Below are 55,017 nucleotides of genomic sequence, written 5' to 3'. Positions count from 1 at the left end.
GGGTGGGCGCCACGCTCACCGCCGGCACCGCCTGGCTGCTGGGCGAGGGGCAGTTCATGGTGTCGATGCGCGACTGGCTCATCAACCTCACCATGCTCGCCCACTGGTTCGACGCGCCCTACGTGGATGGGGCCTACTGGTCGCTGGGCTACGAGCTGCATTTCTACATCTTCGTATGGGTGGCCCTGCGCCTGGGGCTGATGAATCGCCTGCCGTGGCTGCTGGTGTGCTGGCTGGCGATCAGCGCCATCAACGCGGTCAAGCCCATGTGGCCGGTGCAGTTCTGGCTCAACGCCAAGTGGGCGCCGTTCTTCGTGGCGGGCGGGGTGTTCTACCTGATCCGCACCCAGGGCGAGACCCTCGGGCGCTACGCGCTGCTGGCCGCGTCCTTCGTGCTGGCGCTGATCTACGCGCTGGGCGACGCCGCCTCCCAGGGCACCGGCCCCGAGGCCGTGGCGCTGCGTCCGGTGGTGGTGGGCGCGGTGGTGACGGCAATCTTCGGCGTGTTCTGGATGATCGCCACCGGGCGCTTCACGATGCGCGCCTCGGCGATCACCTTCTACGCCGGCGCGCTCACCTATCCGGTGTATGTGATCCACCAGTTCTTCGGCGCGATGCTCTTCGAGCAGCTGCGCATGGCCCTTGGCAGCGTGCCGCTGGCGATGGCGCTGGTGGTCGCGGCGGTAGCGGTGCTGGCCTGGGCGATCCACGTGGGCGTCGAGCGCCCGCTGGGCAAGCGCCTGCGTCGCCTGCTCGACACCCCGCGGCTCGAAGCGCGGATGTCGTCGGTCGGCTGAACCCGGCCGCCCGCCATGCTCGTCGTCGCCCTCATCTGCCTCGTCCTGCTGGTGCTCACCACGGTGCTGCACTACGAGGTGCTGCGCTGGCTCTCCGCGGGTCTGCCGGCGTTGGGCATCCGGCCGCGGGCCAAGCTGGTGGTGGTGATCATCGCCGCCTTCCTCGCCCACGTGGCGGAGATCGGCCTTTACGCGCTGGCGATCGTGGTGCTGGTGCGCGTCGGCGGGCTTGGCACGCTGGGCGATCCGGCGCGCTTCGGTTTCGACGTGGCCCTGTATTTCTCGGCCGAGACCTTCACATCGCTTGGCTACGGCGACGTGGTGCCCAGCGGCGACATGCGCCTGCTGGCGGGCGCCGAGGCGCTCAATGGCCTGCTGCTCATCGGCTGGTCGGCGTCCTACGCCTACATCGCGATGGAGCGATTCTGGAACGGGGCATCCCGCGGCGGCGACTGACGAACGGGGCGGGCCTACCTCGCCACGCTGCGCTGAAATCCGTCTTCCCGCGCTGGGCAGGGGCACTCGATCCGGGTGCCCTTTTTTGTTCACGCTTGGCCTTGCTGCGCCAGATGGGGCGAGTCCGCGTGATGTGCGCTTGAGCGTCGTCTGGATAAACGACTTCAGTCTGGCGTCTGTCCGACGTTAAAGCACACATCCCTGTCACCCCGTGAAGCGCCCCCATGACCCTGTTCGCCGATCTGCGCCACGTCATCTATGCGCTTTCCGACGCCCTCGACCTGGTGGGCGTGGATGACGTTGCCCACGGCAAGCGGGTGGGCATCATGGCCGCCGAATGCGGGCGGGTGGCCGGCCTGCCAGAAACCGAAACCGCCTTCCTGCTCGATCTGGGAATGCTCCACGACATCGGCGTCTCCTCCACCCGCACCCACTGCCATCTGGTCGAGACGTTCGACTGGGATGGCTGCCAGGGGCACTGCGAGGTCGGCCACGCGCTGCTCAAGGGCTTCGGCCCCCTCGAAGCCATGGCCGAGCCGGTGCGCTACCACCACACCCGCTGGGACGCGCTGCCCACCAGCGACGTCGATCCCGACACCCTGCGCGCCGCCAATCTCATCTACCTGGTCGATCGCGTCGATGCGCTCGCCGCCAGCCACTACGCCGACAACTCGCTGCTGCTCTTCACCGACGATATCCGCGCCCGCATCGCCGAGCACGCCGGCACCTTCTTTTCGCCCGAGCTGGTCGAGCTCTTCCTCGACGCCTCCCACACCGAAGCCTTCTGGCTCGACCTCGAACCCCGCTCGATCCAGGCCCGGATGGTCGAATCCCTCGCCACCGCCCGCGACTACCCCGCCAACACCGACGAGCTCAAGCATCTGGCGGGCATCTTCGCCCGCATCGTCGACGCCAAGAGCCCCTTCACCGCCGAGCACTCCCTGGGCGTCGCCCGCCTCGCCCGCCACCTAGCCGAGCGCCTCGGCGTATCGCCCGACAACTGCGACAAGCTAGAGATCGCCGGCATGCTCCACGACCTGGGCAAGCTGCGCATCCCCGACGAGATCCTCGACAAACCCGGCCGCCTCGACGCCGCCGAGCGCAAGATCATCAACACCCACAGCTACGAAACCTTCCAGATCCTCCACGGCATCCGCGGCTTCGACGAGATCACCCGCTGGGCCGCCTACCACCACGAAGAGCCCGACGGCAGCGGCTATCCCTTCCACCTCACCGCCGCCGAGATGCCCTTCGAAGCCGCCATCCTGCGCGTCGCTGACATCTTCCAGGCCATGGTCCAGGAGCGCCCCTACCGGCAGGGCCTCGGCGACACCGAAGTGAGCAACTTCATCCGCCGCATGGCCGACGACGGCCGCATCGACAGCCGGGTGGCGGAGGTGCTGCTGGAGGACGTGCCAGCGGCACGGCTGGCGGCGTGTCCGGCGTTGGAAGAGTTGCCGGAGGTGAGGATGGGGGCGTGAGGATATTGGCCCGCCGAACTGTTGTGTTTCAGGGAAGAAAGCTGTAGCAGGCAGAAAAGGAAAGCCGGCCTCGCGGCCGGCTATTGGGAAACAGTGCTCGATGGAGAAGGCCTGAGAGTGAGATGGATCCATCACTATCTGACCTACTACAACTTCAGCCAAATTTTTTTGGGTTTGACTCAGAGTTTTGAAACGATGTGGTCGATCGCATCTACGGCTTGATCGCGGTACTCAGGCTTTACCTGAACCCTGTGCCCACTTATTTGTAACTTGCCCGTCTGCATTACGGAGAACGGGCAGCCGCGTGCGAACGCAACAACGCCGGTAGTTCCGAAGTCTCGAATTTCGACGATTCCGTCCTCAGGCTTCGAGAAGGTGAAATGCTCCGGATAAGACTTAATAAGTGCCTGAAGATCGCTATCAATTCCCGAAAGGACGGCTGCGTACGCAGATGCCGAGCCCATGTACTGAGTGAGGCGGTTCTTCAGAATTAGATGAATCTTTGGCAATTTACGCTTCGCGTGATTCAGTTTAGTGGCAAAGGTGTATTTCGAGTAGACCTCGGATGGCAGTTTTACTCCGTACATCAACGAAAAAGCGTTTTGGATAGCTCGTCGGGATGAGTCGTCTGCCATTACTGGTAGTACTACATCGCTTGCCGTTGATAGAGCAATTTGCGTGTACATCGAGAAGCTCGGATTTGTGTCGATAAACACGAAGTCGTATTCGCTTTTTACTGAATCAACGAAGTCACGAAGCCAGTCGATTACTCCAAGCCAAGCATTAACGCCAGGCAGATCGGCGTTCGCCAAGGTATTCATTGCGATCGCTTGCAGCTCCAACAAGGGATCGCCGCAGACAAGATCTATCCTCTTGGGCAGCGCGGGGTTGTATGCGCTGGGCTTCGTAATGTAACTGGTAGCATCAATTGTAGGTGGTGAGAAAGGAGCGGGCAGTCGCGAATCAAAGTACCCACCGATACTGCATCTGGGGGTTAGTCCTTGCCGTTCGAGGAGCCGTTTAGACCCGCAATTGGATAGTCCGCCGAGCATCAACTCCGACAGGTTCGCTTGAGGGCACATGTCGATGACAAGAATTCGTGCATTAGGGTGTTTTTGTGCATACCGACAGACAACCTGGAATGTGAGACTCGTTTTCCCAGTTCCACCCTTGTTATTCCAGACCGCGTAAATCTTCATTGTTGCCTCCTGTGATGTTATTGATGGACATTGTACAGTCTCGGATGGACGCGTCAATGTCTTTTTTGGACATTTGTCGAGCTGGTGCCATGGAACGGTGAGGTAAGTCAAACAGTTGAGGTAGGCCGGTTTAGCGCAGCGCAACCCGACGCTGCTCGATCGATCTTGCGTAGGAGTGAGTTGGTAGTTGCCAGAGCTGGGCGTGATGGCGCATTAATCTGGTGTGCGGATGTCGGGTTACTACGCTGCACTAAACTGAATTCCCGGAGGGAAGCGAGCGACGCAAGCAGCCAAGACGGGTCCGAATCCATCGGCGGACCCGTGTCGGTGGCAAGTCCTTTGCCATCGCCTGTCTCCTGATCTCTCGTGCGCCCAGCCAATCCCGAAGGCTGTCCTCGCGCCCGTCGCAGCATGGCGCCTGAGTCTCTCGCGAGAGACTCGCAGGCAGGGCCGAATGCTCGCAAAGCTGCGACCGATGGATTCTTGGACGATCGGCCGGGTTGGGGGGCGGAGCGTATGGTGTGTTGAGGCCGGCCGCCGTTGGCGCCCCGTTCGCCCCGGGGCCTTGACCTGCCCGCCTGTACCCGGACACTCGGGCGCTCACTCATTTCGCAACAGGTGATCCCATGACCGAACCCACGCATCCCGTCGCTATCATCGCCGCCGAGGCCCCGCCGCGCGTCCGCCCGTCTATCTACCCCGAGCCCTTTGCGTCCCGCATGGCGGGGCGGGTGAAGCATCCGCTGGGCGATTTGTTCGGGCTGACCAACTTCGGGGTCAATCTCACCCGTCTGGCGCCGGGGGCGGTGTCGGCCCTGCGCCACTCGCACACCCGGCAGGACGAGTTCATCCTGGTGCTGGAAGGCAACCCGACGCTGGTCACTGATGCCGGCGAGACGCGGCTGGCGCCGGGCATGTGCGCCGGCTTCAAAGCCGGCACGGGCGACGCACACCAGCTGCGCAACGACGGCACGGATGAAGCGGTGTATCTGGAAGTGGGCGACCGCACGCCGGGCGACAGCGCGAGCTACCCGGACGAAGACCTGCAGGCCGTGATGGGCGAGGGCGGCTGGCGCTTCCTGCACAAGGACGGCAGTCCGTATTGAAAGGCGGGGTGGCGGCCGGGCTTGCCGATCACCGCACTCCCTGTAGGTCGGACTTCAGTCCGACAGCGTGGGTCGAGCAGGCAGGGTTTGTCGGACTGAAGTCCGACCTACAGGGCGGGGGGCGTCGGGGGCGTCAGCCCTCGCGCACCGCCAGCCGGCCGGAGATGTAGCGGGCCATGCCGCGGGCGAGTTCCTGTTCGCCCACGAAGACTTCGCCCATCTTGTCGCGCCGCAGCAGCTCGGCGCCGTCTTCGGTGTCGGCGCGGAGCACGGTTTCGATGTGCGGGTTGAGCTTGCGGGCGATATCCACCATCTGGCGGCTGGCGATGGGGTCGGGGATGGTGACCACCAGCATCGCCGCCTTGGTGATGTGGGCCTGGACCAGCACGATGGGGTCGGAGGCGTCGCCGCTCACCGCCGGCTTGCCGGAGCGGCGCACCGCCTCGACCACCTCGCGGTTGCTGTCGGCGATGATGTAGTGGATGTGGCGCTCTTCCAGCACCGACGCGATGTGCTTGCCGATGCGTCCGAAACCCACCACCACCACCTGCCCCGAGAGCAGCTTGCGGTCGGTGGTCATGGGCAGGGCGGCCAGCGGGTCGTCCCGCAGGTCGAGCCGACGCGCCCACGCCGAATGTGCCCGCGCCCACACCTGGGCGGGCTCGATGGCCGCAAACAGCGCGGCATTGAGGGCGATGGTGATGATGGCCCCGGCGAGGATCAGGTTCTGCCCCTCGGCGCTCATCAGCCCCAGGGCCTGCCCGAGCCCGGCCAGGATGAACGAGAACTCACCGATCTGCGCAAGGCTCGCGCCCACCGTGAGGGCCGTGTTGAGGGGGTAGCGGAAGGCCAGCACCAGCGCCACCGCGGCCAGGGTCTTGCCGATCAGGATGATCGCCACCACCACCAGCACCTTGAGGGGCGATTCCATCAGCACGGCCGGGTCGAACAGCATCCCCACCGACACGAAGAACAGCACCGAGAACGCATCGCGCAGCGGCAGCGAATCCTCGGCCGCCCGGTGGCTGAACTCCGACTCGCGCATCATCATCCCGGCAAAGAAGGCGCCGAGGGCAAAGGACACGTCAAAGAGCAGCGCCGACGCGTAGGCCACGCCCACCGCCGCGGCCACCACGCAGAGGGTGAACAGCTCCCGGGAGCCGGTCCTGGCCACCAGCCACAGCAGGCGCGGAAACGCCCGGCGCCCCACCACCAGCATGGTGGCGATGAAGGCCGCCACCTTGGCGAAGGTGATCCCCACCGTGAGGGCCAGGGTGGAGGCGTCGGCCGCCGGGGCTGCGTCGTTGCCACCCAGCAGCGGCGCGAGGGCCGGCAGCAGCACCAGCACCAGCACCATCGCCAGGTCTTCCACCACCAGCCAGCCCACCGCGATGCGCCCGTTGGTGGAGTCGAGGATGCCCTTGGATTCCAGCGCCCGCAGCAGCACCACCGTGCTCGCCACCGACAGCGCGAGGCCGAACACCACCGCCTCGCCCACCGGCCAGCCCCAGCTCACCGCCGCCGCCCCGCCCAGCACAGTGGCTGCCGCGATCTGCACCACGGCGCCGGGCGCGGCGATCTTGCGCACCGCCAGCAGATCATCCAGCGAGAAGTGCAGGCCGACGCCGAACATCAGCAGCATCACCCCGATTTCGGCCAGCTGGCCGGCCAGGGCCACGTCGGCCACGAAGCCGGGGGTGCCCGGCCCGATCATCACGCCGGCGAGCAGATAGCCGACCAGCGGCGGCACCCGCAGGCGGGAGGCGATGAGGCCGAGCAGCATGGCAAGGCCGAGACCGGCGGCGATGAGGGCGATCAGGGAGACGTTGTGAGGCATCGGAAGCGGGCGTTTGTGTGACGTTGTGGGCAGGTTGAGACTGTTCGACGCGAATCGCCGGGGTGGGTTCGCCTGCGCGGCAATTTTTCCGGGCATTGCCGGCGGATTTCGACGGCGGCGTGCCAGAGGCCGGTCTTTTAACTGGAAAATCCGCTGCTGAAAAGCGTTTCAGCGATTGCGGCGGCCGTGATGGCCGTGGGTAGCCCGGTCGGCGAGTTGTAGGCGGGGAGGCTTGGGATGCGCGGCCTGCCGGGCTGGTGCCGCGGCAGTGCCGGGGAGGAGGCAGGGAAGAGGCGGAAAACCGGGCCGCCAGCTGCGCTGCGGCATGTCGCCCGGGTGTTGCAGGTACCGCTCAGCCGTCGCTGAAGTTGTGGAACATCACCTGCAGGGTCTGGGTGAGCTTGGCGAGCTGGGTGTCGGTGAGGTTGGTGTAACCCTTCACGTAGATCTTCTTGGTGGCTTCCTGGATGCGGTCGGTGAGCGCCTCGCCCTTCGGGGTGACGAGCACGTCGGTGATGCGGGCGTCGTCGGCGTTGGTGCGGGTCTCGACGAGGCCTTCCTCGCGCATGCGCTGGACGATGCGGGTGAGCGTCGACAGCTTGATGATGGCGTGGGTGGCGAGCTCCGAGACGCTCACGGTGCCGTGCAGGCGCAGCATCAGCAGCACGCGCCGGGTGGGGATGTCGGTGCCGAGCTTCTTGAGGACTTTCTCCATTTCCAGCGAGTAGATCGCGTGGACGCGGGCGAGCCAGTAGAAGGGAAATTCCTCGTAGCTGAAGCTCGCGTTGTCGGGCAGGAAGCGGCTGCTTTTTTTGGTGGCGCTCATGGCTGGGCAAGGGAAAACTGTCTGCGCACCGGCCGGGCACGGCGCAAAAAAACCGGTGCGGAAGGATACATGAGGGCGATGACGTTCAGGAACCGGCGATGGCCGCCGGTTCAGTCGTCCCGGTAGGGCCCGGCGCCCAGGCCGATGGGCGCGGGCGCCGCGGCGACGAGCTTCGAGAAGATGCGTCGGAAGTCGTCGTCCGAGCCGGTGCTGCGGGTGCCGCCCATCGGATCGGGCGTGGCGGCGAAGCCGGCGTCGGCGGCGGCCCAGTCGTCGGCGGTGAAGTGCTTCTTCACCAGCGGCAGGATCTCGCGCTCTTCCAGCAGCATGTGGTTGCGGTAGAAGTCGGCGTAGGCGTCGAAGGCTGCCGAGAAGCGGGCAAAGCCGTCGGGCGCGCCGTCGGTGTAGCGGGTGAGGGCGGCCTGCAGGGTGGCGATGCGGGCCTCGGCCTGGGCGTGCTCGGCCTCCAGCCGCGCCAGCGCCGCGTCGCCTTCGGTGGTGCGGGCCTTGAGGGGCGCGAAGAGGAAGGCGTCTTCCTTGGGGTGGTGGCGCTTCTCGGGGTAGGCGTCGAGGTATCTCACCATTGCGGCGAAGAGCTTGAAGTCGGGCTGCAGCTTGCCGGCGCCGATCTCGTGGATCATCAGCCGGATGGCGTGGATGATCGCGGCGAGCGACTGGTGCTCGTCCATGATGATGCGCATCGCTTCCATCACGTGGTTTCCTTGGTGGGTTTCAGGTGGACAGCATGGCCTGGTGCTTGCCGCCCAGGCCCAGGTAGGCCTCGATGACCCGCGGGTCGTCGGCAAGCTGGGTGGCCGGGCCGTGCATGGCGATCTGGCCGGTTTCGAGCACGTAGGCGTAATCGGCCACCTGCAGGGCGGCGCGGGCGTTCTGTTCGACGAGCAGAATCGACACGCCGCGCCGGCGCAACTCGGTGACGATGCGGAAGATCTCGCGCACGATGAGCGGGGCGAGGCCGAGGCTCGGTTCGTCGAGCATCAGCAGCTTGGGCTTGGCCATCAGCGCGCGGCCCACGGCGAGCATCTGGCGCTCGCCGCCAGAGAGCGTGCCGGCCAGCTGGCTGCGGCGCTCCTTGAGACGCGGGAAGAGGTCGTAGATCTCGTCCAGCGTCTTCGGGTGGTCGCGGTGGCCCATGCGGTAGCGCTGGAAGGCGCCGAGGACGAGGTTGTCCTCGACGCTCATCTCGCCGAACAGCTCGCGCTTCTCGGGCACGAGGTTCATGCCCCGGGCGACGAGGCGCTCGACTTCCGGCACGGCCTCGATGCTGCCGTCGAAATGCACCGTGCCCTTCGAGCCGAGCACGCCCATGATGGCCGACAGCATGGTGGTCTTGCCGGCGCCGTTGGGGCCGATCACCGTGACGATCTGCCCTTCGCCCACGGTGAGGCTGGCGTTGGTAAGCGCCTCGACCTTGCCGTAGGAGACGCACAGGCGGTCGATCTGGAGTACGGGGTTCTTGGCTTGGTTGGTCATCACAGGCCTCCTGCCGGGCCGCCCCAAGGGAGGCCTGCGCCCCCTTTGGGGGGTGAGGAAGGGGTTTCGCAGCGCAGCGCGCTGTGCCTTCCGAACGGCTTGGCTGTGCAAAGCCAAGCCTCCACGAACAGAGTGAGCGTGGGGGTCATCTCATACTCCTCCCAGATAGGCTTCGAGCACGGCCGGGTCGCGCTGGACTTCGTCGGGCAGGCCTTCGGCGATCTTCTGGCCGAACTCCATCACCACCACGCGATCCACCAGGCCCATCACGAAGTCCATGTCGTGCTCGACGATCAGGATCGCCATGCCTTCGGCGCGCAGCTTGCGAAGCAGGTCGCCGAGGGCTTCCTTCTCCTTCAGGCGCAGGCCGGCGGCGGGTTCGTCGAGCAGCAGCAGGCACGGGTCGGAGCACAGGGCGCGGGCGATCTCCAGGATGCGCTGCTGGCCCAGGGCGAGGCTGCCGGCTTCTTCGTACATGTGGCTGCCAAGGCCGACGCGCTCGATCTGGCGGGCGGCTTCCTTCAGCAGGCGGGCTTCCTCGGCGCGATCCTGACGCCAGGCGGCGTGGAACACGCCCTTGCCGCCCCGCAGGTGGGCGCCGATGGCGACGTTCTCGAGCACGGTCATGGTCGGCAGCAGGCGCACGTGCTGGAAGGTCCGGCTCATGCCCAGCGCGGCGATCTCCCGCGAGCTGTGGCCGGCCACCGACTTGCCGCGGAACAGCACCTCGCCCGATGTCGGCGTATCCACGCCCGAGAGTTGGTTGAACATGGTGCTCTTGCCGGCGCCGTTGGGGCCGATCAGCGCCAGGATCTCGCCGGCTTTCACCGTGAGGTTCATGTCGTTGTTGGCCACGAGGCCGCCGAACTTGCGGGTCACGTTGCGGGCTTCGAGGATCACCTCGCCGGCCGTCGGTAGGTCGCGGCGGGGCAGGGTGTCGGCGGCGGGGTCGATGGTCTTCTGCGGCGCCTTCACCGGCACCAGCTTCTTCAGCACCGGCCACAGGCCTTCACGGGCGCGCTGGAGCACCAGCACCATCATGACCCCGAAGACGATGGCCTCGAAGTTGCCGGCGGAACCCAGCAGCCGGGGCAGGATGTCCTGCAGCCACTGCTTGAGCACGGTGATGAGCCCGGCGCCCACCAGCGCGCCCCACACGTGGCCGGCGCCGCCGATCACCGCCATGAAGAGATACTCGATGCCGATGTGCAGCCCGAAAGGCGTGGGATTCACGAAGCGCTGCATGTGGGCGTACAGCCAGCCCGACGCACAGGCGTGCAGCGCGGCGATCACGAAGATGATCATCCGCGAGCGGGAGGTATCCACGCCCATCGCCTCGGCCATCACCATGCCGCCCTTCAGCGCCCGGATCGCCCGGCCCTCGCGGGAATCGAGCAGGTTCTGGGTGGTGAACACCGCCACCATCACGAAGGCCCAGATCAGGTAGTAGATCTTCTCGCCGGCATCCAGCACCACGCCGAACAGGGTGATCGGCGAGATGCCGGTGATGCCTGTGTGGCCGCCCAGGCTCTCCAGCGTGCCGAACAGAAAGTACAGGCTGATCCCCCAGGCGATGGTGCCCAGCGGCAGGAAGTGGCCCGACAGCTTGAGGGTCAGCGAGCCGACCACCACCGCCACCGTGGCGGTGAACACCAGCCCCACCAGCAGGGTGAGCCACGGCGAGGCGCCGGCCCAGGCGATCCAGCCCGGCAGTTCCGGCGTGGTGCTGAGCACCGCCGTGGTGTAGGCGCCTAGCCCCACGAAGGCGGCCTGGCCGAAGCTGGTCAGCCCGCCCACGCCGGTGAGCAGCACCAGTCCCAGCGCCACCAGCGCGTACAGCCCGATGTAGTTGAGCAGCGTCACATAGAACGGCGCGAGCACGGCCGGCAGGACGAGCAGCAGGGCGACGAACAGGCCCTGCACGAGACGGTCGGTTCTCATTCTTCCTCCTCCACGTGGCGGCTGGTGAGGGAGCGCCACAGCAGCACGGGGATGATCAGGGTGAACACGATGACTTCCTTGAAGGCGCTGGCCCAGAAGGATGAGAAGGATTCCAGCAGGCCCACAAGTACCGCGCCCACGGCGGCCAGCGGGTAGCTCGCCAGCCCGCCGATGATGGCGGCGACAAAGCCCTTGAGGCCGATGAGAAAGCCCGTGTCGTAGTAGATGGTGGTGATCGGTGCGATCAGCACGCCCGAGAGCGCGCCGATCAGCGCCGCCAGGAAGAAGGTGAGCTTGCCCGCCAGTGACGGCGAGATGCCCATCAGCCGCGCGCCAGCCCGGTTGATCGCGGTGGCCCGCAGCGCCTTGCCGTACAGCGTGCGCTCGAAGAACTGGTAGAGCGCGACGATCAGCACCACCGACGACATCACCACCCAGATCGTCTGGCCGGAGACCATCAGCGGGCCGAGCTCCAGGTTGGCGTCGCTGAAGGCCGGGGTGCGCTGGCCTTCGGCGCCGAAGAACAGCAGGCCGAGGCCGACCATCGCCACATGCACCGCCACCGACACGATGAGCAGGATCAGGATCGGCGCCGCGGCGATGGGCTGGAAAACCAGCCGGTACATCAGCGGGCCCATCGGCACCACCACCGCCAGGGCCAGCAGCACCTGGGCGGCGAGCGGCATGTCCTTCACCGGCAGCGCGGCGAGCAGGGCGGCGAGGCCGAGCGGATAGCCGAGGTTCCAGCCCAGCACGCCCACCAGCCGGCGCGGCTGCCCGGCCCGCAGGGCGAGGCCGCCGTCGATGAGCGCCGCGGTGGCGCCCATGCCGGCCAGGAGCCAGACGGTGGCCGGCACCGTGCCGGCCTGCATCATCGCCAGGGTAAGGGCGCCGTAGGCCACGAACTCGCCCTGGGGGATGAAGATCACCCGCGTCACCGCGAACACCAGCACCAGGGCCAGGGCCAGGAGCGCGTAGATCGCCCCGTTGGTCAGGCCGTCCTGGGCGAGCATCAATGCAATCTGAACGTCCATGAGTTTCCCCGTCGGCGACGGCACAGGGCCGCCGACTTGCAGTTGCAAAGGATCCGGGGCGCTGCGGCCCCGGATCGGTGCGGATTTACTTCAGGAGGGTCCAGGTGCCGTTGGTGACGGTGATCAGCTCGCGGCCCCGTTCGTCGAAGCCGCTGTGGTCGGCCGCCGACATGGTGTAGACGCCTTGGGTGGCGGGCATCTCGTGGGTCTGCTCGAGGGCATCACGCAGCGCCGAGCGGAACTCCGGCGTGCCCGGCTTGCCCTTGGCGAGCGCGGTGGGGATTGCGCGCTCCAGCAGCAGGCCGGCGTCGAACATGTTGCCGCCAAAGGTGGCCGGGGCCGCGCCGTAGGCCTTCTCGTAGGTCGCCACGTAGTTCTTGGCGATCTTCTTGGACGGGTGGGTGTCGGGCACCTGGTCGAGCACCAGCATCAGGCTGGCGGCGAGGATCGTGCCTTCCACCTTCTTGCCGCCGAGCTTCAGGAAGTCAGGCAGCGCGGCGCCGTGGGTCTGGTAGAACTTGCCCTTGTAGCCGCGATCCACCAGCGCCAGCTGGGGCAGCACGGCGGGCGTGCCGGGGGCGGCGATCAGCACCGCGTCGGGGCGGGCCGCCATCACCTTGAGGGCCTGGGCGGTGACCGAGGTGTCCTGACGCTGGAAGCGCTCGTCGGCGACGATCTTGATGCCTTTCTTGGCGGCGCCGTCGGCGACGACCTTGCCCCAGTTCTCGCCGTAGGGGTCGGCGGTGCCGATGAAGCCGAGGGTCTTCACGCCGGTCTTCGCCATGTGGTCGAGGAGCGCCGTGGCGATCAGGCTGTCGTTCTGGGTGGTCTTGAAGACCCACTTCTTCTGGTCGTTCATCGGCAGCACCACCGCGGCGGTGCCCACCGGCGCCAGCAGCGGCACGCCGGCTTCGGCGACGAACTGGATCACGCCCATCGCGTTGGGCGAGCCGGAGGGGCCGATGATGGCGTCCACCTTCTCTTCGCTGATGAGCTTCTTCACCGCCACCACGGAAGCGGTGGGGTCGCTGCCGTCGTCGAGGGAGATGTAGCGGATGGTCTGGCCGCCGGCCTTGGTGGGCAACAGCGGGACGGTGTTCTTCTGCGGGATGCCGACCATGGCGATCGGGCCGGTGGAGGAAGACACCACCCCGATCTTGATGTCTGCATGGGCAACGCCCAGCGACAGTGCTCCGATCAACAACGAACCTGCCACGTGCTTGAGTTTCATGGGTGTATCCTCCAGAAAAATTGCTCCAAATTGGGATCAGGCAATCTCCGCTTAAGCGGATCTCTTTTTTGGTTTTAATTTGTTATTCACGTGAATGTTCACGTTTATACACACAGCGCGACGTGAATACCAGCCATTTTTTTCACGTCGTTTAGGGTGTTCTCAGCGGCCCCGGGCGAGGGCCGTCAGGCCGCCCAGGCCGAAGTCGGTGTTGGGCACGTCGAGGATCATGATGCGCACCGGCGCAGCCGGCACCTGCAGGGTTTCCTCGATCACGCGGGTGAGCCCGGCGATCAGCGCCGCCTTCTGGGCATCGGTGCGGCCGGCGATCAGCAGCGCATGTACCGTCGGGCCGCCGGGCAGCTCGGCCTCGCTGAGCAGGGTGCCGCCGAAGCACACGTGGGCCTTCGCCAGCTCGATCAGGAAGATGCGCACGCTCTCCCGCGGGGCGCCGATGGTCTCGACGACGGCGTCGGTCATCCCCTTTAGGAGCGCGGCCTTCTGCGCGGCCGCAAAGCCTTCAACCACATAAATGTTGAGGTTGGGCATCGCGGGGCGCTCAGGCGTGGGCCGCCACGACGTCGCCGACGTCGTGGTAGCCGCGGTTGAAATACACCAGCCCGCTGCGCGAAGCCTCGCCTCGCGCCACGTCTTCCACCTGACAGTAGAAGACGCTGTGGGAGCCGACGGTGTGGGTGTCGACGATGCGGCAGTCGAAGCTCACCAGCGCGCCGTCGATCACCGGGCTGCCGGTGGCGAGGCGGCGGGCGCCGACCCGGGCGAAGCGCTCGTCCATGGTCACGTTGCGGTCGGCAAAGAGCCCCGAGACGTCCTGCCGGGCGGCGCCCAGCACATTGACGCACAGCACGCCGTTGCCCTCGAAGGCCGGGTGGGCCCAGGAGCCGCGGTTCATGCACACCAGCAGCGTCGGCGGCTGGTCGGTGACGCTGCACACCGCGGTGGCGGTGAAGCCGGCCCGGCCGTTAGGGCCGTCGGTGGTGATGACATTGACGGCGCCGGCCAGCAGGGCCATGCCGTCGCGGAAGGCGGCGGTGTCGGTCATGGTGTTCTCCTCGTTCTCTGTCTTGGGGTGGGGCTCAGATGTCCAGCACCAGCTTGGGGCTCTTGGCGCGGGAGCAGCACAGCAGGATCTGGTCGTTATCGGCCTTCTCATCGTCGGTGAGGAAGACGTCCCGGTGGTCCGGCTCGCCCTCCAGCACCGTGCACAGGCAGGTGCCGCACACGCCCTGCTCGCAGGACACGGTGACCTTGATGCCCACCGTGGCGAGGGCGTCGACGATGCTCTGGCCGTCGGCCACCTGAACCGTCTTGCCGCTCTTCTTGGCGACCACCTCGAAGGCGGCGCCGGCGGTGTCGGTGGTGGCCTGGAAATACTCCTTGTGGATCTGCGCCTCGGGCACGCCGAGCCGCTTGGCCTCGCCGATCACCCACTCCATGAAGCCCGACGGGCCGCAGGTGTAGACGTGGGTGCCGGCCTTCGGCCCGCCCAGCACGGTGGCGAGGTCGAGGCGCTGCTCGGGCGCTTCGTCGTCGAAGTGCAGGTGCACCCGGTCGGCGAAGGGGCTGGCGGCGAGTTCGTCGATGAAGGCGGTGGCGCTGCGGCTGCGGCCACAGTAGTGCAGCTCGAAATCCTTGCCGGCGCCGAACAGCGCCCAGGCCATCGCGATCATCGGCGTAACACCGATGCCGCCGCCCAGCAGCACCGTGTGGCGGGCGTCCATGGTGAGCGGGAAGTGGTTGCGCGGCAGGCCGATGCGCAGCGTCGTGCCTTCGTGCAGCTCTGCGTGGGCGGCCACCGAGCCGCCGCGGGAGGCCGGATCGCGCAGGATGCCGAGGCGGTAGGTGCCGCGCTCGGCCGGGCTGCCGGCCAGGGAATACTGGCGCACCAGCCCGTCGGCGAGGTGCACATCCACGTGGGCGCCGGCCTCGAAGGGCGGCAGCGCGCGCCCGTCGGCACTGGCCAGATCGAGCACCAGCACGCCATTGCCTTGTTCCTGGCGGCGTTGCACGACGACGGTGAGGGTTTCTTCGGACATGATCTCTGCCTGCGTTCTTCGGGGTTGGGGTGGTGGGGCGATCAGCGCATGAAGATGCCGCCGTTCACATCCCAGGTGGCGCCGGTGGTGAAGTCGGCGTCCGGGGAGGCGAGGGTGACGATCAGGTCGGCGACGAACCTGGGGTTGCCCAGGCGCTTTACCGGGATCATCTCGTTGATGAGCTTTTCCAGGCGCTCCGGCGGCACCGCGGCGCGTACCGAGGGCAGCTCCATCGGGCCGGGGGCGACGGCGTTCACCGTGACGCCGGTGGCCGCGAGCTCCCGGGCGAAGATCTTGGTCAGCGTGAGGATCGCGCCCTTCGACGAGGCGTAGTGGGCACCCGACGCGGTGCCGCCGTTCTGCCCGGCGAGCGACGCCAGGTTGATGATCCGCCCGTAGCCGGCCTTCGCCATGTGGGCGCCGAACACCTGGCAGCCGAACAGCGTGCCGCGCAGGTTCACCGCGATCACCTCGTCGAACTCTTCCGGGGTGATCTGCATGACCGGCGTGGTGGGTGTCATCGCGGCGTTGTTCACCGCCACCTGCAGGCCGCCCCAGCGGTCGAGCGTGGCGGCGAGGGCGGCCTCGAAGTCGCCCTTGTGCTTCACGTCGAGCTTGAGGGGCAGGACGTCGGCGCCACCGCCGAGGCTGGCGGCGGCCTCGGCAGCAAGGGCATCGGTGCGGTCGGTGACGGCCACCCGGAAACCGGCGGCCAGCAGCTGCCCGGCGATGATGTGGCCGAGGCCCTGGGCGGCCCCGGTGACCAGTGCGACCTGCGACATGGCCGGCGCTCCTTACAGGATGTAGCCGATGCCCTGGAGGGTATCGGTGGAGTTGATGAGGCGGATGATCTTGCGGCGGATCAGGAAGCTGCCCGCGGTGCGCACCAGCTCGAAGGTGACGTCGGCGCTGTAGTGCTTCTGCACGTCCTTGCGGAACTCGCGCAGGTTCTGGGCGCAGCGCACGGTGACCACTTCGCCGTCGTCGGCCAGCACCCGGAAGCGCGACACCGAGCGGATCGTGCGCGGCACCGGCGAGGTGCTGATGGATTCGCCGCTGCCCAGCCGGGCCACGCGCTTGGCGCGCATCGCGGCGTTGTCGCAGGCGTAGTTGAGGGTGTTCTCGAAGTCGGTTTCATCCGGGTTGATCGGCACGATGTAGAGGCCGTCGTTGGTCCAGGATTCGAGCCACTGGGGGTATTCGCCGTGGTCGAGCATGTCGGCTTCCTGCCACAGGAAGGCGGCCACTTGGGTGATGAGTGCGGTGTTCATGGGTGTCGTCTCCGGGTCAGGCGGTCATCAGTTTTTTCCACTGCTGGTAGGCGGCGCGCATGCCGGTCTCGGCGCTCACGTCGCTCACCTTGCCGTCGGCGGTCGGCTTCTCGCCGGCGAGGCCGCGGTTGAGCATGATCCACAGGTCCTTGCCGGCGCTGGCGCCCTTCTGGACGCGCTCCCAGGCTTCGGAATCGTCCGGCGTGCCGAAGCCCATCGGGCCCTGGAAGTGCTCGTGCATGCGCAGGCGGGCCTGGTTGGCGACGGCCGGGCCGCCGTCCATGGTGATCACCGCGTGGTGGATCTCGGTCTCGGTCACCGAGATCGGCTGCAGCACGCGGAAGAAGGCCATCGAGCAGGCGATGTTGGGGAAGATGTTGAGGTTGAAGCCCGAGCCACCCACGGCGCGCACGATGCGGCGCACTTCCAGATCCTCGTAACCCTCGTCGCGGAGCGCCTGGGCCAGCTCGGCGAAGCGTTCGGGGATCGGGGCGTCGAGGTTGGCTTCCAGGTCGATCAGCTGGGGAATCATCACCATCACGCTGTGGCCGTTGCCGAGTTCCTCCACGTAGCCGGGGCCGCCGACGAAGTCGAGCATCTCGACGGTCTGCTGATCCACCGACGACAGGAAGGATTTATGCACCAGCGGGAAGTGATAGGCGTCGGTGGTGTTCTCGAGCTGGATTTTCCAGTTGCCGGGGAAGCGGAAGCGGTGCTCGCCAGCCACCTTGATGGGGAAGCCGCCGCCCTGCTTCATGAAGAGGTCCATCCACTTTTTGGCGGGGCCGAGGTAATCCACCAGCGGCTCTATGTCGTCCTTGAAGGTGGCGAAGAGCATCCCGGCGTATTCCTCGACGCGCAGGCTCACGAGGCCCAGTTCGCCCTTTTCGAGCTGGTCGGCGTAGCTCTCGGGGTGCGGCACGCCGCGGAGCGCCCCGTCCAGCGAGTAGCTCCAGCCGTGGTAGGGGCACACGAAGCTGTTGGTCTTGCCCTTCTTGCCTTCGCACACGGTGGCGGCGCGGTGGCGGCAGCGGTTGAGGAGCACATGCACCTTCTGCTTGCGGTCGCGCACCACGATCACCGGCTGACGGCCGATGTAGGTGTTCTTGTAGCTGCCGGCCTCGGGCACTTCGCTGGTGTGGGCAACCCACACCCAGGTGCTGGCGAAGATCTTGTCCATCTCGGTCTCGAAGATGGCCGGGTCGGTGTAGAGAGAGGTGTGCACCCGGTCGGCCTGGACCCGGTCGGCGAGGGTGAGCGCCTGGTCGGCGGTGTCGTGCTTGCTCGTCATGGTTGATTCCTTTGGCTTGGTCTGCGTGTTCTCGAATGGGGTCAGGGCTCAGTCCGGCACGGGCAGCGGGTCGGCCTTGTTCCAGGCGTCCACCGGCCGGCTGAAGAGGTTTTCGGTGCGGAAGTGGGCCATCCGCCAGACGCCCGCCTTGCCGCGCCGGAAATCGACGGTGAGCCGCGCCGCGTTGAGGTGCGAGGCGCCGGTGGCGAAGGTGGAGGTCTGGAGCATCACCCAGCTGCCGGTGGCGGTGTCGCTGCCGGTCACGTCGATGAGCTCGGAGGTGAGGAAATGGACGTTGATGGCGAAGTGGGCGGGCTCGGTCATGTACTTCGCGAACATCGCCCGGATCACCTTGCGGCCCTCGATGCGCCCGAAGCTCGCCGCGTACTTCTCGCCGATGCCTTCCCACACCGCGTCGCGGGTGAACAGCCCGGCGAGCTCGTCCAGCGGGCTGGCGGCATCGAGCGCGTCGCACAGCACCATGTAGCGGTTCATGCAGGCGCGCACGGCGTGTTCGGCCTCGAAGCGGGCGAGCCGGGCTTCGAGCTGGCGGCGGGGTTGGGCGGAGGCGGGCATGGTTGGCTTTCGGTCGGCGATCAGTCGGGACTCAGTCGGGGATCACCAGCTCGCGGCCGATGCGGGCCTCGACGCGCATGTACTTCCACAGCTTGTAGGTGCCGTCGCCCACCGGGGTGACGCGGAACAGGTTGCAGGCGGCGGTGACGGTGTCGTAGTCGGGCACGTCGGCGAGCACATAGGTCGTCCAGGGGAAGGCCACCGACGGGCCGACCATGATCCGGTCGTCGTCCATGTTGCCGAGCACGCGCACGCCGGGCAGGCGGGCGATGCCCTGCATCATCGAGACGAAGGCGCCCCAGACGTCCTTCATCTCGTCGGCGGTGCCGTCCATGAAGTTCTGGTTCACGCCCATGCAGAACAGCACGCGCAGCGGGGTCTTGTCGCTCATCGTTTTTATCTCCGTGGGGTTGGCGGGTTCAGAGGTAGCCGGGCAGGGGCTTGAGGCCGAACAGCATCGCGCCGGCGTTCTGGTAGGTGATGTCGCCCATGAAGGCGTGCTGGGTGATCATCTGCACGTCGCGCACCTGGGCGGCGAGGGGGCAGGATTCATACACGCCGGTGCCGCCCGAGACCATCTGGGCACGGCGCGTCACGTCGGCGCTGACGCGGGAGGCGTGGGTGGTGGACAGGCGCAGCATGCTCACCAGGTGATCGCTGGGCTTGTCGCCCTTCAGCAGCACCTGCCACACGTCGTCGATGGCCTGGTAGAACCACGCGCGGGCGGCGCGCAGCTCGGCTTCGATCTTGGCGATCTCCAGCTGCACATAGACGCGCTCGCCCAGGTTGGGCGCGCCGGTGACGGACGCCCGGCCGGCGGCCATGCCCAGCACTTCGTCGATGGCCGCCCGGGCGATGCCGAGGCCGACGACGGTGAGCACCTGGGCGGCGAAGGAGAGGGTCGGGTAGCGGTACAGCGGGGTGTCGAGGGACGAGGCGCCGCCGCGGACGAAAGTCCATTCGGGCGGGACGATCACGTCCTTCACCACGATGTCGTGGCTGCCGGTGCCGAGCAGGCCCATCACGTCCCAGTTGGGCTCGATCGTCACCTGGTCGCGGGGCATCACCGCCATGCGCGGCAGGCCGGAGTTGTCGCCATTTTTGGGCAGGATGCCGGCGCCGATCACCTCGGCGCCCATGCTGCCGCTGCCCCAGCTCCAGCGGCCATTCACGCGGTAGCCGCCTTCGACCAGCTCGGCCGGCTGCGGCGGGAAGATGCCGCCGGCAAACACCACGTCCGGGCCTTTGGCGTAGAGCTTGGTGAGGGTCTCGACGGGCAGCGCGGCCAGATAGACGCCGCCGATCCCGAAGCTCGCCACCCAGCCGGCCGAGCCGTCGGCGCGGGCGATGGTCTCGACCAGCTCGCAGAACTCGGCGGGCGATTTCTCGTCGCCGCCGAAGCGCTTGGCCACCAGCGCGCGATACACGCCGACCGCCTTGAAGCGCTCGATGATGTCCGGCGAGATGTATTTCTGGGCTTCGAATTCCTTGCGGCGCTGGCGGATGTCGCGCAGCAGCGCGTCCATTCCGGCGACCTCCGGCGCTACGTCGGCGCCAGCCCTTGGTTCCTGCAAATTAGCCAACATCGGTGTCTCCAGTCCAGGTTAGGGTCGATTGATGTGACGGGCGAAATGGGCGGCGACGGCGCACAGGCGTTCGTCGTCGTGCATGGCTGCCACCAGCTGCAGGCTCACGGGGTAGCCGTCGATGGCGGGCAGCGGAATGGCGATGGCCGGGTGGCCGGAAAGGTTGAAGGGGCGCACCAGCGAGGTCATCGCGACGAGCTTGCTGGTGTCGGCGGCGTCCTCGAGGCGCGGCGGGGCGTCGGCCATGGTCGGCAGGGCGAGGATGGGGAAATCCAGCAGGGCGGCGTCCACCTGGGCGGCGAAGCGTTCGCGCACGAGGTTGGCGGCGGCCACGTCGTCCGGCGTGGTGAGGGACGCGGCCTGCAGGCGGCGGGCCATGTCCTCGCCCACCAGCCCGGTGCCCACCAACTCGCCACAGGCGGCCCAGGTTTCGGCGTTGATGACGGTGAGGCCGGCGGCGTAGGCGGCGCCGAAGTCGGGCAGCGTCACGTTGCCGGCGGGCAGGCTGCTTGCAGCCACCGCAGCGGCGACGGCGTCGAGGATCGGCGGGGTGGCGCTCACGTCCACCAGGCCGATGCGCACGCCGGCGATGTCGGGCAGCGGGCCGAAGCTCGGGTCGATGGCGCGCATCACGGCGATGAGGCTGTCCATGTCGCGGGCGAAGGGGCCGACGCAGTCGAGGCTGGTGTGGGCGGGCATCACGCCCCGGCGGCTGACCCGGCCGAAGCTGGGCTTGAGGCCGAACACGCCGCAGCAGGCGGCGGGGATGCGGATCGAGCCGCCGGTGTCGGTGCCGAGCGCCACATCGACGCTGCCCTCGGCCACCGCCACCGCCGAGCCGCTCGACGAGCCGCCGGGCACGTAGGCCGGAAATTGCGGGTTGGTCGGGGTGCCGGTCCAGCGGTTGATGCCGGTGGTGCCGAAGGCGAGTTCGTGCAGGTTGGTCTTGCCGGCGAGGTGGTAGCCGGCGGCCAGCAGGCCCTCGACCACGTCGGCGTTGGTGCGGGCGGCGGCGACGGATTCGAGGGCCCGGCAGCCGGCGCGGGTGCGCACGCCGGCCACGTCGATGGTGTCCTTGATGCCGACCCGCGGGCCGTTGCCACCGATGTCGAGGGGCTCGACGAAAACGCTCATTGATCCGTCTCCTGGTGAGGTGGCTGGTGCAGCGGCTGGCCTGTCCGGGCTGGAAGGAAAGCTGCTGAAGTTGGTTCAAATGTAGATTTCAATACTTGCAAAGTCAACTGATTGTTCACGCGATAAATGGAATGAAAAATCAGCCGCGGCGGCACGTGGAGGCGAAGGTTTCGGCGGGGGAGGGCTGGCGGTGGCGGTAGAGCGGCGATTTGTTCAGCTACAGCAACAATCGATGCCGGATTGTTGCTGTGGATGGACGAGCCCCGGATGGCGCGTCAGAACGCGCCCATTGCAAGCCCGGCGGCGAAGGCGGCGCCCAGCTCGGTGCCTTTGTCCAGTTCGGCCTGGGGCACGGTTTTCGGGGCGAGGATGGCCTCGGTGGTCTGGGCGTGGGTGCACACGATGAGCGGCGGGGCGATCTCCCGCAGGCGCCAGCCGGTGGCGATGCGGGCGATCTGACGTACGGCGTTGCTGCCGTCGTTGCCGGCGCACACCACGGTGGCGTAGGGCCGGCCGTTGATGTGGTCGAGGGCGCCGTAGTAGCTGCGGTCGAAGAAATCCTTCATCAGCCCGGCGATGGCGGCGAGGTTCTCGGGGCAGGCGAACACGTAGCCGTCGGCGGCGAGCAGGTCGTCGGGGCCGGCGTCGCGGGCGGCGAGAAGGCGCACGGTGACGTCCGGCTCGTCGGCGGCGCCCCGGGCCACGGCGCGGATCATCTGCTCGGTGGCGCCGGTGGTGGATTGATAGACGAGGAGGAGGGTCTTGGCGGTGTCCATGCCTTCACCCTAGCACGCCGGCGGCGGCGTGCACGGCCCGGCGTCGGGTGGCGGGCTTTCGTGCCTGTCACATTGGCTTGGCCGGGCTGTCAATCTGGCAGGCGGCCCGTTCGAGGCGGGCTGCGGCTTCAGGAAAAACATCAACAAAACAAAGGTGTGTCTTCTCCTGCCAGGCAGGCACGCAACCTGCTCAGTGAGTGGCAAGGAGGAATCATCGATGAGCCAAAGGATGAAGGCACTGGGGCTGGCGCTGCTGCTGCAGATCCCCGCACAGGGGATGGCCGAGGGCTTTGTGGCTGGCCTGCAACCTGATCGGCGGCCCGCGTCGGCGCCAACCGTCGCCGCAACGCCGGTGGATGAGTCGCTCAAGGTGCAACGGCTGCAGGGCATCGACAAGCCCTGGCCGGGCAACCTGGAGACGATCGCCGCCCAGGGCAACTGGTATTCCCCGATGTTCCGGCCCGGGATGCTCGGGCCCTACGACCTGCGAGGCCTGCACGTTCGCTAGCCGCGCATGAATCCTCGTGGCGGCCGATGCGTTCGCGCTGGCCGCAACGAAATCTCCGGGTGGCCTTCCGTGGGAAGGGCGCCCGGCTTCAACCAGCAAGTCTGTCAATCAAGGAGAAACTCTATGAAGTCTTTCGGCAAGCTCGTCAGCTGTTCCGCCATCGCTCTGGCTCTCTGTGCGGCACTGCCCGCGGCCGCCAAGGATGACCAGAAGGGTATGTCCGGCATGAGTGGCATGCAGGGCCAGAAGGGCATGAGCGGCATGTCCGGCATGGAAGGTCAGAAGGGCATGGCCGGCATGTCGGGCATGGAAGGTCAGAAGGGTATGTCTGGCATGTCCGGCATGGAAGGCCAGAAGGGTATGGCCGGCATGTCCGGCATGGAAGGCCAGAAGGGTATGGCTGGCATGTCCGGCATGCAGGGCCAGAAGGGTATGGCCGGCATGAGCGGCATGCAGGGTCAGAAGGGCATGAGCGGCATGTCGGGCATGTCCGGCAACAAGGCCAAGAAGGCGCACAAGGCCAAGCAGCAAGGCATGAGCGGCATGTCCGGTATGTCCGGCATGTCGGGTATGGAAGGCAAGTAAGGCTTTCCTTGCGGCCCCGCAAGGGGCCGCCTTTTTACTGGCCTGTCCGGCCGGTCTGGCATGAGCCGAGAGGTTGTCATGGTGGTCATTCCAAGAAAACTACGTGTCCACGCAGCACTCCTGTTGTCCCTGGTGTTTGGTGCGGCGCTGTCCGATGCGCATGCAGCCGACCCGAAATCCACTCCCACTCCCGATTACCAGCGCGCCCGCTACAGCGCCCTGCACTTCAAGCCCGCGATCAGCAAGGCGACCGACGCCGACTGCCTCGCCTGTCACGCCGAGGTGCTCAAGCCTTCCGTGCGCGAGACCTCGCCTGCCGGCGTCCGGGCTGCCGACGCGAAAGCCTGGTACCAGCGCACCAGCACCTACAGCGGCACCCAGGACACCTTCCACCGGCGCCATCTGACCAGCGATTTCGCCAAGTCGGTGATGGCGCTGAGCTGTACCACCTGCCATGAAGGCCATGACCCTCGCGACGAGCATCCGCTGAGTTCGGTCACGTCCCAGCGCGACGGGGGCTTCCGCCTGCGCAAGAGCGTGGTGCCCGAGACCACCTGCCTCAAGTGCCATGGCCAGATGAACACCGCCGTGATGGGCCTGCCCGGCCCGTGGCGCGAAACCCGCGAGATGTTCCAGAACGACTGCCTCACCTGCCACGCGGCGATCCGCACGACCCGCCATCAGGTGAGCTACCTCAAGCCGGACGCCATCGAAGCGGCCGGCAAGGGCAACGGCGACGTGTGCTACGGCTGCCACGGCGGCCGCGCCTGGTATCGCATCACCTACCCCTACCCACGCCACGCCTGGCCGGGGATGGCGGAGGAGACACCTGACTGGGCCAAGGGTCGTCCGACCCAATCCGAAGCCCGCTTCCAGATCGGCACGACGGCACAAGGACAAGAAAAATGAAGATCGACTTCGATGGCGGCACGCCTGCCGCGCCGGCTGAACCCGGGCGACGGGACTTCCTCAAGGTGATGGGCGTGGGCGCCGGCCTTGCCGGGCTGGGTGGCCTGGTGGTGGCGCCGAAGGAGGCCTCGGCCTTCGCCTACGAACCGTATTACACCGACGACCAGCTCACCACGGTGGTCACCTCCTGCGCCCACAACTGCGGCTCGCGCCACATGCTGGTGGCCCACAAGAAGGGCGACGTGATCGTGCGCCTGTCGTCCGACGACGGCCGCTACCAGAAGGGCGGATTCTTCGGCAAGGACACCACCGACGAGCCCCAGCTGCGGGCCTGTCTGCGCGGGCGCAGCTACCGCTCGCGGCTTTATTCGCCGGAGCGCCTGCTCTACCCGATGATGCGGGTCGGCAAGCGCGGCGAGGGCAAGTTCAAGCGCGTGTCGTGGGATGAGGCGCTGGATTTCGTCGCCCAGAAGATGGTCGAGCTGAAGAAGACCTACGGCCCCACCGCGATCCTCGACCAGAGCTATGCCGGCGCGTCTTACGGCGTGCTCCACAAGTCGGACCAGATCGAAGGCCTGCTCGGGCGTTTTCTGGGGATGTTCGGCTGCCGCACCAACAGCTGGAGCGTGCCCAGCTACCAGGGCACCACCTTCTCCAGCCGCATCACCTTCGGCACCATCGAGGACGGCAATGAGGACGACGCCTACGCCCACAGCAAGCTCATCATCATGTGGGGCTGGAACCCGGCCTACACCTTCCACGGCGGCAACACCTTCTACTACATGCGGATGGCCAAGCAGCGCGGCTGCAAGTTCGTGCTGGTGGACCCGCAATACACGGATTCGGCCGCCGCCTACGACGCCTGGTGGATTCCCATCCGCCCCAACACCGACGCGGCGATGCTGGCCGGCATGGCCCACGTGATCTTCAGCGAGAACCTACACGACCAGAAGTTCATCGACCGCTTCGTGCTCGGCATGGACAAGGGCACCATGCCCGCCGACTACCAGGACGCCGAGAGCTTCAAGGATTACATCATGGGCACCCGCGATGGCACGCCCAAGACGGCCGAATGGGCCGAGGCAATCTGCGGCGTTTCGGCGGACGACATCCGCAAGCTCGCGCGCCTCTACGCCACCACCAAGCCGGCGGCGCTCAAGGCGTCGTGGGCGCCCGGCCGCGCCGCCTACGGCGAGCAGTACAACCGGATGGCCGCCGCGGTGCAGGCCATGACCGGCAACATCGGCAAGCTCGGCGGCTGCGCCGAAGGCGTGGGCAAGGCCTGGCATTCTGAATCGGTGGCCTACCCCTACGACGAATTCGCCAACGTGTGGTTTGCGTCGATCAAGTCGGATCGCTGGGCCCACTGCGTGCTCAACTACCCCACCCTCCGGCGCGAGGAAGTCGGCCTGTGGCCGCGGGAAGACGAGACCGACGGCCAGATCCCCAACATCCGCGGCATTTTCTGGCAGGGCTCGGACTGGTTCAACCAGCTCACCAACATCAACAAGGAAATCCAGGCCATCGAGAAGCTGGATCTGGTGGTGTGCCTGGATTCGACCATCACCCCGTCGGGCATCTGGGCCGACGTTCTGCTGCCGGTGGCCACCCACTTCGAGCGGCATGACGTGGCGCTGCCCTGGTACAAGGGCCATTACTACATCCACCGCCCGAAGGTGATCCAGCCCCTGGGCGAATCGCGCTCCGACTTCCAGATCTTCACCGAGCTCGCCTACCGCCTCGAGGCCCTCGACCCGACGGTGAAGGACTTCGGCAAGCGCTACAACCCCCGCGCCACCCGCGACTACTTCCACAACCCCGACCCGGTGGACGAGGCCTATCTGGCCGCCTGGTGGAACGGCAAGGTGCGCCCCCATCAGGGCGTGACGATGAGCTGGGACGAGTTCAAGCGGCACGGGGTGTACAAGTTCACCTTCAAGCGTCCGCTGGTGGCCTTCCGCGACCAGATCGTGAAGGGCGAGCCCTTCGAGACCGGCTCCGGCAAGATCGAGATCTTCTCGCCGTATCTGGCCGGCATTGACGACTGGACCAAGACCCAGTACGGCTACCCGATCCCCGCCATCCCCAAGTGGATCGAGCCCTTCGAATCCCTCAACAGCCCGAAGACGCAGGACTACCCCTTCCACCTCATCAGCCCCCATCCGCGCTGGCGGACCCACTCGATCTTCCACAACATCCCGTGGCTGCGCGAGACCTACGACCAGGAGCTGACCATCAACGCCGCCGACGCCCGGCGCCTCGGCATCCAGACCGGCGACACCGTCGAGGTGTGGAACGGCCGCGGCAAGTGCGTGGTGCCGGCCTACGTCACCGAGCGCTGCCTGCCCGGCGTGGTGGTGCTGTTCGAAGGCGCGTGGATGGATCTGGACGAGCAGGGCGTGGATCGGGCCGGCAACCCGGATTTCCTGACCCTCGACGAACCCAGCCCGGCTGGTGCCTTCGCCTACAACACCGCCCTCGTCAACGTGCAGAAGACGGACCTCGCCCACCGCCCTGGCTGGGACCAGCTCGCCACCGCACGCTCCAGCGTGTTCCGGCGCGACTACTGACGCCCGGCCCCAGGAGAGAACCACCATGGCTGACAAGAAGACCATCCGCAAGCTGGGCGCCGAGGCCCGCGCCGAAGTGCCCGCCGCCCAGGCCCGTCGCGACGCCGCCACCTACGAGCCGGTCAAGCCGGCGAAGCAGCTCGGCTTCATCCACAACAACATGGACTGCATCGGCTGCCGCGCCTGCGAGATCGCCTGCAAGGACAAGAACGGCCTCGCCCCCGGGCCGCGCTTCCGCCGCGTGATGTACGTCGAGGGCGGGCAGTTTCCCGAGGTGTTCGCCTACAAGGTGAACATGTCGTGCAACCACTGCGCCGAACCCGCCTGCCTGCCCACCTGCCCGACCGGCGCCATCTGGAAGCGCGCCGACAACGGCATCGTCGACATCGACTCCACCCTGTGCATCGGCTGCCGCCGCTGCGAGGCCGCCTGCCCCTACGGCGCGCCCCAGTTCGACCCGATCGACAACCTCGTCAAGAAGTGCAACATGTGCGTGGACGAGATCGACGCCGGTCGCAAACCCTACTGCGTGATGGCCTGCATGATGCGTGTGCTCGACGTGGGCCCCATCGACCAGCTGCGCGCTGGCACCTATCCCACCAAGGCGATGGCCAAGGGCGAGCAGCCGGTGCGGCAGGTGCAGCACATGACCAGCCCCGAGCTGACCAATCCCTCCATCGTGTTCATCGCGCATCCCAAGGGGAGGGTTGAGTGATGGGTGACGCCGTATTCCGCACTCCGATGGGCGCGCGCATGAGCCTGCGCGCCGCCGCCGAGGATCTGGCTGCGCTGGCCTGGCTCCACGAAGCCGAGCGCGACGTGGACACCCTGATCCGGCTGCACTCCGCCGGCTTTCCCGACGGGCTCACCCTGGCCGGTCCCGAGGCCCAGCCCCGGGTGGCGATGGGCGACGCCCTCAGGGTGATCGGCCGCGTGCCCGAGCACGACCGCCCGTCGCTGGCCGACGACCTCGCCGCCGACTACGCCGGCATCTATCTCACCCACGCCCTGCGCGCCTCGCCCTGCGAGTCGGTCTGGCGCGACGAGGAGAAGCTGATGATGCAGGGCCCGGCCTTTGCGGTGCGCGAGCGCTACCGGGCCCACGGGCTGATGGCGGTCGACTGGCGGCGCACGGCCGACGACCACGTCTCCAACGAGCTGGCCTTCCTTTCGTACCTGCTGTCCCGCGGGGAGGGGCTGGAGGCCCGCCGCTTCATCGAGGAACACCTGCTGCAGTGGCTCCCGGATTTTGCAGAACGGGTAACGGCCCGCGCCTCCACCCGCTTCTACGCCGCACTCGCCTCGCTCACGCTGCATGTCATCGAGAACCTGCACCGGCAGCTCCGGGCCATCCACTGACGTGAGGCGGCGGCAAAGGTCCTCGTGCGTCTTGCCGGACATCCCCTGGGGATGCCCGGCTTTTTTGCCTCGGCGATGCTGACCGTCGACGAGACCCGCTGCGTTCACCGGCTCGCGGCCGTGGCGCGCTGCCGCGCCTGCGTGGACGCCTGCCCCACTGGCGCCTGGGCGATGCAGCCGGACGGGCTCGATTTCGATCCGGCCCGCTGCGACGGCTGCGGCCTGTGCGTGCCGGCCTGTCCGCCGGGGGCGCTGGCGCTCGCCGCGCCGCCCGCCCTGCCGCTGTCGGGCGACACCCTCAGCCTGGCCTGCGAGCACGCCCCGCTGGCGGCCGGGCCGCTCACCCGCGTGCCCTGCCTGCATGCCATCTCCGAAGCGCGGCTGCTTGCCCTGTACCTGGCCGGGCTGCGCCGGCTGGGGGTGGTGAGCGGCACCTGCGCCACCTGCCCGCGGGGCCGTGTCATGCCACTTGTGGAGCGGCTCGACGCCTTGAACGACGCGCTGCGGGCGGCTGGTGCGCCAGCAATCGAGCTGCTGCCGATGGCGATGCCCGGCAAAGCCGCGCCCTCCCGGCGGCGCGGCTTCTTCGGCCTGCTGCGCCCGGCAGCCCGCACGGCCGGCCCCGATACCCGTCCGGCGGCGCTCCGGCTGCTGGCATCCATCGGCAGAAGTGGTGGCCTGTGGGCGGTGAGCCTGGACGTCGCCCGCTGCACGGGCTGCGCGGTGTGCGCCCGGCTGTGCCCCGAGGGCGCCATCGACTGGCTGGAAGCGGGCGCGGAGGCCGGGCTGCGCCTGCGCATGGAGCGCTGTACCGGCTGCAATCTGTGCGTCGACGCCTGCGACCAGGGCGCCCTCCGGCCTGGGCGGGCCGCTGGCGGGGTGGTCGTCGCCTTCTTTCATGACACCACCTGTAGCCGCTGCTCCGCCACCTTCCGCCATCCCGCCGGCCATCGGGCGCCGCCCCTGTGCCCGGTCTGCCGGACAGGCGCCCGGCGCCCGGACAGGCTGGTGGTAGACTGAAAATTACCGCGGACTTCCCCTGACGAATGAATCTGCTATCGCGACTGTGGTTTGCCACGCCCCTCGCGCGACGCCTGATGCTGGTCCTGATGCTGGCCCTGCTGTGCGCCTCGGGCATGCTCGTCGGGGGCGCCCTGTGGATTTCGGGCACGGCCCTGCAGGTGGAGCACGAAAGCTCCGCCCGCCGCCTTGCCGGCCTGTTTGAAGCCAGCCTGCAGTCGGCCATGCTGCGGCGTGATCTGTCGGGGTTGGCCGAGATCCTTGTCCAGTTGGGCGGCCTGCCCGGCGTGCAGTTTGCGGCACTGCTCAATCCGGCTGGCGAGGTGCGCTTCGCCTCCCGCGACGCCGATCAGGGCAGTCTCCACCCGGAATGGGTGCGCGATCTGTGCCTCACCGCGGGCTGCATGGTGTCGCCGCCGCGGCTGGACACCCTGGATGCCGGCAAGGCCGGCCTGCTGCGCATTGCCTACCCGATCCGCAACCAGCCGCGTTGCGGCGGCTGCCACGGCGCCGTCGACACCCATCCGGTCAATGGCGTGCTGGTGGTCGAGTTCGTGCCGCCCTCCGAAGGCAGCGGCGCGGCCCAGTTGCAGCGTCTGCTGCCCCTGGGGCTGGCGGCCCTGTGCCTGCTGGCCTTGGCCATCTGGTGGGTGGTGCGGCGGGAGGTGCTGACGCCGGTGGGCACGCTCGCCGGCGTGGCCGGGCGGCTCGCCGATGGCGATCTCTCGGCGCGGGTCGGCAGCCTCTCTGGCGGCGAACTGGGCCGCCTGGGCGACGAAGTGGACGCGATGACCCGACGCCTCGGCGAGATGCTCGACCAGGCCGGCCAGCAGGGCGCCTTCCTGCAGGGGCTGGTGGATGCGGCGCCCGACCCGATGGTGGTGATCGGCGACGACTACCGCATCGTGCTCGCCAACCGGGCCTATTCCGAGCTCGTCCAGCTGCCCCTCGAGGCGATCCGCGGCGAGCGGTGTCACCGCATCGGCCGCCAGCTGGACGAACCCTGTCCGGTCACGCTGGTCACCTGTCCGCTGGCCGAGCTGCGCGCCCGGCCGGACGCCCTGCGCACCGTGATGAGCTTCAAACGGCCCGACGGCAGCTCGGTGAGCGTCGAGATCCACGCCGCCCCCCTGGTGGGGCCGGACGGGCGCCGGCTGGTGGTCGAGGCGATCCGCTCCCTCGACGATCAGGTGCGCTTCTCCCAGGAGCAGCGGCTGTCGGCGGTGGGCCTGCTGGCCAACGGCGTGGCCCACGAGATCCACAATCCGCTGGCGTCGATCCGCCTGGCGCTGCAGTCCAGCCTGCGCGGGCTGCGGGATGGCTCGATGGATGCCGCCGAAGTCACCGAATACCTCGAGCTGGTGGACGCCGAGATCGACCGCTGCGTGCTCATCACCCAGCGCCTGATGACCCTCAGCCACCCGCCCGGGCCAACCCGCCCGGTGCTCGTCGGGGCCGCCATTGACGACATGGTGGCGCTGCTCGCCGAGGAGGCCCGCAGCGCCCGGGTGAAGGTGAATCTCGATCTCCAGCCCGCCGACGCCCGGGTGCGCGGCGACGAGGCGGAGATGCGCCAGGTGGCCCTCAACCTGTTTCAGAACGCCTTTCACGCCATGCCCGACGGCGGCACGCTCGACATCCGCCTGCGCCGCGAGGATGACTTCCATCACCTCACGGTGCGGGACAGCGGGGTCGGCATTCCGGTCGAGGAGCAACCCCTGATCTTCATGCCCTTCTTCAGCCGCCGGGCAGATGGCCGCCGCGGCTCCGGCCTCGGCCTCGCCATCTGCAAGGCCATCCTCGAACGCCACGGCGGGCGGATCAGCGTCGAGAGCCAGGCGGGGCAGGGCAGCACCTTCCATGTCTTCCTGGCCTGTGCCGACGGAGAAAACCCATGAACGCACCGGTCGCCCATTCGATCCTGGTGATCGAGGACGACGCGGTGCTCAACCGCCTGCTCCTCAAGACCCTCGCCCGCAGCGGCTTCGACATGCACAGCGCCCAGACCTGGGCCGAGGCCCGGGCGCGCATCGACGAGGTGGCGCCGGATCTGGTGCTGCTCGACATGAACCTGCCCGACGCGCGGGATTTCGGGCCCCTCACCGACATCGCCCAGACCCGCCCGGTCATCATGCTCACCGCCTACGGCTCGATCAATCAGGCCGTCGAGGCGATGCGCCTGGGGGCGGTGGATTACCTGGTCAAGCCGGTCAACCTGGCCGAGCTCGAGCTGGTCATCCAGCGGGCGCTCGAGGGCTCCAGGCTGCGCGCCGGTGACGCCCTCAAGGCCGCCATGCGGGGCCTGGTGGACGACCCGATGGTGGGCGGCAGCGAACCCATGTGCCAGGTGCGCAGCCTCATCGAGGCGGTGGCCGACGACGACGTGACGGTGCTGGTGCGCGGCGAAAGCGGCGCCGGCAAGGAGCTGGTGGCCCGCGCGGTGCACGACGCCGGCCAGCGGCGCGACGGGCACTTTGTGGCGGTGGATTGCTGCACCCTGCAGGAAACCCTCTTCGAGACCGAACTCTTCGGCCACGAGCGCGGCGCCTTCACCGGGGCCGACCGGCGCAAGCCCGGCCTCATCGAAGCCGCCACCGAGGGCACCCTGTTCCTCGACGAGATCGGCGAGATCGGCCCGTCGATCCAGGCCAAGCTGCTGCGCGTCCTCGAGACCGGGCGTTTCCGGCGGGTCGGCGCCACCACCGACCTGCGCGCCAACGCCCGGGTGGTTGTCGCCACCAACCGCGACCTCGCCCAGATGGTGCGCGAAGGCCGCTTCCGGGCCGACCTTTATTACCGCCTGTCGGCCTTCGAGATCACTGTCCCGCCGCTGCGCGACCGGCGCGACGACATCCCCCGGCTGGTGGATCACTTTGCCCGCGCCCGGGCCCGCAACGGCCGTCAGGTCGAGTTCTCCGACGAGGCCCTGGCGCGCCTCCTCAGCTACGACTGGCCGGGCAATGTGCGCGAGCTGCGCAACGTGGTCGAGCGGGCGCTGATCCTCGCCAGCCGCACCGGCCTCGTCGGCCCCGAACACCTGCCGCCCCTGCGCGATCCGGGCTTCGACGTCGCGCCTGCGGCCAGCGGCCCGGTGACCATCCATGGCGAACCCACCCTCGACGAGATCGAGCGCCACTATCTGGCCGAGCTGCTGGACCGCCACCAGGGCAACCGGCGCCGGGTGGCCGAGGCGATGGGCGTCTCGGAGCGCACCGCCTACCGGATGCTCGAACGCCACGGTTTCAAGGGCCGCGGCGACGGCGGCGAGGGCTGAGCGCCGTCATCCGGCCCGATCATCCGGCGTACTGTCCGGCGTGAATTTGGTTGTGCGCCGCGTCACATCTCCGCCCTGACCGCGCAAAAGCTTGCGCCACGTCAAAATCCGGCTTTGCACCGGGGCCTTATGATGGCCCCATTGTTGCGCTGCACACGCCCGAATCCAGGTCGGGCCGCCATGAAAGCCGAATGCCGTTCCACCTGCCCGCCATGCCGGGGGCGGGAAAGCTGAAGTAATACCCACCCGCAAGGGGTGCGGTCGCGGCTGCTGGACGTCGCTCCGATGCTGCGCTGCGGGCGCCGGCTTCCGCATTCCGGGGCCGCCCCGGGATGCGCGATCAACGCTCTTCAAATTTCAATGGACGCGGCGCCCCACCCGTGGGGGCGGCCCGCGTCTGCCAGTCGTACCAACAGGGGGTCGCAATGACGACGTATCTCAATCTCGACGGCAACGAAGCCGCCGCACGGATGGCCTACCTCGGCAGCGAGGTGATTGCCATCTATCCGATCACCCCATCCTCGAACATGGGCGAGTGGGCCGACGAATGGGCGGCCCAGGGCAAGCCCAACCTGTGGGGCGTCGTACCCAAGATCATCGAGATGCAGTCCGAAGGCGGCGCCGCCGGCGCGCTGCACGGGGCGCTCACTTCTGGCGCGCTGGGCACCAGCTTCACCGCCAGCCAGGGCCTGCTGCTGTTCATCCCCAACCTCTACAAGATGGCCGGCGAGCTCACGCCCTTCGTGCTGCACGTGGCGGCCCGGGCGCTGGCCACCCACGCCCTGTCGATCTTCGGCGACCACTCCGACGTGATGGCCTGCCGGGCCACCGGCTGTGCGCTCCTCGCCAGCAACTCGGTGCAGGAAGCCCAGGACATGGCGTTGATCGCCCAGGCCGCCACCCTGGCCGGGCGGATTCCGGTTATCCACTTCTTCGACGGCTTTCGCACCTCCCATGAAGTCGCCAAGATCGTCGCGGTCGAGCCCGAAACGGTTCGGGCGATGATCGACGACAGCCTGGTGGCCGCCCACCGCGCCCGCGCCCTGTCGCCGGAGCACCCGGTGCTGCGCGGCACGGCCCAGAACCCCGACGTGTTCTTCCAGTCCCGCGAGCGCGCCAACCCGTTCTACGACGCCTTCCCGGCCCTCGTGCAGGCGGCGATGGATCGCTTCGGCGAACTCACCGGCCGGCATTACAAGCTGTTCGACTACGTGGGCGCGCCGGATGCCGAGCGGGTGATCGTGGTGATGGGCTCCGCCGCCGAGACGGTGGAGGAGACCGTCGAGCACCTGGTCGCCCGCGGCGAGAAGGTCGGCCTCCTCAAGCTGCGCCTGTTCCGTCCGCTGGACACCCGCGCGCTGCTGGCGGCGATCCCGGAGAGCGCCCGATCCATCGCGGTGCTGGATCGCTGCAAGGAGCCCGGCGCCGACGGCGAGCCGCTCTACAAGGACGTCATCACCGCCTTCGCCGAAGCCGCCGCCGATGGCGCTCGCCCGATGCCGCGGGTGATCGGCGGCCGCTACGGGCTGGCGAGCAAGGAATTCACCCCGGGCATGGTCGCCGCGGTGTTTGCCGAACTGGCCGCCGACAAGCCGAAGCGCCAGTTCACCGTGGGCATCGTGGACGATGTGACCCACCTGTCGCTGGCCTGGGATGATGCCTTTCGCTCGGATGCCTCGCGCCGCCTGCAGCACGCGGTGTTCTGGGGCCTGGGCGCCGACGGCACCGTGTCGGCCAACAAGAACTCCATCAAGATCGTCGGCGAATCCACCGCGCTCCAGGCCCAGGGTTACTTCGTGTATGACTCTAAGAAGTCCGGCGCCGTCACGGTGTCGCACCTACGCTTCGGCGACGCGCCGATCCGCTCCAGCTATCTGGTGGAAGAAGGCATGGCCGGCTTCGTGGCCTGTCACCAGACGGTGTTCGTCGAGCGCTACGACCTGCTCGCCCACGCGGCACCGGGCGGGGTCTTCCTGCTCAACACCCCGGATGCGCCCGATGCGGTGTGGGCCGGCCTGCCCGCCGCGATGCGCGCCGGCATCGCCGCCAAGGGCCTCAAGCTGTGGGTGATCGACGCCTACAAGGTGGCCCAGGAGGCCGGCATGGGGCGGCGCATCAACACCATCATGCAGACCTGCTTCTTCGCCATCTCGGGCATCCTGCCCCGGGATGAAGCCATCGCCGCCATCAAGAAGGCGGTGGACAAGACCTACGGCCGCAAGAGCAAGCGCCTGGCGGACCTCAACCACCGCGCCATCGACGTGACCCTCGCCAACCTCCACGCGGTGCCCATCGGCGCCGCCGGGGAGGGCGCGGCCCCCATCGTGCTGCCGCCGGATGCCGCCCAGCCGGCCTTCGTCCGCGATTTCACCCTGCCCATCTACCGGGGCGAGGGCAACCGTCTGCCGGTGTCGGCCATGCCCATCGACGGCACCTTCCCGACCGGCACCGCCAAGTTCGAGAAGCGCAACATCGGGCTGGAGATCCCGGTGTGGGAGGCCGACCTGTGCACCCAGTGCGGCAAGTGCGTGTTCGTCTGCCCCCACTCGGCGATCCGCGCCCGGGCCTTTCCGGTGGAGGCCGCCGCCGATGCGCCGCCGACCTTCAAGCACGTGCCCGCCAAGAGCAAGGATTTCCCGGCCGGCACCCACATCAGCTACCAGGTGGCGCCGGAGGATTGCACTGGCTGCGGCGACTGCGTGGAGGCCTGCCCGATCCACGACAAGTCCAACATCAGCCGGCTGGCGGTGAACATGGCGCCCATCGGCCCCCTGCGCGAGCCGGAGCGCGAGAACTTCGACTTCTTCCTCAAGCTGCCGGACTTCGACCGCAGCCTGCTCAAGCACGGCACCATCCCCGGCGCGATGCTGCTCGACCCGCTGTTCGAGTTTTCCGGCGCCTGCGCCGGTTGCGGCGAGACGCCCTACATCCGCCTCGCCACCCAGCTCTTCGGCGACCGCATGCTGGTGGCCAACGCCACCGGCTGCTCGTCGATCTACGGCGCCAACCTGCCCAGCACGCCGTGGACAGTGAATGGCGCCGGCCGCGGCCCGGCGTGGTCCAACTCGCTGTTCGAGGACAACGCCGAGTTCGGCCTGGGCATGCGCCTCGCCGCCGACCAGCTGATGGCCTACGGGATGCAGCTGGTGAAGGAGATGGAGGCTGACATCGGCAGCGATCTCGCCAGCGCCATCGTCAATGCCGACCAGCGCAGCGAGCCGGGCATCCGCGCCCAGCGCGAGCGGGTTGCCGCGCTGCTGAGCAGACTCGCCGCCGGCAGCCACCCGCGGGCGACCGAGCTGGCGTCCCTCGCCGAGTGGCTGATCCGCCGCTCGGTGTGGATCATCGGCGGCGACGGCTGGGCCTACGACATCGGCTACGGCGGGCTCGACCACGTGCTGGCGCTCTCTTACGACGTGAACATCCTGGTGCTCGACACCGAGGTGTATTCCAACACCGGCGGCCAGACCTCCAAGGCCACCCCGGTGGGCGCGGTGGCCAAGTTCTCGGCGGGCGGCAAGGCCACCGCCAAGAAGGATCTGGCCCGCATCGCCTCGGACTACGGCCACGTGTATGTGGCGACGGTGGCCTACGGCGCCAAGGACGTGCACACCCTCAAGGTCTTCCACGAGGCCGAGAGCCACGACGGCCCCTCGCTGATCGTCGCCTACAGCCCGTGCATCGCCCACGGCGTGGACATGCTCTACAACCAGCGCCAGCAGGACATGGCGGTGAAGTCCGGCCACTGGCCGCTGTTCCGCTACGACCCGCGTCTCGAGGCCGCCGGCAGCAACCCGTTCAAGCTCGATTCGGCCCCGCCCAGCCAGCCCATCAAGACCTTCATGGATAGCGAGACCCGCTTCGCGATGCTCGCCCGCAGCCACCCGGAGGCCGCCGAACGCCTGATGGCCGAAGCCCAGAAGGAAGCCGACCGCCGCTTCAAGACCTACCAGGATCTCGCCGCCGGCCACGCGCCCGCCGCGCCCAAGGAGAGCTGAAATGATCGACCTGTCCACGACCTACCTGGGCCTGCCGCTAAAGAACCCGCTGGTGCCGTCCTCATCGCCCCTGTGCAAGCACCTGGATACCGTGCTGCAGCTGGAAGACGCCGGCGCCGCGGCCATCGTGCTGCATTCGTTCTACGAGGAAGAGCTGATCGCCGAAGACGCGATGGCCGACCGCTTCCTGCTCCACGCCGAACTCCAGGACGGCGAATCCGCCGGCTTCCTGCCCGACCACGGCAGCTACGAGAGCGCCATCGACCGCTACCTCGAACACCTGCGCCGGGTGAAGGCGCGGTTGGGCATTCCGGTGATCGCCAGCCTCAACGGCGTCACGCCCTCGGGCTGGGTCGATCTGGGCCGCGAGATGGAAGCCGCCGGCGCCGACGCGCTGGAGCTCAACGTCTATCACATCGCTGCCGACCCCAACGAGACCGGCGACGCCGTCGAGGCCCGCTACCTGGCCTTGCTCACCGAGCTCAAGCGCACGGTGGCGGTGCCGGTGGTGATGAAGCTGCCGCCTTTCTTCGCGTCATTGCCCAACTTCGTGCGCCGGCTCGAGGCCGGGGGCGCGGCGGGCGTGTCGCTGTTCAACCGCTTCTTCCAGCCGGACATCAATCTCGATGACCTGCAGATGGTGGATCGGCTGGTGCTCTCCAGCCCCGACGAAGCCCTGCTGCGCATCCGCTGGATCGCCATCCTGCGCGCCCAGACGCGCATGACCCTGGCCGCCACCGGCGGCGTGTATGGCTACCAGGAAGCCCTCAAGCTGCTGCTGGCCGGGGCCGACGTGGTGCATCTGGCGTCCTGCCTGCTGGAGCACGGGCCGGCCCGGCTCACCCAGATCCTCCACGACCTGCGCGCCTGGATGGCCGACCGCGAGTACGAATCGGTGGCCCAGCTGAAGGGCAGCATGTGTCAGGCCAACCTGCGCGACGCAAGCGCCCTGGCCCGGCAGAGCTACATCCGGGTGCTCGACAGTTTCACCCCGCGGCCGGGGGTGTGGCGCTGACCGCGCAGGTGCATTGACAATCCCGACGGCCGCCGCAAGCATGGGCGGCCGTCGATCTTTCAGCCTGCCCATGCCGATCTTCCCCAATGTCTCGCCCGCGCTCCGTGCCCGCCTTGCCGCCGGGCTGGCGGCGCTGCTGCTGGCGGGCTGTGGCGACGAAGGGCGCACCCCCGCCGACTGGACGCCCCTCGAGATCCCCAAGGGCAAGGGCTGCCCGCAGCTGGCCGGGCAATATCGCAACGACGACCCGCTGATCTTTCTGGCGCTGGTCACCCAGCATCTGCCCGACGAGGCCCGGCGCCAGCCGTGGTTTGACGTGACCCTGAGCGGCACCGTCGAAGCGGGCCTGCAGCTGCAGCTCGGCGCGCCCGGCAGCGAAGGGGCGAGCATCATCCGCCTGCAGCCCGCCGCCGAGGCCTGCCACGATGGCTGGCTGCAGCTCAGTTGGCCGTACATGCTCATCGAGCGGGACGATCCGCTGTTTCGCGACCTTTCGGGCGAGGGCTACAAGGAGCTCTACGTGGCCCGGGATTCCGCCGGCAATCTGGTGGCCCGGCAGGTCACCGCCACCTACCTGGAGTTTCCGGTGTGGTGCGGCGACGGCTGCAAGTACATCCGGGTTCCCTTCACCCGCAGCGAGCAAGTGCGCTGGCACCGGCTGTCGGCGATGGGCGCGCTGCCGTCGGATCGTTCCGGCCCGGCGATCGGCACGTCCGAGCTCCGGCGCCGCGTATCCACGGCGCTGCCGCCCGGCACCGTGCTCGACGGCATCGACGCCCAGGGCGCCGGCTTCGTGGCCCGCATCCGCTCCGGCGAGGAGGCCGGCGTGGATGCCTTCATGGACGAACTGTCGACAGCCCCATGGGTTCATTCGGTGCGCCGCGAGCCCGGCCCCGGCACCCGTGGCAAGGACGGGCGCTACGCCGAGCGGGTGTGGTTCAGCCTGCGCTGACGCTACCGACAGGCCGGGCCGCGGCCCATCGCCGCTAGAATGGCGGGCCGACTTTTCCTCTGCCTGCCCCGCCCATGGAAGCCTCCACTCGCATCGTCCTCGTCACCGGCGCCACCATGGCCAAGCCGGACCCGGAAACCCACCTGCTGGTCGCCGCGCTGGCCGAGATCGGCGTCGAGGCCGTCGTCGCCCCGTGGGACAGCCCGGAAGACTGGGCCGCCTATCCGCTGGTGGTAGTGCGTACCCCGTGGGATTACTTCCGCCGCCTGCCCGAGTTCCTCGCCTGGGCCGCGCGGACCAGCCAGATCACCGCCTTCGTCAATCCAGTCTCGGTGATCGAATGGAACAGCCACAAGGCCTACCTGCGCGAGCTGGCGGCCAAGGGCATCCCCACCGTGCCCACCCTGTGGCTGGATCGCGGCGCGGCGGACGGCGCCGCCCGGCTCGCCGCCACCGGCTGGGGCGAGGTTGTGGTGAAACCGGCGGTGTCGATCGGCGCCATCGGCGCCCTCAAGGCCCACGCCACCGACCCGGCCTGCCAAGCCCACCTGGCCGCGCTGCTGGCCGAGGGCGACGTGCTGGTCCAGCCCTTCATCGAGAGCGTCGCCGCCCAGGGCGAGGTGTCGCTGATCTACTTCGGCGGTGCCTTCTCTCACGCCATCCGCAAGCAGCCGGCCGCCGGCGACTACCGGGTGCAGGACATGTACGGCGGCACCAACCACCCCTACCAGCCGGCCGCCGACGAGGTGGAACTGGCGACCCTGGCCCTCTCCGCCACCCCGGCCCCGACCACCTACGCCCGGGTGGACATGGTGCGTCTGCCCGATGGCCGCCCGGCGGTGATGGAACTGGAACTCATCGAGCCCGAGCTCTTCCTCGGCGTCGCCCCCGAGGCCCCCGCACGCTTCGCCGAGGTGCTGCTGCGCTGCGCCGGCTAGGCCGGATGTCCCCTGCAGGTCGGACTTCAGTCCGACAAATCGTGCATGACCAAGCCGTGGTGTCGGACTGAAGTCCGACCTACAGGACGGAGGCTCTCCGTCGTTCGCGCCCTACCGAGCCATGCGCTGGCGCACCGCGTCCAGGTTGCGACGGACGCGGGCATCGTCGGGCATCAGGCTGGCGGCGCGTTCCAGTTCGGCGGCGGCCTCGGCCCAGCGGCCGGCCTTGCCGGCGATGAGGCCGAGGGCGAAGTGCAGGGGGCCGGGCTGGCTGGATGCCGGAACGCCGTCCCGCAGCAGTTGCGTGGCCTGCGCGCCGCGGCCCTGATCCACCAGCAGCCGGGCCAGCGCGAGGCGGGCGTCGTTGCCGGACGGCAGCTGGGCAATGGCGCGGCGGTAGTGGCGCTCGGCGTCCGTCTGCTTGCCCAGGTCGAGGTAGAGCTGGGCAAGATTCACCTGCGCGCTGGGCATGTCGGCCATGGCCTGCTGGGCGGTGATGAAGCCGGCGATGCCTTGTTCGCGCAGCCGGCGCTGGTCGGCGTCGAGCCGGTCCGCCGGGATGTCGGCCAGCCCCCGGGCGGCGGTGATGCGCACGGCCCGCAGCGGGTCGGCCAGCAGCGCCGGCAGGCGGGCGAGGCGCTCGGTGGCGGGGCGGATCGAGAGGGCTGCGGCGGCCGCAGTGCGCACGGCCGGGTCGGGGTCGGCAAAGGCGCTGGCGGGCAGCGGGGCGCCCAGGCCGGCGAGGGTTTCGATGGCGGTGGCGCGGACGATGGCGGGTTGGGAAGTGTCGTCGATCAGCGCGGCGAGTCGGGCGGTTGAGCCGGGCTGGTGGGCGCGGGCGGCGGCGATCACTTCGCCGTAATGGGGCGGGCGTTCGCGGTGGCCGTGCTGTTTGTCGATGGCGGCCTCCAACCATTCCGGCGGCTTGTCGGCGTGGCAGCCCTGGCAGGCGTTGGGGGTGCCGATGCGCCGAGTGAGATCCGGCCGCGGGATGCGGATCGCGTGGTCGCGGCGGCCGTGGACGACCATGTAGTCGCGGCTGGGCATGTGGCAATCGACGCACTGGCTGCCGGGCTGGCCGGCGGCGTGGCCGTGGTGGGCGGGCGCGTCGTAGTTTTTGGCCTCCAGGCCGGGGAAGCGTGGGTCCGGCGCGGGGCTGTGGCAGCGCACGCACAGGGCGTTGCCGCTGGCGCGCAAGCTGCCGCCGTGGGGTTCATGGCAGTCGGCGCAGGCCACGCCGGCCTGGTACATGCGGCTCTGGCGGAAACCGCCGTACTCGAACACCTCGTCCAGCTGCTGGCCGTCCGGGTGGTAGAGGCCGGCGCGCAGGGTGTCGGGGATGAAGTTGTCGAAAAGCGGCTTGCCGGGGGCGGCTTCTTCCACGAGGCGGGTGCGCCGGGCGTGGCAGCTGGCGCATTGGTCCACCTGGCCGTGGGCGCTGGCGAGGGCGCCGTTGGGCGTCGGTATCGGCGTGGGTGTCGGTTTCTTTCCGGGCCGGCGGGCGCTGTCGGCGTGCGCCTTGGCCGGCCCGTGGCAGGCCTGGCAGCCCACGTGGCCGGCGGCCCAGGTGCTGCGGTAGCGGTCGGTGGCGTCGTCGTAGCCTTTGCGGAAAGCCGTGGTGTGGCACTCGCCGCACATCAGGTTCCAGTTCTGGAAGCGGCCGGTCCAGTGGAGCGGCGATCCGGGCGGCAGGGCGCCTTCCGGGTGGAGGGAAAACCAGCGCTTCCGCTGGGTGTCCCAGGCGACGGTGAAGGCCTGCAGGCGTCCGCCGGCCTGGGGGATCAGCACCTGCTGGAGCGGGCGCAGGCCGAAGGCGTGGCTGACCGGAAAGTCCGTCGCCTTGCCGTCGTCGCCGATGGTATTGATGAAGAGCCGCGAATCCCGGCGGAAGAAACGGGCCGTCTCGCCGGGGGCGCTGAATTGCGCATCGTTGAAGTCGCCCAGCACTGCGGCGGGGGAGGCGGGCTGCATCGCCAGATCGTGCTTGGAGCCCTTCCAGGCCGCCGCCTGCCGGGGGTGGCAGGCGGTGCACCGGGTGTCGGCCACGTAGTGGGCGCGCGGCTCTCCTGGGGGCGTCGCCGCCCCCGCCAGGGAGGGGAGGGAGGCCAGGGCGGCGACTGTAACCAGAGTGCCCAGGAGGCCGCGCATTCGGGGAGGCTCAGTTGGTGGTGGGCGCCGGGTTGCGCGGCTTCATGTTCACCTCGACCTCCAGATCCTCGTAGTACTTGGCGCCGTTGCTGTAGCCGGGCCGGTTGGCGAGGTTGTCGATCTCGAGGGTGCCGGTCTCGGCTACGTAGCGCTTCCACTCGGCCAGCATCTCCTTCAGCTTGGCCGGCTGGCTGGCGGCGAGGTTGCGGCTTTCGGTGCGGTCGCGGGCGATGTTGTAGAGCTCCCAGTCGCCGGTGCCCCAGGGCTGGTTGGCATAGACGATCTTCCAGTCGCCCTTGCGCAGGGCCTTGCGCCCGCCGAGTTCCCAGCCCACCGCGTCGTCCTTGCCGCGCACCTGCTTCGCCTTGCCCTGCAGGTAGGGCAGCATCGACTTGCCACGCAGGGGCAACACTTCGCGGCCGTTGTACTCGGTGCCCGGGTGCTTCGCGCCGGCCAGTTCGAAGATCGTCGGGGCGACGTCCATCACGTGGGCGAACTCGCGCTTCACGCTGCCGCCGCGGATGCCGGGGCCCCAGGCGATGGCCGGCACCGAGATGCCGCCTTCGTACATGAAGGACTTGTACAGCTTGTACGGGCTCATGCCCACCTGGGCCCAGCCGGGGCCGTACTCGATGAAGGAGCCGGGCTTGCCGATGTTGGCGGTGCTGTTGTCCATGTCCTTGTGGATCCACTCGCGGGTGCGGCCCACGTCGTACACCGAGTTGCCGTCGGCGCCGTTGTCGGACATGAAGAAGATGAAGGTGTTGTCCAGCTCGCCACGCTCCTTGAGGTAGGCGAGCACGCGGCCGATCTGGCGGTCCATGTTCTCGACCATCGCGGAGTAAACCGTCATCCGGCGGGCCTCGGATTCCTTCTGGGCCGGGGTGAGGCTGTCCCACTTGGGCCAGTTGGGGTGGCCTTCATACACCGGGGTGTCGGCGGCGATCAGGCCGAGCTTCTTCATGCGCTCGATGCGTTCCTTGCGCAGCGTGTCGTAGCCTTCCTTGTAGCGGCCTTTGTACTTGGCGATGTCGGCGTCCGGGGCGTGCAGGGGCCAGTGGGGTGCGGTGAAGGCCAGGTAGCCGAAGAAGGGCTTGCCGGAGCCTTCGCCGTTCTTGATGTATTCGAGCAGCTTGTTGGTGAAGGCTTCGGACGAGTAGAAGCCGTCACGGGGGATGTCGATGGCCTTGCCGTTCTCGCGGTAGATGGCCTTGGGCGGCTTGGCCGGGTCCATCGCCACGATGCCGGTCTGGTCGCCCCAGTGGCTGGCACCGCCCATCACCATCGCGTACGACTGCTCGAAGCCCCGCGCGGCCGGGCTGAACTGCTCGGCCACGCCCAGGTGCCACTTGCCGGCCATCGCGGTGCGGTAGCCGGCGTCCTTGAGCACTTGCGCCATGGGCACCACGCGCTCGTTGAGGTTGCCCTCGTAGCCGGGCTTGCCCTTTTGTTCCGACGTGATGAGCTCGGCCATGTCGCCAAAGCCCACCAGGTGGTTGTCGCTGCCGGACATCAGCATCGCCCGGGTGGGCGAGCAGAAGGGCGAGGCGTAGAAGCTGGTCATCTTCACGCCGGTATCGGCGAGCTTGTCGAGGTTGGGCGTGGCGATCTCGGCCCCGTAGGCGCCGAGGTCGGTGTAGCCCAGATCGTCGGCGACGATGAGGAGGATGTTGGGGCGCTTTGCCGGCTCGGCGGCGCTAGCTGCAAAGGCCAGCGGCAGGGCGAGGGCGGGCAGGCACAGCTTCGACAGAAGCAGCGGAAGGGGTTTCATCGGGTGTCTCCTGGCTGTTGTTTTGCCGGCGGCTGATGGGGCTCGTCGGGTATCGCGATACTTGCACGGTATCTCGAGATTTTCATTTCCAGGTGATGCCCGTTTCACTCAGTGGAACGTTTCTCCGTTTCGGCGGCGGCCGCGGCGATGGCGGCGGCGGTGTCCTGCAGGTCGGCCAGGTGGCTGCGGACGATCTGGGCCTTGAGCCGGTACTTGCGCGGCCACACGAGATTCATGGTGGCGAGCAGCTTGCCGTCGTGCATCACCGGCACCGCAATGGCGTCGATGCCGTCGTCGGACACGTTCATCTCCTTGTCGCCGTCGCCGCCGAAGAGCGGATCGCGGGAGGCGTAGCCCAGGCGCCGGGTTTCGTCGAGGATCGCCGGCAGCTCGCCGGCCAGCACCTGGCGGGCGCGGGCCAGCACCGGTGGATTGGCGGCCGCGTCGGCCAGCACGGCGGCCCGCTCGGCGTCGCTGCAGAAGGCGAGGTAGGCCCGCCCGGGCGCCGACAGGAACATCTCGACCCGAAAGCCGATGGCGTACACCGCCACGTTGAGGTGGCTCTGGCGGCGGGAGGTCTCGACGATCTCCATCTGGAAGTTGCGATGCACCAGCACGTCCGACGGCCAGATCACCTTGCGGCGCAGGGCTTCGAGGAAGGGCGCGGCGATCTCGCCGATGCGCAGCAGCTCGTCGTCGATGCCCGGCCGGAAGATCAGCGACACCCGGCGCCGGTAGCGCCCGTCGCCGATGGCGCGCCACGCAAAGCCGCCCTGTTCCAGGGTGTCGAGGATGCGCAGCAGGCTGGGCTTGGGCACGCCGGTGGCGCGGTGCAGCTCGGCCAGCGACTGGCCGCGGCGTTCTTCGAGGCTGCGTAGCACCTCCAGCCCGCGGGCGAGGGCGTCGATGGTCTTCATGCGCTGCGCCCGCGGGTGAGCAGGGCTTCCCGGGTGACGGGGTTGTCCAGCTGTTCCAGCCACCACTGGATCGCCTTGCCCGGCGCCTTGGACTTGCGCCACGCGTAGCTCAGCTGGAAGTTGCGGGTCTGGCGCTCGACCGGGCGCTCCACCAGCCGGCCGCTGTCGAGGAAGGGGCGGGCCATGCACTCGGGCAGGAAGCCGGCCCCAAGGCCGCGCAGCTGGGCGTCGAGCTTGGTGGGCAGATCAGGCACGGTGAATACGTCCTGCCCTTCCAGCAGGCCGTAGGTGACGCCGCCGCCGCGCTGGGTGGAATCGGCCACCGCCACGGCGCGATGGGCGCGCAGCGCCGCGTCGCTGATGGGCTCGGTCGACTGGGCGAGCGGGTGGTGGGGCGCCACCGCGAAGATGAAGCGCAGCTCGCCCATCGGGCGGGCAAGCAGATCCAGCGCCGGCGCCGCCGGGACGACCAGCCCGAGGGCCAGATCGGCCTGGCCGGAGGTGAGCGCCTCCAGGGTGCCCGAGAGCGTCTCGTCGCGCAGGCGCAGGCGGGTGGGCGGCGCCATCGCCAGGAAGCGCGCGCACAGCTCCAGCAGCGTGCTGCGGTTGATCACCCCGTCCACCGCCACGGTGAACTGCGGCTCCCAGCCGGTGGCGACGCGGCGCACCCGGTTGGCCACCGCGTCGATCTCGCCCAGCAGCCGGCCGCCTTCGCGCAGCAGTTCGTGGCCGGCCTCGGTGAGCCGGGCCTGGCGCGAGCTGCGGTCGAACAGCAGTACATCCAGCGCGTCCTCGATCTGGCGCACCCGGTAGTTGAGGGCGCTGGGCACCATGCCCACCGCGCGGGCCGCCGCGGCGAAGCTGCCGGTATCGGCGATGCGCTGGAGCAGGGCGAAGGCCTCGGGGGTGAGGACGTCCCGCGGGGTGGGTGGGTTTTGGGGCATGGGAGGCTTAATCGTTCAGATATTTTGAATGATGCCATCAAAGCCCCTGCACCGCGAAGGCATCGGCGGCGACCACAATGGCTTCACCAACAGGAGACAACGCCATGCTGAACATACGCCGCTCCCACGACCGAGGCTACGCCGACCACGGCTGGCTGACCAGCCACCACTCCTTCAGCTTCGCCGGCTACTTCGACCCGGCGTGGACGGGCTGGGGCAACCTGCTCGTCATCAACGAAGACCGCATCGCCCCCGGCACCGGCTTCGGCACCCACGGCCACCGGGACATGGAGATCATCAGCTACGTGCTCGAAGGCGAGCTGGCCCACAAGGACAGCATGGGCAACGGCACCGCGATCACCCCCGGCGAAGTCCAGCGCATGAGCGCCGGCCGGGGTGTGCGCCACAGCGAGTTCAACCACGCCGCCAACCGCCAGACCCACTTCCTGCAGATCTGGATCGAGCCGAGCCAGACCGGCATCGACCCGGGCTACGAGCAGAAGCGCTTCGCCGACGCCGACAAGCGCGGCCAGTTGCGTCTGGTGGCCTCGCCCGACGGTGCGGAGGGCTCGGTGACGATTCATGCCGACGCGCGCCTCTACGCCGGGCTGTTCGACGGCGCCGAGGCCGCCACGCTGGCCCTCGACCCGGCCCGCAAGGCCTACGTGCATCTGGTGCGCGGCCGGCTGACGGTGAATGGCCAGGCGCTCGCTGGCGGCGACGCCGCGCTGCTCTCCGGCGAGGCCAGCCTGGCCCTCACCGGCGGCGAGGATGCCGAAGTGCTGGTCTTCGATCTCGCCCCCTGATTTCCCATTGCACACCCCAACCCCATAGAAAAGGAACCCCACCATGTCCAAGATCGTCGTCGTCTTCCATTCCGGCTACGGCCACACCCAGCGCCTCGCCGAGGCCGTCGCCAAGGGCGCGGGCGCTGATCTCCTCGCCATCGACGCCGAGGGCAACCTGCCCGAAGCCGCGTGGGCCGCCCTCAACGCCGCCGACGCCATCGTGATGGGCAGCCCGACCTACATGGGCACCGTGAGCTGGCAGTTCAAGAAGTTCGCCGACGCCTCCAGCAAGGCCTGGTTCACCCAGGCGTGGAAGGACAAGGTGTTTGCCGGCTTCACCAACAGCGCCACGATGAACGGCGACAAACTGTCGACGCTGCACTACCTCTTCACCCTGGCCATGCAGCACAGCGGGATCTGGGTGGGCACCGGCCTGATGCCGTCCAACAGCAAGGCGGCCCAGCGTAATGACGTGAACTACGTGGGCTCTTTCAGCGGCGCCATGGCCCAGACCCCGTCCGACGCCAGCCCCGACGAGATCCCCGTCGGCGACCTGGAAACCGCCCGCCTGTTTGGCCAGCGCGTGGCCGAGGTGACGGAGCGGTTCAAGCGCTGATCGCGCCGCAGCCAGCAACAAAAAAGCCGCCCCTGGCCATGCCAGCCGGGCGGCTTTTGATTTGAGCGGTAGTGCCTTAGTGCAGGTCTTCCTTGTCCGGCGGAACCGGCAGCACCGGGATGCCTTCGTCCATCAGCTCGAGCAGGTCGCTGCGGTTGGCCTTGCCGCGGATCGCGCGCTCCTCGGCGTCGCCCCGGTGGATGCGGCGGGCTTCTTCGGGGAAGCGCTCGCCCACGTCTTCCGACTGGCTGGCGGCGCTGCGCAGGGCTTCGACGAGCCGCGCGGCGATGGCGGCCGGATCGGGTTCGGGCAGCACCGGCGCGGAATGGGAGCTGGTCTGCACGTAGGGGGCCGACGGCAGCCGGCGCACTTCGTGGGAATCACAGTGAGGGCAGTTGACGAGCCCGGCGGCCCGCTGCTGCTCGAAGGCGTCGCCCGAGGCGAACCACGCCTCGAAACGGTGCTCCTGGTCGCAGATGAGGTCGAGGACGATCACGAAAATTGCCTTGAGTAAGTGGTGCCCGGAACGGGACTTGAACCCGTAAGCCTTACGGCGGCGGATTTTAAGTCCGCAGTGTTTACCAATTTCACCATCCGGGCGGCAGCCGGCTTACTTGGGCTGTTGTTCGGGCAGCGTGATGTCCACTTCGAGGATCTCGTAGTTGTCGCGCTTGCCGAGCTGGACCTTGATGTCGTCGGCGGAGACGTTGACGTACTTGGAGATGACCTCGATCAGCTCGCGCTGCAGGGCCGGGAGGAAATCCGGCGTCGGCTGGTTGGCGCTGCGCTCGTGGGCGATGAGCAGCGACAGGCGCTCCTTGGCCACCGAGGCGGTCTTGGGCTTGGAGCCGAAAAAGTAGGAGAGGAGGGACATCTCACTTGCCTCCGAACAGCCGCTTCAGCAGGCCCGGTTTTTCGTAGGCGACGAAGCGCAGGGGGCGATCTTCGCCGAGGAAGCGCGCGACCACGTCCTGATACGCGGTGGCGACGTCGCTGTCCTTCAGGTGGATGGCCGGCGTGCCCTGGTTGGAGGCCTGCAGCACGTCGTCGGATTCGGGGATGGCTCCGATCAGCGGGATGCGCAGGAGCTCCTGCACGTCCTTGTAGGACAGCATTTCGCCGTCCTCGACGCGCTTGGGCGAGTAGCGGGTGACGAGCAGGTGCTCCTTCACCGCCTCGCGGCCTTCGATGGCGCGGCGGCTCTTGCTCTGCAGGATGCCCAGGATGCGGTCGGAGTCGCGCACCGAGGAGACTTCTGGGTTGGTGACGACGATGGCTTCGTCGGCGAAGGTGAGGGCCATCACGGCGCCACGCTCGATGCCGGCGGGGGAATCGCACACCACGTAGTCGAAGCCCATGTGCTCGAGCTCCTTGAGCACCTTCTCGACGCCTTCTTCGGTCAGCGCGTCCTTGTCGCGGGTCTGGGACGCGGGAAGGATGAAGAGGTTCTCGCAGTGCTTGTCCTTGATGAGGGCCTGGTGCAGGTTGGCTTCGCCATTGACCACGTTGATGAGGTCGTACACCACGCGGCGCTCGCAGCCCATGATGAGGTCGAGGTTGCGCAGGCCGACGTCGAAGTCGATCACGGCGGTCTTGTAGCCGCGCAGGGCCAGGCCGCTGGAGATGCTCGCGCTGGTGGTGGTCTTGCCGACGCCGCCCTTGCCGGACGTTACTACGATGACGCGTGCCACGATGTTCCCTTCGGTGTTGATTCGCTTCAGTCGTACTGGAGCGGATTGATTTCGAGAGTATGCAGATTGTCCGAGCCGGTCAGCCGGACCTGGGCGCCACGCCCGGCCACGGCTTGCGGGATGCCGCGATCGAAGGTGCGATAGACGCCGGCGATGGAGACGAGCTCGGGACCGAAATTGGTGCTGAAGATGCGCGCCGAGGTGTCGCCGCGGGCGCCGGCCAGGGCACGGCCACGCAGTGGGCCGTAGCAGTGGATGCTGCCGTCGGCGATGATCTCGGAGCCGGGGCTCATGCCGGCGAGCAGCACCAGATCGCCACCCTTGGCATACACCTGCTGGCCGGAGCGCAGCGGGCGATCCACCACCAGGGTGGGCGCGTGGCCGGGTTCGGTGCCGGCGGCGGCCTGGGGCACAGGTTCGGCGGCGGTGGCCGGTGCCGGCGCGGGTTCAGGAGCGGGAGCGGGGGCCGCGACGGGGGCCGGCGGTGGCGGGGTGACCGTGCGTTCGGCCGAGAAGCCTTCGTTGCCGAGCACCGCCAGGCCGGCGCGGCGGGCGCCTTCATAGAGGTGCTCGGGCAGGTGGCGCACGCCCACCGGCTGGAGCTGGTAGCGGCGCAGCAGACTCAGCAGGCCGGTCCAGTCGATGCGGTCGGGATCGGCGGCGAGCTGGCCCAGATCGAGGATCGCCGGTTCGCCGGCGAAGAAGTCGGGCATGCCGCCAAGCATCATGTGCAGGGCGTCGGCGAGGCGCACCGGGTCCGTGTCACGGACGTAGGCGGTCATCACTGCCAGGCTGGCGCCTTTGAACTCGATCAGTTTGCCCTGCAGGGATGATGCTTCGGCCATGGATTTTGGGTGCGGATGCGCGGACTAAAACCGCCCAAGTCTACTTTTGACACAGGTTTAGGGCAAGTCCGCCGGGCCGCGGGCCCGGAATCAATGCAGGGTGCGGGGTTCGGCGGGCTCCTCGGCGAACAGCGCGGCCACGTCGTCGGCGTCGAGACGGTACTCGTGGTTGGAAAGATCGTCGTGGATCAGCACCACGCCGTGGTCGGCGAGCACGGCGTCGAGTTCGGCCCGGCCGAGGGAACGCAGCATGGTGCGTACCTTTTCCCAGTCGAGCGGCCAGTGGTGGGTGACTTCGCGTGCTTCGAACAGGCGGACGGTTTCCTGGTGGAACAGGCGGGTGAGGATCTCCTCGGGGGCGAGGCCCAGCAGCTCGTCGGCGCGCAGGGTGGCGGCGAGGCGGGTGACGCGGTCCCAGCCGTCCGGGTCTTTGTTGTCGGCGTCGGGCAGCTTCTGCAGGAAGAGGCAGGCGGCGCGGTTGCCGGAGCAGGCGGTGTGCAGCACGGCGGGCTGCTGTTCGGATTGGGTGAGGTAGTGCTCGAAGATCGCGGCGATGGTGTCGCCTTCGATGGGTACGTAGCTCTGGTAGGGGTGGCGCAGTTCGGGCATGTCGAGGGACAGCAGGAGCTGGCCGTCGCCGATCAGCTCGCCGACGCCGGTCTTGCTGGCGGCCTCGTCGGACGACTTGGCGTGCCCGCGCAGGTTGAGGGTTTCGGTGATGTCCACCACCAGCAGATTGACCGGGCCGTGGCCCTGCAGCTGCATGGTGAGCCGGCCGGGCTGCTTGAGGTTGCCGCCGATCACGCAACCGATGGCGCTCATCTCGCCGAGCAGGTCGCGCACGGCGGTGGGGTAGTCGCGGTTGTGCTGCATGGCCTGCCAGACGTCGTCGAGCAGGACGATGGCGCCGCGGATGTCGAGGTCGTCGAGGAGAAAGCGTTGGACGTAGCTGCTGGGTTCGCTCATTCGGGGGCTCCGGCGGGGGTGACGAGGCTGGCGTAGAGGGCGGGGTCGAAGCCGACCAGGAGCTGGCCGCCGGCGGTTTCGAGCACCGGGCGGCGAATCAGGCTGGGGTTGGCCTGCATCAGCTGCACGGCGGCGCTCTGGGTGTCGATGGCCTGTTGCTCGGGCGTGAGCTTGCGCCAGGTGGTGCCGCGGGTGTTGATGAGGGTCTTCCAGCCGATGGCCTTGCTCCAGGCGTGGAGCCGGCCCGAGTCGATGCCGGATTTCTTGTAGTCGTGGAAGTGGTAGCTCACACCGTGCTCGTCGAGCCAGGCGAGGGCCTTCTTCATGGTGTCGCAGTTCTTGATGCCGTAGCAGGTGACGGCGGGCGTGGGGAGGCTGTCTTGCATGGAGCGGGCCGGGTTCGGCCGGGAGGTAAATCAAAGACGGCTAGTTTAAGCGACAGCCGGGCCAGACCCAAATCTCGCCCCTCACGCGGCCTGGAGCAGCCTGAGGCAGGGCAGCGACGCGGCCAGATCCAGCGCGGTGAAGTCGTCGTGGTTGGCGAGCCGTGGGTTGGCGCCGCGCTCCAGCAGCAGCTGCACTAGATCGGGCTTGCTGTTGGAGGCCACGTACATCAGGCAGGTGGCGCCGGTGTCGTTCTGGCGGTCGATGTCGATGCCCGCCTGGAGCAGCCGGTCGATGATCGCGTGGCTGCCGTTGTAGCAGGCCAGCCACAGGGCGTTGCAGCCATCGGCATTGGTCACGGCCACATCCACGCCCCAGGTGAGGAGCTCATCCACCACGTCGAGCCGGCCTTCCTTGGCGGCGCGCATCAGCGGCGTGAAGCGCCGGTCCGGCTGCAGGGCCGAAGGCCTGGCGGGGTCGAAGCCGTGGGTGGCGAAGAATTCGGCAAGGGCTGGGGTCATGAATTGTCCTGCGCGCGTTGGGGATAGGGTGGGCTGGTTTCGATGCGCGCGTCCGTCACCGGCGTGCCCACGGTGAAGTGATAGACGCTCTGCCAGCGGGTGCCGGCGAGGCCGAAGGCCTGGTGCACCGGCTCGTCGAAGAAGCAGCCGATGCCGGTGCCGCGCACGCCGGCGGCTTCGGCTTCGAGGTACAGCACCTGGCCGACGATGCCGGCCTCGCGGAGCAGGCTGCGGTAGGCGTGGCCGTCGCTGCCCAGGCGGGCGAAATCCGCCACCATGCCTAGCGAAAAGGCGCTGGTGGAGGCGATGTCCTGGTGGCACGACAGGGATCGGGCGAGGCGCTGGACTTCCTGCAGCCCCAGTGCCGCCAGCTGGACGAGGCCCAGGTGGGGCGGGCAATCCGGCGCGAAGTCGGCCGCCGGGCGGGGCGTGCCCAGGTCGGCAGGGATCGCCGCATCCGGCGTGCGGGGCAGCAGGTAGAGGCCGGTCGGCAGGCCGTCCACGCGCATCACGAAGAGCAGCAGATGAATCGCCGGGTCGGCCTCCTGGGCCGTGAAGGGCGCCCGCGGCCGGGGCAGCAGGGCGTCGAGCATCCGGTAGAAATCCGCCCGGGGCAGCGTGTGCCGTGGGTCGAAGCGCTGGCCGCTGCGGCGCTGGCGGATGATCTGCGCGGCGCCGCTGGCGGTGGCGTGGGGCGGCAGCGCCGGCAGGCGCGGAAACACCGGGTGCAGCGCAGGCAGCGCATCCGCCGGGCGGCGGCTGAAGCGGGCGGCTTTGTCGACGATCGGCCAGCGGTAGCCCGGCGACGGGTCGATGGCGCTGGGGCTGCCGTGCCAGCTGGCGGGGGCGATCCAGTCCAGCAGCGCCGGCCCGGCGGGCGGGGCGTGGATGCCCGGCGCGCGGATCGCCAGCAGGATTTCGGGTTCTTCGTCTTCGGTGAAGGAGAAGCGTCCGGTGGGGAAGTCGTCCTCCCGATCGAGCCCCATCAGCCCAGCCAGGGTGCCGGACGGTAGCGTAAGCGGCGCGACCTCCCAGCCCAACAGCGCGGCGGCGTAGGCCAGCGCGGCCACCGCGTGGCCTACGTCGAGCTGGCAGTAGCGGAAGGCCCGCTCGCCGTACTTCCAGGCTTCGCGCCACATCACGCTCGATATCCCCACCGCCAGCCAGCGGCCGCCATCAGGGGCGACGAGCGCGCGGCCTTCGAGGGCGTGGTCCTCGGGATCGTAGTGATGCAGCCCGTCGGCCACGCCCGGCACGCCGGCGGCCAGCACGTAGGCTTCGACCGGATGCAGGTTGCCCGACGACGGGTTGCAGCGCAGCGCCCAGCGGTTGGGGCCCCAGCTCTTCCACGCGGAGAGGCCGAAGGCCAGCTCCAGCAGCGCGCCAAGGCTGGTCGCATCCGCCGGGATGGGCGTTGCCGGCGGCACGTCCAGATCGCCGAAGGGCCGCTCGAAGCGGTCGGCGGCCAGCGGCAGCAGCGAAACCGGCGCACCGGCGTAGTGCCGGAAGGCTGCGGGCTGGGCGTCCCAGTCGAGCTGGCCGGGGCCTTCGGCGAAGGCCTCGAAACGGTGGCGGGTGCGGGCGTGGTAGGCGGCGAGTGGGTTGTCGGGGGCGACGGGGTTTTGTGGGATATCCGACACGATTGGCGTTTCCGGTGGGTTTGGGCTTCTTTTAGCAAAGGCCATGCCTGCAAGAAATCAAGCAGTTAGCGACGCGCGGGCGCTGGCGGGCGGCTGGCACCATCTCTGCAAGGGGAAGGGGAAAACACCCACAACACCCAACAACCCCCACTTCGCAGAGACCCAACCATGGATACCAGAACCAAGCCCCCGGTGACCCGGGAAGCCGCCCTGCGCATCGCCCTGGCGGCCCGGGCCATGCCCAACGCGTCCTTGTCGAGCCTGATCGAGCTGCTGCAGCGCCGGCTGGGCGACGAGATCGACGAGGAGATGCTCCGTCAGGTGACGGTGACGATGCTCAAGACCGGCTTCGCCAGCGCGGATGGCGAGGAAGACGGTGAGGACATCGGGATCGGGCTGGAGGCCATGAAGCTGGCGGCGCGCATCCTGTGGGGTGACACCCAGGGCGACGACTCGCTGCCCAAGATCCAGCCCTACGACGAGGGCGACATGCCCGGCTCGGTGCGGGTGGCGGTGGCGTCCGACAAGGGCGACACGCTCTCCGGCCACTTCGGCTCGTGCCTACGCTTTCTGGTGTATCAGGTGTCGCCCGACGAGATCCGCCTGGTGGACATCCGCGACACGATGGACGCCGACCTCGCCGAGGACAAGAACCTGTGGCGCGCCCAGCTCATCGGCGATTGCCACGTGTGCTACGTGGTGTCGATTGGCGGGCCGGCGGCGGCCAAGGTGATCCGCGCCGACATCTACCCCATCAAGATCGCCGACGGCGGCCCGGCGCTGGAGATCGTCTCCCAGTTCCAGAAGGCGATGGTCGATTCCCCCCCGCCCTGGCTGCTCAAGGTGCTGGGCGTGGCGGCAGAAAAGCGCCTGAAGAACTACAGCGCCCAGGAAGAGGAATGAGCCCTCCGGCGCTTTGCGGCACCGGCCGGGTGTTGGCCCGGCCAGCAGCCTCGGCTTTACACCCGCGCCATCTGCGCCGGCGACAGCCCCACCTGCGTGGTGAGCGTGCCTTCGTCGCCGTTCCACCACAGGGCTACCCAGGCGGTGCCGTCCGGGTCGATGCGTTCGACCTCGCAGACGGCGCCGATCATGTCCTCGAACATGATCAGCTCGTCCTCGTCCAGATCGGGGTCGAGGTTGATCTCGAGGACGCGGACCGGATCGCCAATGGCGACGGGCGTGCCCTTGTGGTCGATGGTGGTGGCTGGCATGGCTGGCTCCGTGGGGTTGGCTTGAATGTGCCTGGCGATGTCGGCAAAGCGACAGCCGCCGGGGGCTTGAACGGTGGCGTGCAACAGGCGTGCCACCCCGTCTGATCGAAGCTCGGGAGCGAACATGAACAAGATTGGCCTTTTCTTCGGCACCGAAACCGGCACCACCCGCCTGGTGGCTAAAAAGCTGCACAAGAAGATCGGCGAGGACATCTGCGACAAGCCGATCAACGTCAACCGCATCACCCCCGCCGAGATGCTTCAGTACGACGCGCTGATCCTCGGCACGCCCAGCTACGGCGAGGGCGACATCCCCGGCAAGGGCGCCTCCGGCTGCTTCGAGCCCAACTGGGAGGAGTTTCTCGCCCAGTTCGACACCGCGCCGGACCTCACCGGCAAGCGCATCGCCTTCTTCGGCCTCGGCGCCCAGGAGCGCTACTCCGAGCGCTTCTGCAGCTCGTTGTTCGCGCTCTACACGGTGTTCAAGGGCTGGGGCGCCGAGATCATCGGCGACTGGCCGACCGACGGCTACACCTTCGCCCACTCCGCGGCGGTGGTGGACGGGCGCTTCGTCGGCCTCATCATCGACCAGCGCACGCAAGGCATGTTCACCGACGAGCGCATCGACACCTGGCTGGCGCAGGTCAAGCCCCTGCTGCTGGAGAAGACCACCGCAGCCGCCTGAACACCCTGTAGGTCGGACTTCAGTCCGACAACACGGCCGGTTCGGGGGTGCTCTTGTCGGACTGAAGTCCGACCTACAGACCAACCCGGCCTTTGCTTTCCAACTATTCCCGATGAACTCGCAAGAGGAACCACCCATGACCTACCACTGCATCCCCGCCGCCGACGCCGTGGCGCTGATCCGCAGCGAACCGGGCGTTGCGCTCATCGACGTGCGCGACATGGCGAGCTACCAGCGCGGCCACATCGACGGCGCCGCCCATCTGGCCGAAGACCGCTTCTTTGCCTGGACGCGCCGCCTCGACAAGGCCGCGCCGGTGCTCATCTACTGCTACCACGGCAACGCCAGCAAGACCTACGCCCAGATGTTTGTAAGCGTCCAGCCAAGTCATCTCCTCAGTCGCTCGTAATCCCCTGACGATCATGTCCTCCAACACCATCTTCTGGAGGACACATGGACGCTTCAACAGTCAATCTTCCCACCGCCGGTCGGCGTCGTGGTCGGTACAGCGACACCTTTAAGGCAGAGATCGTGGCCGCGTGCAAGGCACCCGGCGTTTCAACGGCTGCGGTTGCGCTGGCCAACGGCCTCAATGCCAACCTCGTTCGGCGCTGGGTACTCGAGAGCGATCCGGCTCATAAGAGCGCAACTCGGGCTGCATCCTTG

General features: G+C 68.2%; 55 protein-coding genes and 1 tRNA gene (1 of these 56 only partly in view). 23 read left to right on the top strand and 33 right to left on the bottom strand.

Annotated elements, in window-relative coordinates; all coding sequences use genetic code 11:
- From Q0672_RS22815 to Q0672_RS22805, 3 genes are all read left to right on the top strand, one after another.
- Positions 1-797: the 3' portion of an acyltransferase gene (locus Q0672_RS22815; RefSeq protein WP_298626418.1), read on the top strand. Its footprint begins 277 nt before the window's first position; 797 of the gene's 1,074 nt are visible here — the last part of the coding sequence; its start codon lies off the left edge, out of view; it ends in the stop codon at positions 795-797.
- Between the two features lie 15 nt (positions 798-812).
- Positions 813-1,253 (top strand): potassium channel family protein, encoded by a 441-nt coding sequence (locus Q0672_RS22810; protein ID WP_298626415.1) that lies wholly within the window; start codon positions 813-815, stop codon positions 1,251-1,253.
- A 224-nt stretch (positions 1,254-1,477) separates the two neighbouring features.
- Positions 1,478-2,734, top strand: a complete 1,257-nt coding sequence (locus tag Q0672_RS22805) for an HD domain-containing phosphohydrolase (RefSeq protein ID WP_298626412.1) — start codon at positions 1,478-1,480, stop codon at positions 2,732-2,734.
- A gap of 179 nt (positions 2,735-2,913) precedes the next feature.
- Here Q0672_RS22805 and Q0672_RS22800 read toward each other — a convergent pair whose 3' ends face one another.
- Entirely contained in the window at positions 2,914-3,933 is a 1,020-nt protein-coding gene (locus Q0672_RS22800; RefSeq protein WP_298626407.1) for a ParA family protein, read from the bottom strand.
- Between the two features lie 626 nt (positions 3,934-4,559).
- On the opposite strand from Q0672_RS22800, the gene Q0672_RS22795 reads away from it, so the two are divergent.
- The gene (locus tag Q0672_RS22795) at positions 4,560-5,039 is read left to right on the top strand and encodes a cupin domain-containing protein (RefSeq protein WP_298626404.1); all 480 of its coding nucleotides are present in this window, start codon (positions 4,560-4,562) and stop codon (positions 5,037-5,039) included.
- Between the two features lie 133 nt (positions 5,040-5,172).
- Here Q0672_RS22795 and Q0672_RS22790 read toward each other — a convergent pair whose 3' ends face one another.
- The 18 genes from Q0672_RS22790 to Q0672_RS22705 form a co-directional block, all read right to left on the bottom strand.
- The gene (locus tag Q0672_RS22790) at positions 5,173-6,876 is read right to left on the bottom strand and encodes a cation:proton antiporter (RefSeq protein ID WP_298626401.1); all 1,704 of its coding nucleotides are present in this window, start codon (positions 6,874-6,876) and stop codon (positions 5,173-5,175) included.
- Between the two features lie 352 nt (positions 6,877-7,228).
- A complete protein-coding gene (locus Q0672_RS22785) occupies positions 7,229-7,702 on the bottom strand; it encodes a MarR family winged helix-turn-helix transcriptional regulator (protein ID WP_298626398.1) in 474 nt (157 codons plus the stop codon).
- Between the two features lie 110 nt (positions 7,703-7,812).
- On the bottom strand, positions 7,813-8,412 hold the full coding sequence (locus Q0672_RS22780; protein WP_298626395.1) for a hemerythrin domain-containing protein: 600 nt from the start codon (positions 8,410-8,412) through the stop codon (positions 7,813-7,815).
- A 22-nt stretch (positions 8,413-8,434) separates the two neighbouring features.
- Positions 8,435-9,196, bottom strand: a complete 762-nt coding sequence (locus Q0672_RS22775; protein WP_298626392.1) for an ABC transporter ATP-binding protein — start codon at positions 9,194-9,196, stop codon at positions 8,435-8,437.
- A 150-nt stretch (positions 9,197-9,346) separates the two neighbouring features.
- Positions 9,347-11,137 (bottom strand): branched-chain amino acid ABC transporter ATP-binding protein/permease, encoded by a 1,791-nt coding sequence (locus Q0672_RS22770; protein WP_298626389.1) that lies wholly within the window; start codon positions 11,135-11,137, stop codon positions 9,347-9,349.
- The gene (locus tag Q0672_RS22765; protein WP_298626386.1) at positions 11,134-12,171 is read right to left on the bottom strand and encodes a branched-chain amino acid ABC transporter permease; all 1,038 of its coding nucleotides are present in this window, start codon (positions 12,169-12,171) and stop codon (positions 11,134-11,136) included. The genes Q0672_RS22770 and Q0672_RS22765 overlap by 4 nt, the downstream gene beginning before the upstream one ends.
- Positions 12,172-12,256: 85 nt before the next feature.
- Positions 12,257-13,402: an ABC transporter substrate-binding protein gene (locus tag Q0672_RS22760; RefSeq protein WP_298626382.1), complete on the bottom strand. Its 1,146-nt coding sequence runs from the start codon at positions 13,400-13,402 to the stop codon at positions 12,257-12,259.
- Between the two features lie 162 nt (positions 13,403-13,564).
- Positions 13,565-13,951 (bottom strand): tautomerase family protein, encoded by a 387-nt coding sequence (locus Q0672_RS22755; protein WP_298626379.1) that lies wholly within the window; start codon positions 13,949-13,951, stop codon positions 13,565-13,567.
- 10 nt (positions 13,952-13,961) lie between these two features.
- Positions 13,962-14,465, bottom strand: a complete 504-nt coding sequence (locus tag Q0672_RS22750; RefSeq protein WP_298626376.1) for a flavin reductase — start codon at positions 14,463-14,465, stop codon at positions 13,962-13,964.
- Between the two features lie 34 nt (positions 14,466-14,499).
- Positions 14,500-15,459: a PDR/VanB family oxidoreductase gene (locus tag Q0672_RS22745; protein WP_298626373.1), complete on the bottom strand. Its 960-nt coding sequence runs from the start codon at positions 15,457-15,459 to the stop codon at positions 14,500-14,502.
- Between the two features lie 41 nt (positions 15,460-15,500).
- Positions 15,501-16,241, bottom strand: coding sequence for an SDR family oxidoreductase (locus Q0672_RS22740; RefSeq protein WP_298626370.1), 741 nt, complete (start codon positions 16,239-16,241; stop codon positions 15,501-15,503).
- A gap of 12 nt (positions 16,242-16,253) precedes the next feature.
- Positions 16,254-16,730, bottom strand: a complete 477-nt coding sequence (locus Q0672_RS22735; RefSeq protein ID WP_298626367.1) for an aromatic-ring-hydroxylating dioxygenase subunit beta — start codon at positions 16,728-16,730, stop codon at positions 16,254-16,256.
- Positions 16,731-16,746: 16 nt separating this feature from the next.
- Complete coding sequence (locus tag Q0672_RS22730) at positions 16,747-18,021, bottom strand: aromatic ring-hydroxylating dioxygenase subunit alpha (RefSeq protein ID WP_298626364.1); 1,275 nt, start codon at positions 18,019-18,021, stop codon at positions 16,747-16,749.
- 48 nt (positions 18,022-18,069) lie between these two features.
- On the bottom strand, positions 18,070-18,597 hold the full coding sequence (locus tag Q0672_RS22725) for a nuclear transport factor 2 family protein (protein ID WP_298626361.1): 528 nt from the start codon (positions 18,595-18,597) through the stop codon (positions 18,070-18,072).
- A gap of 31 nt (positions 18,598-18,628) precedes the next feature.
- Positions 18,629-18,988 carry a hypothetical protein gene (locus Q0672_RS22720; protein WP_284189025.1) on the bottom strand — a complete coding sequence of 120 codons (360 nt, stop codon included), beginning with the start codon at positions 18,986-18,988 and terminating at the stop codon, positions 18,629-18,631.
- 28 nt (positions 18,989-19,016) lie between these two features.
- Positions 19,017-20,123 (bottom strand): acyl-CoA dehydrogenase family protein, encoded by a 1,107-nt coding sequence (locus tag Q0672_RS22715; RefSeq protein WP_298626357.1) that lies wholly within the window; start codon positions 20,121-20,123, stop codon positions 19,017-19,019.
- A 78-nt stretch (positions 20,124-20,201) separates the two neighbouring features.
- Positions 20,202-21,317 (bottom strand): amidase, encoded by a 1,116-nt coding sequence (locus Q0672_RS22710; protein ID WP_298626354.1) that lies wholly within the window; start codon positions 21,315-21,317, stop codon positions 20,202-20,204.
- Between the two features lie 275 nt (positions 21,318-21,592).
- Positions 21,593-22,093, bottom strand: coding sequence for a flavodoxin family protein (locus tag Q0672_RS22705; RefSeq protein ID WP_298626350.1), 501 nt, complete (start codon positions 22,091-22,093; stop codon positions 21,593-21,595).
- Between the two features lie 217 nt (positions 22,094-22,310).
- Here Q0672_RS22705 and Q0672_RS22700 point away from each other — a divergent pair, with 217 nt between their 5' ends.
- From Q0672_RS22700 to Q0672_RS22640, 13 genes are all read left to right on the top strand, one after another.
- Positions 22,311-22,601 (top strand): hypothetical protein, encoded by a 291-nt coding sequence (locus Q0672_RS22700; RefSeq protein WP_298626347.1) that lies wholly within the window; start codon positions 22,311-22,313, stop codon positions 22,599-22,601.
- 123 nt (positions 22,602-22,724) lie between these two features.
- Positions 22,725-23,186, top strand: a complete 462-nt coding sequence (locus Q0672_RS22695) for a hypothetical protein (protein ID WP_298626345.1) — start codon at positions 22,725-22,727, stop codon at positions 23,184-23,186.
- A 78-nt stretch (positions 23,187-23,264) separates the two neighbouring features.
- A complete protein-coding gene (locus Q0672_RS22690) occupies positions 23,265-24,095 on the top strand; it encodes a hypothetical protein (RefSeq protein ID WP_298626342.1) in 831 nt (276 codons plus the stop codon).
- A complete protein-coding gene (locus tag Q0672_RS22685) occupies positions 24,092-26,665 on the top strand; it encodes a molybdopterin-dependent oxidoreductase (RefSeq protein ID WP_298626339.1) in 2,574 nt (857 codons plus the stop codon). Before Q0672_RS22690 ends, Q0672_RS22685 begins: the two co-directional genes overlap by 4 nt.
- A gap of 25 nt (positions 26,666-26,690) precedes the next feature.
- Positions 26,691-27,380 carry a 4Fe-4S dicluster domain-containing protein gene (locus Q0672_RS22680; RefSeq protein WP_153161355.1) on the top strand — a complete coding sequence of 230 codons (690 nt, stop codon included), beginning with the start codon at positions 26,691-26,693 and terminating at the stop codon, positions 27,378-27,380.
- Positions 27,380-28,024 (top strand): molecular chaperone TorD family protein, encoded by a 645-nt coding sequence (locus Q0672_RS22675; RefSeq protein WP_298626334.1) that lies wholly within the window; start codon positions 27,380-27,382, stop codon positions 28,022-28,024. The genes Q0672_RS22680 and Q0672_RS22675 overlap by 1 nt, the downstream gene beginning before the upstream one ends.
- A gap of 51 nt (positions 28,025-28,075) precedes the next feature.
- On the top strand, positions 28,076-29,044 hold the full coding sequence (locus tag Q0672_RS22670) for a 4Fe-4S binding protein (protein ID WP_298626331.1): 969 nt from the start codon (positions 28,076-28,078) through the stop codon (positions 29,042-29,044).
- A gap of 26 nt (positions 29,045-29,070) precedes the next feature.
- Complete coding sequence (locus Q0672_RS22665; RefSeq protein WP_298626328.1) at positions 29,071-30,942, top strand: ATP-binding protein; 1,872 nt, start codon at positions 29,071-29,073, stop codon at positions 30,940-30,942.
- Positions 30,939-32,318, top strand: coding sequence for a sigma-54 dependent transcriptional regulator (locus tag Q0672_RS22660; protein WP_298626325.1), 1,380 nt, complete (start codon positions 30,939-30,941; stop codon positions 32,316-32,318). The genes Q0672_RS22665 and Q0672_RS22660 overlap by 4 nt, the downstream gene beginning before the upstream one ends.
- 425 nt (positions 32,319-32,743) lie before the next feature.
- Positions 32,744-36,316, top strand: a complete 3,573-nt coding sequence (nifJ, locus tag Q0672_RS22655) for a pyruvate:ferredoxin (flavodoxin) oxidoreductase (RefSeq protein ID WP_298626322.1) — start codon at positions 32,744-32,746, stop codon at positions 36,314-36,316.
- A gap of 1 nt (position 36,317) precedes the next feature.
- Positions 36,318-37,331, top strand: a complete 1,014-nt coding sequence (locus Q0672_RS22650; protein WP_298626319.1) for a dihydroorotate dehydrogenase-like protein — start codon at positions 36,318-36,320, stop codon at positions 37,329-37,331.
- A gap of 70 nt (positions 37,332-37,401) precedes the next feature.
- On the top strand, positions 37,402-38,283 hold the full coding sequence (locus Q0672_RS22645) for a hypothetical protein (protein WP_298626316.1): 882 nt from the start codon (positions 37,402-37,404) through the stop codon (positions 38,281-38,283).
- A 74-nt stretch (positions 38,284-38,357) separates the two neighbouring features.
- The gene (locus Q0672_RS22640) at positions 38,358-39,221 is read left to right on the top strand and encodes a hypothetical protein (protein ID WP_298626313.1); all 864 of its coding nucleotides are present in this window, start codon (positions 38,358-38,360) and stop codon (positions 39,219-39,221) included.
- 111 nt (positions 39,222-39,332) lie between these two features.
- Here Q0672_RS22640 and Q0672_RS22635 read toward each other — a convergent pair whose 3' ends face one another.
- The 4 genes from Q0672_RS22635 to Q0672_RS22620 form a co-directional block, all read right to left on the bottom strand.
- A complete protein-coding gene (locus Q0672_RS22635; protein WP_298626310.1) occupies positions 39,333-41,369 on the bottom strand; it encodes an ammonia-forming cytochrome c nitrite reductase subunit c552 in 2,037 nt (678 codons plus the stop codon).
- 10 nt (positions 41,370-41,379) lie between these two features.
- The gene (locus Q0672_RS22630) at positions 41,380-43,140 is read right to left on the bottom strand and encodes an arylsulfatase (protein WP_298626307.1); all 1,761 of its coding nucleotides are present in this window, start codon (positions 43,138-43,140) and stop codon (positions 41,380-41,382) included.
- 104 nt (positions 43,141-43,244) lie between these two features.
- A complete protein-coding gene (locus tag Q0672_RS22625; RefSeq protein WP_298626304.1) occupies positions 43,245-44,057 on the bottom strand; it encodes a helix-turn-helix domain-containing protein in 813 nt (270 codons plus the stop codon).
- A complete protein-coding gene (locus tag Q0672_RS22620; RefSeq protein ID WP_298626301.1) occupies positions 44,054-45,001 on the bottom strand; it encodes a LysR family transcriptional regulator in 948 nt (315 codons plus the stop codon). Before Q0672_RS22620 ends, Q0672_RS22625 begins: the two co-directional genes overlap by 4 nt.
- 104 nt (positions 45,002-45,105) lie before the next feature.
- On the opposite strand from Q0672_RS22620, the gene Q0672_RS22615 reads away from it, so the two are divergent.
- Both Q0672_RS22615 and Q0672_RS22610 read left to right on the top strand, forming a co-directional pair.
- Complete coding sequence (locus tag Q0672_RS22615; protein ID WP_298626299.1) at positions 45,106-45,807, top strand: pirin family protein; 702 nt, start codon at positions 45,106-45,108, stop codon at positions 45,805-45,807.
- A gap of 43 nt (positions 45,808-45,850) precedes the next feature.
- Positions 45,851-46,405, top strand: a complete 555-nt coding sequence (locus tag Q0672_RS22610) for a flavodoxin family protein (protein WP_298626297.1) — start codon at positions 45,851-45,853, stop codon at positions 46,403-46,405.
- Positions 46,406-46,481: 76 nt separating this feature from the next.
- Here Q0672_RS22610 and Q0672_RS22605 read toward each other — a convergent pair whose 3' ends face one another.
- The 9 genes from Q0672_RS22605 to Q0672_RS22565 all read right to left on the bottom strand — a co-directional run bounded on the left by Q0672_RS22605 (position 46,482) and on the right by Q0672_RS22565 (position 52,452).
- The gene (locus Q0672_RS22605; protein ID WP_298626294.1) at positions 46,482-46,901 is read right to left on the bottom strand and encodes a DUF1178 family protein; all 420 of its coding nucleotides are present in this window, start codon (positions 46,899-46,901) and stop codon (positions 46,482-46,484) included.
- 19 nt (positions 46,902-46,920) lie between these two features.
- Positions 46,921-47,005, bottom strand: a tRNA-Leu gene (locus tag Q0672_RS22600).
- 10 nt (positions 47,006-47,015) lie between these two features.
- Positions 47,016-47,279 carry a cell division topological specificity factor MinE gene (gene minE, locus Q0672_RS22595; RefSeq protein ID WP_153161370.1) on the bottom strand — a complete coding sequence of 88 codons (264 nt, stop codon included), beginning with the start codon at positions 47,277-47,279 and terminating at the stop codon, positions 47,016-47,018.
- A gap of 1 nt (position 47,280) precedes the next feature.
- Positions 47,281-48,096, bottom strand: a complete 816-nt coding sequence (gene minD / locus Q0672_RS22590) for a septum site-determining protein MinD (RefSeq protein ID WP_298626290.1) — start codon at positions 48,094-48,096, stop codon at positions 47,281-47,283.
- A gap of 26 nt (positions 48,097-48,122) precedes the next feature.
- On the bottom strand, positions 48,123-48,941 hold the full coding sequence (gene minC, locus Q0672_RS22585; RefSeq protein WP_298626287.1) for a septum site-determining protein MinC: 819 nt from the start codon (positions 48,939-48,941) through the stop codon (positions 48,123-48,125).
- A gap of 90 nt (positions 48,942-49,031) precedes the next feature.
- A complete protein-coding gene (locus tag Q0672_RS22580) occupies positions 49,032-49,907 on the bottom strand; it encodes an Hsp33 family molecular chaperone HslO (protein WP_298626284.1) in 876 nt (291 codons plus the stop codon).
- On the bottom strand, positions 49,904-50,293 hold the full coding sequence (locus Q0672_RS22575) for an ArsC family reductase (protein ID WP_298626281.1): 390 nt from the start codon (positions 50,291-50,293) through the stop codon (positions 49,904-49,906). The genes Q0672_RS22580 and Q0672_RS22575 overlap by 4 nt, the downstream gene beginning before the upstream one ends.
- 81 nt (positions 50,294-50,374) lie before the next feature.
- On the bottom strand, positions 50,375-50,812 hold the full coding sequence (locus tag Q0672_RS22570; protein ID WP_298626278.1) for an ankyrin repeat domain-containing protein: 438 nt from the start codon (positions 50,810-50,812) through the stop codon (positions 50,375-50,377).
- A complete protein-coding gene (locus tag Q0672_RS22565; protein WP_298626275.1) occupies positions 50,809-52,452 on the bottom strand; it encodes a SagB/ThcOx family dehydrogenase in 1,644 nt (547 codons plus the stop codon). Before Q0672_RS22565 ends, Q0672_RS22570 begins: the two co-directional genes overlap by 4 nt.
- A 168-nt stretch (positions 52,453-52,620) precedes the next feature.
- On the opposite strand from Q0672_RS22565, the gene Q0672_RS22560 reads away from it, so the two are divergent.
- Positions 52,621-53,355, top strand: coding sequence for a dinitrogenase iron-molybdenum cofactor biosynthesis protein (locus Q0672_RS22560; RefSeq protein ID WP_298626272.1), 735 nt, complete (start codon positions 52,621-52,623; stop codon positions 53,353-53,355).
- A 56-nt stretch (positions 53,356-53,411) separates the two neighbouring features.
- Here Q0672_RS22560 and Q0672_RS22555 read toward each other — a convergent pair whose 3' ends face one another.
- Entirely contained in the window at positions 53,412-53,666 is a 255-nt protein-coding gene (locus tag Q0672_RS22555; RefSeq protein WP_153161377.1) for a hypothetical protein, read from the bottom strand.
- A 124-nt stretch (positions 53,667-53,790) separates the two neighbouring features.
- Between Q0672_RS22555 and Q0672_RS22550 the strand changes: the two genes are divergently transcribed.
- The 3 genes from Q0672_RS22550 to Q0672_RS22540 form a co-directional block, all read left to right on the top strand.
- Entirely contained in the window at positions 53,791-54,351 is a 561-nt protein-coding gene (locus Q0672_RS22550; protein WP_298626268.1) for a flavodoxin, read from the top strand.
- A gap of 136 nt (positions 54,352-54,487) precedes the next feature.
- Positions 54,488-54,760 carry a rhodanese-like domain-containing protein gene (locus Q0672_RS22545; protein WP_153161379.1) on the top strand — a complete coding sequence of 91 codons (273 nt, stop codon included), beginning with the start codon at positions 54,488-54,490 and terminating at the stop codon, positions 54,758-54,760.
- A 44-nt stretch (positions 54,761-54,804) separates the two neighbouring features.
- On the top strand, positions 54,805-55,017 hold a 213-nt coding region (locus Q0672_RS22540), incomplete at its 3' end, for a transposase (RefSeq protein ID WP_298626264.1).

The sequence above is a fragment of the uncultured Zoogloea sp. genome, assembly GCF_937894855.1.
GTDB classification, from domain to species: Bacteria; Pseudomonadota; Gammaproteobacteria; order Burkholderiales; family Rhodocyclaceae; genus Zoogloea; species Zoogloea oryzae.
The sequence above is the reverse complement of the archived record's forward strand: the minus strand, read 5'-3'. Positions and strand labels throughout refer to the sequence as shown.

What these genes read in the sequence shown, in the direction of transcription:
- Q0672_RS22810 (WP_298626415.1), top strand. Translation starts at nt 813, where the DNA reads ATGCTCGTCGTCGCCCTCATCTGCCTCGTCCTGCTGGTGCTCACCACG.
- Q0672_RS22805 (WP_298626412.1), top strand. Translation starts at nt 1,478, where the DNA reads ATGACCCTGTTCGCCGATCTGCGCCACGTCATCTATGCGCTTTCCGAC.
- Q0672_RS22800 (WP_298626407.1), bottom strand. Translation starts at nt 3,933, where the DNA reads ATGAAGATTTACGCGGTCTGGAATAACAAGGGTGGAACTGGGAAAACG.
- Q0672_RS22795 (WP_298626404.1), top strand. Translation starts at nt 4,560, where the DNA reads ATGACCGAACCCACGCATCCCGTCGCTATCATCGCCGCCGAGGCCCCG.
- Q0672_RS22790 (WP_298626401.1), bottom strand. Translation starts at nt 6,876, where the DNA reads ATGCCTCACAACGTCTCCCTGATCGCCCTCATCGCCGCCGGTCTCGGC.
- Q0672_RS22785 (WP_298626398.1), bottom strand. Translation starts at nt 7,702, where the DNA reads ATGAGCGCCACCAAAAAAAGCAGCCGCTTCCTGCCCGACAACGCGAGC.
- Q0672_RS22780 (WP_298626395.1), bottom strand. Translation starts at nt 8,412, where the DNA reads ATGGAAGCGATGCGCATCATCATGGACGAGCACCAGTCGCTCGCCGCG.
- Q0672_RS22775 (WP_298626392.1), bottom strand. Translation starts at nt 9,196, where the DNA reads ATGACCAACCAAGCCAAGAACCCCGTACTCCAGATCGACCGCCTGTGC.
- Q0672_RS22770 (WP_298626389.1), bottom strand. Translation starts at nt 11,137, where the DNA reads ATGAGAACCGACCGTCTCGTGCAGGGCCTGTTCGTCGCCCTGCTGCTC.
- Q0672_RS22765 (WP_298626386.1), bottom strand. Translation starts at nt 12,171, where the DNA reads ATGGACGTTCAGATTGCATTGATGCTCGCCCAGGACGGCCTGACCAAC.
- Q0672_RS22760 (WP_298626382.1), bottom strand. Translation starts at nt 13,402, where the DNA reads ATGAAACTCAAGCACGTGGCAGGTTCGTTGTTGATCGGAGCACTGTCG.
- Q0672_RS22755 (WP_298626379.1), bottom strand. Translation starts at nt 13,951, where the DNA reads ATGCCCAACCTCAACATTTATGTGGTTGAAGGCTTTGCGGCCGCGCAG.
- Q0672_RS22750 (WP_298626376.1), bottom strand. Translation starts at nt 14,465, where the DNA reads ATGACCGACACCGCCGCCTTCCGCGACGGCATGGCCCTGCTGGCCGGC.
- Q0672_RS22745 (WP_298626373.1), bottom strand. Translation starts at nt 15,459, where the DNA reads ATGTCCGAAGAAACCCTCACCGTCGTCGTGCAACGCCGCCAGGAACAA.
- Q0672_RS22740 (WP_298626370.1), bottom strand. Translation starts at nt 16,241, where the DNA reads ATGTCGCAGGTCGCACTGGTCACCGGGGCCGCCCAGGGCCTCGGCCAC.
- Q0672_RS22735 (WP_298626367.1), bottom strand. Translation starts at nt 16,730, where the DNA reads ATGAACACCGCACTCATCACCCAAGTGGCCGCCTTCCTGTGGCAGGAA.
- Q0672_RS22730 (WP_298626364.1), bottom strand. Translation starts at nt 18,021, where the DNA reads ATGACGAGCAAGCACGACACCGCCGACCAGGCGCTCACCCTCGCCGAC.
- Q0672_RS22725 (WP_298626361.1), bottom strand. Translation starts at nt 18,597, where the DNA reads ATGCCCGCCTCCGCCCAACCCCGCCGCCAGCTCGAAGCCCGGCTCGCC.
- Q0672_RS22720 (WP_284189025.1), bottom strand. Translation starts at nt 18,988, where the DNA reads ATGAGCGACAAGACCCCGCTGCGCGTGCTGTTCTGCATGGGCGTGAAC.
- Q0672_RS22715 (WP_298626357.1), bottom strand. Translation starts at nt 20,123, where the DNA reads ATGGACGCGCTGCTGCGCGACATCCGCCAGCGCCGCAAGGAATTCGAA.
- Q0672_RS22710 (WP_298626354.1), bottom strand. Translation starts at nt 21,317, where the DNA reads ATGAGCGTTTTCGTCGAGCCCCTCGACATCGGTGGCAACGGCCCGCGG.
- Q0672_RS22705 (WP_298626350.1), bottom strand. Translation starts at nt 22,093, where the DNA reads ATGGACACCGCCAAGACCCTCCTCCTCGTCTATCAATCCACCACCGGC.
- Q0672_RS22700 (WP_298626347.1), top strand. Translation starts at nt 22,311, where the DNA reads ATGAGCCAAAGGATGAAGGCACTGGGGCTGGCGCTGCTGCTGCAGATC.
- Q0672_RS22695 (WP_298626345.1), top strand. Translation starts at nt 22,725, where the DNA reads ATGAAGTCTTTCGGCAAGCTCGTCAGCTGTTCCGCCATCGCTCTGGCT.
- Q0672_RS22690 (WP_298626342.1), top strand. Translation starts at nt 23,265, where the DNA reads ATGGTGGTCATTCCAAGAAAACTACGTGTCCACGCAGCACTCCTGTTG.
- Q0672_RS22685 (WP_298626339.1), top strand. Translation starts at nt 24,092, where the DNA reads ATGAAGATCGACTTCGATGGCGGCACGCCTGCCGCGCCGGCTGAACCC.
- Q0672_RS22680 (WP_153161355.1), top strand. Translation starts at nt 26,691, where the DNA reads ATGGCTGACAAGAAGACCATCCGCAAGCTGGGCGCCGAGGCCCGCGCC.
- Q0672_RS22675 (WP_298626334.1), top strand. Translation starts at nt 27,380, where the DNA reads ATGGGTGACGCCGTATTCCGCACTCCGATGGGCGCGCGCATGAGCCTG.
- Q0672_RS22670 (WP_298626331.1), top strand. Translation starts at nt 28,076, where the DNA reads ATGCCCGGCTTTTTTGCCTCGGCGATGCTGACCGTCGACGAGACCCGC.
- Q0672_RS22665 (WP_298626328.1), top strand. Translation starts at nt 29,071, where the DNA reads ATGAATCTGCTATCGCGACTGTGGTTTGCCACGCCCCTCGCGCGACGC.
- Q0672_RS22660 (WP_298626325.1), top strand. Translation starts at nt 30,939, where the DNA reads ATGAACGCACCGGTCGCCCATTCGATCCTGGTGATCGAGGACGACGCG.
- nifJ (WP_298626322.1), top strand. Translation starts at nt 32,744, where the DNA reads ATGACGACGTATCTCAATCTCGACGGCAACGAAGCCGCCGCACGGATG.
- Q0672_RS22650 (WP_298626319.1), top strand. Translation starts at nt 36,318, where the DNA reads ATGATCGACCTGTCCACGACCTACCTGGGCCTGCCGCTAAAGAACCCG.
- Q0672_RS22645 (WP_298626316.1), top strand. Translation starts at nt 37,402, where the DNA reads ATGCCGATCTTCCCCAATGTCTCGCCCGCGCTCCGTGCCCGCCTTGCC.
- Q0672_RS22640 (WP_298626313.1), top strand. Translation starts at nt 38,358, where the DNA reads ATGGAAGCCTCCACTCGCATCGTCCTCGTCACCGGCGCCACCATGGCC.
- Q0672_RS22635 (WP_298626310.1), bottom strand. Translation starts at nt 41,369, where the DNA reads ATGCGCGGCCTCCTGGGCACTCTGGTTACAGTCGCCGCCCTGGCCTCC.
- Q0672_RS22630 (WP_298626307.1), bottom strand. Translation starts at nt 43,140, where the DNA reads ATGAAACCCCTTCCGCTGCTTCTGTCGAAGCTGTGCCTGCCCGCCCTC.
- Q0672_RS22625 (WP_298626304.1), bottom strand. Translation starts at nt 44,057, where the DNA reads ATGAAGACCATCGACGCCCTCGCCCGCGGGCTGGAGGTGCTACGCAGC.
- Q0672_RS22620 (WP_298626301.1), bottom strand. Translation starts at nt 45,001, where the DNA reads ATGCCCCAAAACCCACCCACCCCGCGGGACGTCCTCACCCCCGAGGCC.
- Q0672_RS22615 (WP_298626299.1), top strand. Translation starts at nt 45,106, where the DNA reads ATGCTGAACATACGCCGCTCCCACGACCGAGGCTACGCCGACCACGGC.
- Q0672_RS22610 (WP_298626297.1), top strand. Translation starts at nt 45,851, where the DNA reads ATGTCCAAGATCGTCGTCGTCTTCCATTCCGGCTACGGCCACACCCAG.
- minE (WP_153161370.1), bottom strand. Translation starts at nt 47,279, where the DNA reads ATGTCCCTCCTCTCCTACTTTTTCGGCTCCAAGCCCAAGACCGCCTCG.
- minC (WP_298626287.1), bottom strand. Translation starts at nt 48,941, where the DNA reads ATGGCCGAAGCATCATCCCTGCAGGGCAAACTGATCGAGTTCAAAGGC.
- Q0672_RS22580 (WP_298626284.1), bottom strand. Translation starts at nt 49,907, where the DNA reads ATGAGCGAACCCAGCAGCTACGTCCAACGCTTTCTCCTCGACGACCTC.
- Q0672_RS22575 (WP_298626281.1), bottom strand. Translation starts at nt 50,293, where the DNA reads ATGCAAGACAGCCTCCCCACGCCCGCCGTCACCTGCTACGGCATCAAG.
- Q0672_RS22570 (WP_298626278.1), bottom strand. Translation starts at nt 50,812, where the DNA reads ATGACCCCAGCCCTTGCCGAATTCTTCGCCACCCACGGCTTCGACCCC.
- Q0672_RS22560 (WP_298626272.1), top strand. Translation starts at nt 52,621, where the DNA reads ATGGATACCAGAACCAAGCCCCCGGTGACCCGGGAAGCCGCCCTGCGC.
- Q0672_RS22555 (WP_153161377.1), bottom strand. Translation starts at nt 53,666, where the DNA reads ATGCCAGCCACCACCATCGACCACAAGGGCACGCCCGTCGCCATTGGC.
- Q0672_RS22550 (WP_298626268.1), top strand. Translation starts at nt 53,791, where the DNA reads ATGAACAAGATTGGCCTTTTCTTCGGCACCGAAACCGGCACCACCCGC.
- Q0672_RS22545 (WP_153161379.1), top strand. Translation starts at nt 54,488, where the DNA reads ATGACCTACCACTGCATCCCCGCCGCCGACGCCGTGGCGCTGATCCGC.